This is a genomic window from Mycetocola sp. Y791 (assembly GCF_059445325.1).
The window spans coordinates 564,550-620,809 of sequence record NZ_JCAIUC010000002.1 but is presented as its reverse complement, the minus strand read 5'-3'; the positions used below and the strand labels follow the sequence as shown (position 1 = coordinate 620,809).

Below are 56,260 nucleotides of genomic sequence, written 5' to 3'. Positions count from 1 at the left end.
GATGCCGGCGTGCACGTCGACCACGTCCGCTCGGTTCCGGGGCCAACAGGAGTAGCGCACATCCGGGTTGACTCATCGGGTGAAAACGACATTGTGGTGGTTCCGCTCGCGAACTCGTCACTCAGCGAGTCACACATCGACGACGCGTTCGAGGCCATCGGGTCGAGCTGCCGGGTTCTGCTCACCCAGCTCGAGATCCCGTGGGCGCTCACGCAGTACTCGATCAGGAAGGCGCACGACGCCGGCCTCACCGTCGTTCTCGACCCAGCGCCGGCCACGGCCCTCGACGACGCGATCTGGCCACTCGTCGACATCGTCACTCCGAACGAGACAGAGGCCGCCATCCTCACCGGCATCGAGGTGACCGACGAAGCATCGGCGGTCGAGGCCGGTCGCTGGTTCACCTCCCGCGGCGCGACCAGTGCCCTCATCACCATGGCGGCTGCTGGAGCGGTTCTGGTCACGGCGACGAGCGTCGAACGGTTCGACTCCATCCGGGTCACTGCCGTCGACACAACGGCAGCCGGTGATGCGTTCGCCGGTTACCTCGGTGCTTCACTCGCCGACGGCCTCGACCTCGCCGCTGCGATCCGGCGCGCGATCGCCGCTGGAGCGCTCACCGTGACGCGACAGGGCGCTTCCCCGAGCCTCCCCCACCGTGACGAGGTCGACGCGCTCCTCGCTCATACCCGCTGAGTCCAGCGGGCGTTGAGCGCCCCGGGTCGGGTTCGGGGTCAGGTTTGGGCCTCATACCGGGGTCACGATTCGGCCGCACGGCCTGTCCCTCTCCCGCACCGCGGAGTAATCTCTGCCGGAACGGGCTTCGCACCGGCGCGGCCACCGGGGTGGAAGGACACGATCGTGCTCATCGGCGCACACGCTCTCGTCTTCTCAGGCTCATTCGACGCCGCGGGGCTGACCCTCGCGATCGAGAAGACGAAACAGGCAGGATTTGACCTGATCGAAATCCCCCTCATGGACCCTTTTCATTTCGATCGGATGCTTGCGGCTCGCCTTCTGCAGGACAACGAGCTCGCGGTCAGTGCGTCGCTCGGCCTGAGCGAGGCAACCGACCTCACGAGCGACGACCCCGATGTCGTGGCTCGAGGCGAACGGATGCTCGAGGAGTGCCTCGACATCGTGCACGCGATGGGTGGGACCAACCTCTGCGGCGTGATCTACAGCGCCATGAAGAAGTACATGACGCCCGCGACCCCGGCTGGTCGCGCGTCGAGCGCCGCCGCACTCGCCCGGCTGGCGTCACGGGCCGAGGGCCTCGGCATCCGTATGTCACTCGAAGTCGTCAACCGTTACGAGACCAACGTGATGAACACGGGCAGGCAGGCGCTCGCGTTTCTCGACGAGGTGGGGCACGCCAACGTCTCAGTGCACCTCGACACGTACCACATGAACATCGAGGAGTCGGATCTGTACACCCCGGTCCTCGACGTCGGCGATCGGCTGGGTTACGCGCACGTCGGCGAGAGCCACCGCGGTTACCTGGGTTCAGGCACGGTGGACTTCGGCTCGTTCTTCCGCGGCCTCGCGCGGATCGGCTACGACGGGCCCGTCGTGTTCGAGTCGTTCTCGTCGGCCGTGGTGAACGAGGACCTCAGCAGGATGCTCGGCATCTGGCGCAACCTGTGGGACGACTCAGACGACCTCGGCGCGCACGCCAACCGCTTCATCCGCACCCAGCTGCGTGCCGTGGAGTCCATCACGCTGCACTAGACGAAAGAGCCGCCTATTCCTCCGGGTAACCGGTACTGAGGCTGAGGTCGCGCCAGGTGTCAGCGTCCTGCCGCTCCCGATCAGCCAGCGTCTCGAACCCGTCCATGGCGTCGGCGCCGAGCAGCAAGAGGAGGGGTGCGTTCGGCGATTCGACCGCCGTGATGATCGCCTCGGCGGCCAGCGCCGGGTTGCCCGGCTGGGTGCCGTGCACCGTGTCGTTTTCCTTCCTCCGCTTGCCAGCGGTCTCGGCGTAGTCCGGGATGGCGGTCTCAGACTGTGCCAGCGAGCGCCCGGCGAAGTCGGTGCGAAAGCCGCCCGGTTCGACGACGGTGACGGCGATTCCGAGCGGTTCCAGCTCCTTGCGGAGGGAGCCGGACATGCCCTCGAGGGCCGCCTTCGACGCCGCGTAGTACCCCGACCCCGGGGGCGTGAGGCGCACGCCGATAGAGGAAATGTTGACGATGGCGCCGGAGCGGCGTTCCCGCATCGGGGGCAGGACCGCCTTGATCATGGCGACGGCTCCGAAGAAGTTGGTGTCGAAGAGCCGCTTGACGTCTTCGGGGGTGGCTTCCTCCACGGCGGACCGATACCCGTAGCCCGCGTTGTTCACGAGCACGTCGACGGCGCCGAACCGGCGCTCCGCCTCTCGAACGGCTGACTCGATCTGCGCCGGGTCGGTCACGTCCAGCGAGAGCGCGAGGGCGGAGTCGGGAGACGTGCCGGCGATGTCCTGCACCGTCGACGCGTCGCGCGCCGTGACGACGACGTTGTTGCCGTGGGCGAGCACGGCGGTCGCGAGCGCGCGACCGAGGCCTGTCGAGCAGCCGGTGATGAGCCAGGTGGACATCTGAGTTCCTTTCGACGGGCGCCGGGCGGGAGAGGCCGACGCGCTCCGAGACTAGTGGTGAGCGCCGGGACACGGAAAGGGCTTGCACTGGACCGCGGGAGCCCTCGTTGTGCCGGTAGATTTGGTCGATGCGCGACGCCACGTTCTCCATCCGCCCCACCACCGATGCCGACTGGCGCGAGGTCAGAAGACTCCGTCTTGAAATGCTCGCGGACACTCCGATCGCTTTCGGCGAGACGCTCGCGCACGCACAGGCCGTGGGCGAAGCCGAGTGGCGGATGCGAGGCAGGCGAGGCACGAGCGACGGTGGAACCGTGCTCGTAGCAATCACGGCCGACGGCCGCTGGGTGGGCACGATGGGTACGTACACGCCGAACGGCAGCACGGTGCCGATGCTCGTCGGCGTCTACGTCACTCCGGAGTTCCGGGGTGAAGCGGCCGGCGTCACCTCCGCTCTCCTCGAGGGCGTCGAGCAGTGGTCAAGGGAACGATCCGACCGGATCACCCTGCACGTTCACGAAGACAACGCCCGGGCGCACGCGTACTACGCGAAGAAGGGCTACCGCGACACCGGCGTGACCGTGCCGTACGACCTCGAGCCGGGTAAACGCCAACTCGAGATGGTCAAGATCCTGGTGCCGGGCGAGGCCAGGTCCTCCTAGAGTCCGTCGGCCACCGCCGCCGTCACCTGGAGCCACGCTTCGCGAGTCTGCGGAGAGAGCACGTCGACGTTGAGGGGACCGCCGCCCTGGAAGCCGGGGTCGTACGGCACCTCGAGCACCACGCGGGTGAGGGCCGAAAAGTGGCTGTGCAGTCGCTGGGACAGCTCGGGCTGCACGGTGTCTCCTGGTGACGAGAGGATCGTCACGGCCTGGCTGACCTTGTCCTGGTGCCCCTTCTGCCTGAGCCCGTCGATGAGCCACGCAGCACTCGCCGCGGTTTCCTCGTTCACCGTGGTGACGACGACGAGCTGGTCGGCCGCTTCGACGGCCGCTTCCCAGTTGGATGCGCGCATGTTGTTGCCCGTGTCGATCACGAGTACGCGATAGAACCGGCTGAGTGTCGAGTGGAGGCTGCGGAAGGCATCCGCATCGATGGTGGAGGACGCGGCGGCATCCTCGTCAGAAGCGAGCACATCGAACTGGGCGTCGCCCTGCCCGCGCACGTAGTTGTCGAGGTACCCGACGCGCGCCGACTCGACATCGGAGAACCGTCCGAGGTCGCGAAGCAGGTCGACCGCGGTGTTGGAGTGCACCGAGGGCTGGGCCCGCCAGCCGAGGGTGCCGCGGGTTTCGTTGTTGTCCCAGGCGAGCGTTGATCCACCGCGGTGGGTACCGAAGGTCGCGGCGAGCAACAGGGTTGCGGTCGTCTTGTGCGCTCCACCCTTCGGGTTGAGCACGACGATGGTCCGCGGCCCCTTGAGGCTTCGCTGGACCCGCCGGATCGCATCGCGGTGGGCTCGCTCGACCTTGCCTGGGCGCGGCGAGATCAGTCCGCCGGTCACGCGACGGACGGCTCCCTGCCAGCCCTGTTTCGCCGGACCCTCCGGCGCCGATGGCCGTGACTGGAGGAAGTCCTCGAGGGTGGGCGCGACGCCCGGTTCACCGTCCGATGGCGAGGATGTCGAAGCGGATGCCTTCTCCCGTCTGCTCGATGACGGCAACAGCTGGTCAAACGTAAGCTCTGTTGCCTCCGCCTCCGCCTCCGCCTCCGCCGAGTCAGGTTCCTCGGTGGTTTTTCCGGCAGCGGACCGTGCAGTCGTGAATGGAGTGACCTCGGCTGGCGCGGCGGATCCGGAATTGTGGTGCGACAGGTCGCTCTCCTCTGAATAGGACCGGAAGGTTGACCTCCGTGTCGGTGCTGGCTCGAAGCTTCTGTCGTTGTGCGGCGTCGGCTCGGATCCGGACTCGGCGAAGTCGATGAGGTCATCGATGCCGAAGGGGGGCGGGGGAATCACCGGGGTGGCCTCGCCGAAGGCGGGGTTCAGCACGGCTCGAGCCGGTGCTGACCCGCGGACTGATCCTTCCGCTGGAGACGATGGGCGGGGCGGCCTGGTCTCGGGTGCCCGCTCCTTCGCGCGGGCGGACTCGCTTCTGGACTCAGCAGCTGTCGCATCGCGCGCCGAGGCAGCGGCATCCGGCACAACAGGACCTTCCGACTCGACGTTGCCGTCGGGGTGAACAGACAGCAGGTAAACGCCGTCGAGATCGGTGATGGCCACCAGCACCCGTTGGTTGCGCGCCTTCGCCTCGTCGGTGACACGCGCAATGATCGCGGCTCGAACCTCCGCGACGTCATTTGCGCGAATGTCGGACTGTGCGCCGTCGACCGAGATCGTGCCTGTACCGTCGGCTCGGGCTACGGCTGTTATCCACGGCTCATTCGGCTCAGTGGACTCGTTCGGCTCGTTCGACACGTCAAGTCACCATCTCTATCAGCGGCTGATCAGTACCCGTGCGGGCGTCAGATTGGCCGGTTTCCAACTACCAGTATCGCCTGACCCACATTCGGGGGGCGAATCCGGGCCGCCCCCTCACCGCTGAGCGACGCTGCAGCAACCGTGTTCGCGATTCAGTTATGGGTGGCGCCGAGGCATCCGACCTGTCCAGACTGGGGAGATGACGACTCAACTCGAGAAAGCTCAACTGCTCAACCGCCTCCACGCCCCCGGTGATCCGCTCATCGTGACGAACGTGTGGGATGCCATCACGGCGAAGATCGTCTCAGAGGCCCCGGGAGTGCGTGCCCTCGCGAGCGCTTCACACTCGGTCTCCTTCGCGCGGGGCGTGCCCGACAACGAGGGACTCACCGTCGATGCCGCGATCGAGGCGGCGCGCATCATCGCCGGTGCCGTCGACCTGCCGCTCTCGGTCGATTTCGAGAAGGGCTACGCCCCGGATGCCGCCGGCGTCGGTGACAACGTTCGTCGCCTGATCGAAGAATCCGGTGCTGTCGGCATCAACATCGAGGACTCCCTCGAGGCAGCCAACGGCCCGCAGCGCAGTATCGACGACTCGGTCGCCCGCGTTGCCGCCGCCCGCGGCGCCGGTGACGCGACCGGCATCCCGCTCGTGATCAATGCCCGCGTCGACACGCTCGCCGGTGGTGGCGAGTGGGAGGAAGCGGTCACGCGGGCGAACGCGTACCTCGAAGCGGGGGCCGACGTGATCTTCTTCCTCGGGCTGAGCGATGAGGATCGCGTGAAGCGCGCGCTCGACGAGGTGAACGGGCGCCTCTCCACGATCGGTGGGCTCGGCGGCATCCCCCTCAAGAGGCTCGCCGAACTGGGAATCTCCCGCGTCAGCTTCGGCCCGCAGACCCTCGGCCTCACCCTCGCTGCGCTGCAGCGTGCGGCGACGACGCTGACGGCGCTCGGCGACTACCCCGAGGACCTCAGCTTCCGGTTCGAGCTGTAGCGGGCACCCAACGCATCAGTTCCGGTCGAGAACATCAGGCGCAACTGGTGTTCTCGACCGCAACTGATGCTCTCGCGGCACGCGCGGCGGTCAGCTGACGCGCATGCCCTCATTGTGCTCGTTGAGCACCCACGTGGTTCCCTCGTCTTCCGAGACGAAACTCTCCCACCGGTAGGAGTGCTCGGTGATCTTCGAGAAGTTCCAGCGGATGAGCAGACCGTCGTTCCGCGTTCCGTCCTGACGGATGCCGTCGCGCTTGTGCGCGGTGGCGACAAGATGCGCGTATTCGCCGCGCTCCGGCTCGAAGTAGCTCACGCGCCAGGCACCCATGTCGCGGTCGTAGACCCGGACCGCGGTTGAGATGGTTTCGAAGCCGTCCTCTGTTGGCGTGAGCGCGACATCCTGAACGGCCTTCCCGTCCAAAATAAACCCGACCACCCAGACGAAGTCCGACTCATGCCAGTTCCCTGTGGCCTCATCCATGCGGCGTGAGTGCACGTTCCAGCGACCGACAAGCCGACCGAAGCGGAACATCCGATTCGGGTATCTCTCGGTGGCCGCATCCGATATGAGTGCGTCAGCGAACGAAAGGTCGATGGGGTCACTCATGGCGGTGGCCTTTCTTGCCTAGCTGCCGGCGCTGCCGGCGTCGATGAGGCCGACGTCGGTGCGGTGGAAGTTCTTGAACGAGCGGGATGCGGTCGGGCCGCGCTGACCCTGATAACGGGAACTGTACGCTGCTGAGCCGTACGGGTTCTCAGCCGGGGAGGTCAGCCGGAAGAAACAGAGCTGGCCGATCTTCATGCCGGGCCAGAGCTTGATCGGGAGGGTCGCGACGTTGGACAGTTCGAGGGTCACGTGGCCGGAGAACCCCGGGTCGATGAAGCCGGCTGTCGAGTGCGTCAGCAGACCGAGGCGGCCGAGTGAGCTCTTGCCCTCGAGCCGGGCAGCGATGTCATCGGCGAGCGAGACCTGTTCGAACGTTGCGCCGAGCACGAATTCACCCGGGTGCAGGATGAACGGTTCGTCTGGCTTCGTTTCGATGAGGTGGGTGAGCTCTGGCTGGTCTTCGGCCGGGTCGATGTAGGGGTACTTGTGGTTGTCGAACAGCCTGAAGTAGCGGTCGAGGCGCACGTCGATGCTCGAAGGCTGGATCATCTCGGAGTGGGACGGTTCAAGACCGATGCGTCCGGATGCCAGCTCTGCCTTGATGTCGCGGTCGGAGAGAAGCACGAGGTCAGTTTATCTGGCGCGTCTTGCTAAGATTGCGAACGTCGCCGTACGGCGTCACGCGGATGTAGTTCAATGGTAGAACTTCAGCTTCCCAAGCTGATAGCGCGGGTTCGATTCCCGTCATCCGCTCTCCCAGGCCCGACAGCGGACCCGCCGGTCCCCGATCCGTGAAGGTCAGGCGCGCGACCGACGCCAAGGACCTCGGCCTCTGCCACCTCCCACGCCCCCTCTTTACCGTCGAGGCATGAACGCGTCACGCAACACTCGAGGCGGGTCTGCGCAGGGTGCCGGTGGCGCCGAGGGATCCACGGAGTCCAAGGCCAAACGTCCGAACGCCAGGCACCCCAAGGGCAGTCCGATAGTGATCGTCCTCATGATCATTGTGGTCCTTCCCTCCGTGCTCCTCGCCGACGCGTGGGGAGCCGGCGCAGCGGGGATCATCGGCGGCCTGACGGGTATGTTCTCGCTGGTGGTATTTATGGGCGGCCCTCTGAAGCCTGACCTCCGCGTGATCGCGGTAATGGGACCGCTTCTGGTCGTCGCCGCGGTCGTTCCGCGCCTCGTGGCTGAGGCGTCTCGCCCCGCGGCGATTGCGCTCGTCGTTGTGCTCATTTTCGTGGCCGCATTGCTTCCGCTGATCGGGCCACGCTTCGCCAACGCCGGCATGGGGCTGGGGATGACCACGGTGTTCGGTTACGGCTACGCTCCAGCCGGCGGAGCCGACCACCGACAGGTGATCGTGGCCGCCGTCGCCGGCGTCGCCGTCGCTCTGCTGCTGCGGGTTCTGATGGGGATCTCGGACCCGTCGAAGCCGACAAGGGAGCAGGTCGCCAATGTGCTCGTTGCGGATGATCCGGGCGCGGCCACCGCCACCGCGTTCGGCACCTGGCTGAGCGACGGCAGGCAGCGATGGCTGGCTGACGCACTCGAGGGGGCCTCCCGCTACCGGCGGGCCCTGCACACCGCAGAGCTGTCCGACGCGAGCGGTTCGGCCGACACCGAGATTCGCGCCCGGGCCCACACGCTGGCCGAGCAGCTGACATCCAAGCCGGGACGGAACAACAATCCGGTCACAACCTCGCCGCCTTCGTCGACGTCGGCCCCCACCGGGTCACCTCTCGCCGAGGCCGCAAGCGGCCTGGACGCCGTTGAGCAGGCAATGCTGGATCATGACGCCTCACCGGTTAACCTCGATCGCGATCGGCGGCGCCAACTTCAGGATGCAGTGCTGCATCCGTCCGCGAGGCTGCGGTCCATCCAGGTCAGGCACGCGTTCCGCACCGCGCTCGCAATTCTTCTCATGCTGTTGATCACGTCCGGCCTGCAGCGCGGCGATCCCCTGGTCTCCACCGCACTGCTGGCTACGTTCGGCATCATGCAGGCCAGCTGGAACGACACCGCCACCAAGGCGAGGAACAAGATCATCGGCCTGGTCGCGGGCTCGCTCACAGTCGCGTTGGTCCTGCTGTTCGTCCCGACCCGCTACCTCACCCTCGTCGCAGTGGTCGCGCTGTGTCTGGGGCTGTGGTTCATCGCCACCCGCCCCGCGCTTGGCAATGCTTTCATGGTTATCGTCAGCGTCGGCTTCAATTCAGCGACCCGCGACCTGAACCCGGTGAACCTTCTGGCGCAATACGTCGGACTCACAGCGGCAGCGGTGCTCATCGGATGGGTTCTCGGCTTCATGGTCATCCCCGCGTTCCGACCAGCCCCCCTGCGACAACGGATCGAGACAGCGACCCAGGCCACCGCGTCCGCCCTGCGTGCATCTTCGAACCGCGCTGGTCCGCCGGGGCCAGAGGAGCTCGCCCTGTTCCGGGACGCAACACGCACGCAGGACGAGCTGGTTCCCGACCGCGACCGGCTCGATGACAGGCAGCTCGCCGAGCTGGACACGCTGCGCTCCGGGTTGCGGGATTTGACCGCGCTGGCCGACGCCACCGAGCTGACCAGCGGCGAGCTGGATCAGGTGATCAAGGCGCTGAGCCCCGATGACCGGGGCAGCCGGGAGGAACAGGGCGGCACTACCCCCGAGGCCTCCGGCGCGGCATCCTCCTCGACTCTGTGGAACCTGGCCCAGCAGACCGGCTCAGCCGAACGAGACCTGTTGCGGACGCTGCCGGCCGGCACCTGAGAACACTCGGTGTTCCTACTGATCATCCACCCGTCTCACAAAGTCCAGAACAGCGGATGCCAGCTCCGCGGGTGCCTCCTGGGCAACGAGGTGACCGACGCCCTCGATGTGCACCGCCGTGAGCTCTCCAGCCGCCACCGGGCGAAACGACTGCTCTGTGAATGGGGAATTGGCGCCGTCGACGGCGAGGACGGGGACGCGCAAGGGATGCGCCTCGGCGAGCGCCCGAGTCGCCCCCTTGTCCGTGAACAGGGAACGGTAGAGGCCTTCCGTACCGCGCCAGGCGTTCGGCCGCGAGTACGTGCGAACGAACTCATCGAGGTCCTCTGCACGGATTGCACCGGCCGTGCCGTTCATCATCGGGTAAGCCCAGTCAGCCAGGAGCTCGCGTTCGTGTCCGGGCAGGAGCATCGAAGGGATGCCGGGAGTGCCAAGAAATCCGACATGCCACGAACCAAAGGCGTTGACGTCGGCAAGCGCCTCGAGACCGAACCCGGCAAGGGAGGATTCGACCGCTGTGAAGCTTCGCACCTCATCCGGATGGGACGCAGCGAACCGGAACGCCACGCCTCCGCTGATGTCCTGAGCGAGAAGATGCACAGGGCCAGCCCCCAGATGTGTGACGAAGTGGTGGAGGTCGTCGGCCAGGGCCTGCTCGCTGTAATCGTTAGCGGTGGTGCTCGAGTCGCCGAATCCACGCAGGTCGAGAGCGTAAACCCGGTGGGACTCCGCAAGCAGCGGAATGAGGCCCCTGAATGCCCACCACGTCTCAGGCCAGCCGTGCACGAGCAGGATAGGTGAACCGGACGTACCGGCGGTGACGTAGTGCAGCTCGGTGCCGTTGAGCTGAGCTCGATGGTGGGAGACGCCGGGGATGGTTGCGCCGAGTGCCGCAGTGGCGGACATATCGTTCTCCTTAATAGACAATCTTGTTGTCCATCAACCATAGACAACAAGGTTGTCTATATCAACCCTGGCTTAGACTTCCCCTATGTCTCGGAAGGGTGGCGACCTAGCGCTGCTGATGCTTGCGGGGTTCCGCACTCTTGCCGACAGAGCCACCGCCGAACTGGCGCGGCGAGGCCACGATGACTTTCGTCCGGTGCACGATTTCGCGCTTCACTCGATCCTCTCCGGCGCCGAAAACGCGTCAGAACTGGGCCGAGCGATGTCGGTAACAAAGCAGGCTGCGGCACGAACGATCGCTGTCCTGGAAGAACGGGGCTACGTCGCCAGGGAGCCGGACGAGGCGGATCGCCGGAAGATGCGCCTGCGGGTCACCGAGCGCGGGACAGCTCTTCTGCGCGAGGGCGAGGCCGTATTCGATGAGATGCGGGATGAGCTCCAGAAGCAGGTGGGCGCAGAATCACTCGCCATCACGGAAGCCACACTGCGCGCGCTCGTTGGCGACAATGCGATTCGCCTCGACTCCCCCGGCTGGGCCGCCGACGTCGACACCGACGCTCGCTCCTGACCGTCGACCTGAGAACGTCCGACTCAGGCAGGCAGCCCACACAGGGCAGGTCAGACGGGGCAGCTCAGACGGGGCAGCCCTTGCCTACGAACGGATAAGGGACGGCGCCCGCACTCCGAGGTGTCTCACTATTGCCCAGGCGCATTCCTCGGCCGGCCTGGAGGTCGTGTCCACCTCGAGGTCGTAGCTCACGCCGGTGTGCACACTCAGGGCCTGTTGCCGCGCCATTCCCTCTGCCCGGTCAGGCCGCCGCGCTTCGCGGGATGCAGCAACGTCGGCCTCGCAATGGACACCCACCCACAACATCCCGGTATCGCTGAACGTTGAACGCAGACTCTCCTGCCCGGTACCCCCGGAGAGAAAAACTTCGTCGAGGATCATGTGCGCCCCAGCCGCTGTCATCGCGCTGAGGCCGGCATACCAGCTTCGTTCGAGCGCCCGATACTCGTCGCTGAAGGTGATCGTGCCGTCGTGCTCAAACGTGACCCCGGCTCGCGGGCTGTCACCCCGACCCGGAAGTGCGTCGATGAAGGTGTCGACGCCGAAGGTCAACCAGACGCCGGGGAGCATTTCCTGCAGCGCTCGCGCGATCGACGATTTACCTGAACTGGATCCGCCGTTCAGCGCGATCACTGTGGGGTTGCGACTGGCAGACACTCTCCGAGCGTAGCCACATTGGCTGCCCCCCTGAAAACACAAGGGCTGGCAGGATGTCGCCATGACGACAATCGCTCCGTACGGGTCCTGGCGCTCACCGATTTCCGCTCATGACCTCGCCGAAAGCGGGCACGCCGTGAGCGAGGGCACATGGGTGGGCGATGAGGTGTGGTGGCTCGAACTTCGACCGAGTGAGGGCGGCCGGTTCGCGGTCCGCACGACAGGTGAAAATGGCGATCCCATCGACATCCTGCCGGAGCCCTGGAATGCCCGGACGCGCGTGCACGAGTACGGCGGTGGAGCGTGGGCAGCGGACGACGACGGCACTCTCGTGTTCGCCGAGTTCACGGATCAGCGACTGTATCGCCTGGATCGTGGCAGCCGTCGTCCTGTACCGCTCACGAGCGCCGGTACCGGATTCCGCTTCGCAGATCTCACGTGGCGCGACGGCGAAATCATCGCCGTGCGCGAGACCCACTCTGGCGACCTCGTTGACAGAGACATCGTCGCGGTGCCGGTGGACGGCACTGCCGATGGCAACAACGAAGCGATCCGCTCCATCGTCACGGGTTCACACTTCCTCGCCTCTCCGACATTCTCCCCCGACGGCACACGCCTCGCCTGGATCGCGTGGGATCACCCGCAGATGCCATGGGACGGGACCGAGTTGCGGATCGGCGACCTCGACCGAGCGGGCCAGGTCGGCGAGTGGCGCACACTGGCGGGTTCAACGACCGAGTCTCTTCTGCAGCCCGAGTGGCGGGATGACGACCACCTGACGATCATCACCGACCGATCCGGCTGGTGGAATCTGGCCGAGGTTGATCTCGAGGGAAACGTCACACCGCTGCACCCGGACGACGCCGAATACGGCGACGCACTCTGGTTCGTCGGGCTGGCCTGGTATCGACTGCTGGCGGATGGCCGCATCCTTGCCGCGCGAACTCTCGGCCAGAGCGAACTCGTCATCATCGATCCGGCGACGGGCGCCAGCTCGGTCGTGGCCCAGCCGCTCACTCACATTGTCCTCGGACCGGTCCGCGGCACGAGTGTGCTGCTCGCGGGAGGCAGTGCGAAGGACGCACCCGGGCTTCGCCGTCTCGACCTCGACTCGGGAGAGATCACCGTGGTTCGACTCTCGGTCGATTCCCTCCCGGATGCCGGATACCTCCCCGTCGCTGAATCCCGGACGTTCGAGGGAGACCGGGAGGTTCATGCCATCGTCTATCCGCCCCGGAATGCAGATTTCGCGGCCCCCGATGGCGAGCTGCCACCGTTCGTCGCGTTCGTCCACGGTGGCCCAACCACCCGGGCACCGTTCGTCGTCAACCCCACGATCGCCTATTTCACCAGTCGCGGTATCGGTGTCGTCGACGTCAACTACGGCGGATCGACGGGATACGGGCGGGAGTATCGGGAGCGGTTGCGCGGGCAGTGGGGCATCGTCGACGTGGAAGACACCGTTGCCACCGTGCTTGGACTCGCGGACGCCGGACTCGCCGACCGGGCGCGCCTCGCGATCCGCGGAGGCTCGGCGGGCGGGTGGACGGTGCTCGCTGCGCTCACGAGTTCGGACGTGTTCGCGGCGGGTACCTCGTATTTCGGCGTGGCCGAGCTGACCCAGTTCGCCAGGGACACGCACGACTTCGAATCGCGCTACCTCGACGGGCTCATCGGTCCGCTTCCGGAAGCGGCCGATCTTTACCGGTCGCGTGCGCCGCTCAACCGGGTGGATAACCTCTCCACCCCTGTACTTCTTCTTCAGGGCCTCGACGACCCGATCGTGCCGCCGTCGCAAGCAGAGCTTTTCCGTGATGCCCTGGCACGGAAGGGCATCCCCCACGCATACATCGCCTTCGAGGGAGAGTCGCACGGCTTCCGTCGCGCGAGCACAATCGTGAGCGCGACGGAAGCCGAGTTGTCGTTCTACGGTCAGGTGATGGGGTTCGACCCGGTCGGCGTACCGCCGCTCGAACTCGTCAGCGAATAAATTCATCGGCCCGCCCTGCTCGCTCCCGAGCAGCAGGATGCCGTCCGGCCGAGAGCCGTCAGCGCCGCTGACGCAGGCTCACGAGCACGACAGCGCCGGCGATTGCAGAGATGCCGCCGACCAGGAGGGGGGCGGTGGCTGCGACATCATCGACGAGGATTCCCCCGACGATCGCACCGACAGCGATCGCAATGTTGCACACGGTCACGATCACTCCGCCGATCTGCTCGAGACGGGTCGGCTGAGTTCGGGCACCCCACGTGAGCACGGCGGTCGGAAGGCCGCCGAAGCCGAAACCCCACAGCGCAGCCGCGACAAACAGAGCGACGGTCGAACCGCCGGTCGCGAGCATGACAAGCATCCCGATTCCCAGGACCGTTGGGAACAGGAAGACTGCCGCTCGGAGTGCACGGTCGGCCAGCGGACCGCTGAGGGCCGTGCCGACGAAGTTGGCTATTCCGAACACGAGCAGAAGCAGAGCGAGTCCCCCGGCATCGATGTCGGATACGCTCTCGGCAGCTGGCCGAATGTACGTGAAGCCGCTGAAGTGACCGCCGAAGGCCAGCAGCACCGCGACCAGTCCGATGATGACGGCCCGGGAGCGCAGTGTCGCTCCGAGCGCCCGAATTCCGCTGCCAACAGTGGGTGTGACGTGCGGCAGTGTTGCCGCCTGCACGATCAGCGCCAGTGCCGCCACAACGGCACCGAGGACGAACACTCCCCGCCATCCCCACAACTCCCCGAGCCATGCGCCGAGGGGCACCGCGGCGACGGTTGCAACGGACACACCGGCATTTACGACGGTGAGCGCGCGCCCGAGGTGGTCCGCGTGAACCAGATGCGCGGCGACCGCCGTGGCCATTGCCCAGAACCCGCCGAGTGCGACACCCAGCAGGAGCCGGGACGAGAGAAGCACCAGGAGGTTCGGTGCCAGCGCGACGGCGAGGTTGGAGATGATGGCGAGCAGCGTGAGGCCGATCATGACGCGGCGCCGGTCGGCATGCGGCAATACCACCGAGATGAAGAGGGCTGAGAGCGCGGCCGCGAGCGCGGTGACTGTGACGCTCTGCCCCGCTGCGCCGACCGTCACCCCAAGGTCGCCGGCAATACGCGGCAGCAGGCTCGCTGGCAGGAACTCCGACATGACGATCGCGAAGATCCCCAGTCCGAGTGAGACCACGCCGGCCCAGGAGCCGGGCTTATGGTCGGTCGATGTGTCGATCGACGAGGTTGTGCTGGTCACGATTCAATTCCTTCGATTGTTCGAGTGGTCAGGCGTGCTTGCGTACGGGGGGATGCCGTTCTCACCAGTGGAGGTGCCCGTCTTCGTCCTGGAACGTCCCTGTCGGGCCGTTCGGGTCGAGGGTCGCCAGGCGCACGACGGTTTGCGCACTCTCTGCGGGCGGCCTGCCGCCTTCGAACGCCGCCGTCATGTCTGTGGCGGTGTACCCCGGTTCGAGTGCGTTGAACTTGATGCCGGGATGCGACTTGGCGTACTGGACGGTGAGCATGGTGGCCGCCGCCTTGGACGCGGCATAGAGGAGATTCCTCAGTTGCGATTCGACCCGGTCGGGGTTGTTGACCGCCCAGAACGACCCCGCGCTGCTCGAGACGGTAACCACCGTCGGGTTGGACGATTTCTTCAGCAGCGGGAGCGCAGCTTCCGTGACGCGCACGACTCCCACCGCGTTGGTGTCGAACGCTCGCAGCGCCATAGGGCCGTCGACATCGCCAAACTCCTGAATTCCCGCGTTGTTCACCAGGATGTCCAGCTGGCCCTCGACATCCCCGATAGCCCCAAGCGCATTCGTTACCGACAGGTCATCGGTCACATCGAGCTGCACAAATCGCGCACCGAGCGACGCGGCAGCCTCCTCACCCCGCTCAGCGTCCCGCGCGCCGATGTACACGAGGTGCCCCAACTCCACCAGCTGTCTGGCTGTCTCAAATCCGATGCCCCTGTTTGCCCCGGTAACCAGTGCGACGCTCATGCGTCTCCTCTCGAAATAAGCGGCCCGATCGGGCCGTTAAGGAAGCTATGAGAAGCGCACACCGCCAACCAGCACCCTCCCCAGCCGGGGGTATGACAGGGCCCCCTCATTCCGCGCCACACAGCCATAGGCTGGCGTCGTGAGCGAGACAACGAATCCCCTCGGCGCATACCTGCGGGCGCGCCGCGAACTGGTGACCCCGCAGCAGGTCGGTATTCCCGACGGTGGAGTCCGTCGCGTGCCCGGGCTGCGGCGCGAGGAAGTCGCCATGCTTGCCGGCATCAGTGCCGACTACTACCTGCGCCTCGAGCGCGGTCGCGATCGCAACCCCTCGATTCAGGTGCTCGAGTCCATAGCTCGCGTGCTGAACCTCAACGACGAGCACCTCTCCCACCTGCTGACACTGGTGGCGGATGTTCCGCGCCAGCGGAAACGGCGGCCACGGCAAGAGACGGTGCCGTCCGGAGCCCTCAAACTCCTCGACTCCCTCGTCCAGCCAGCGTTCATCGAGGGCAGATACTTCGACGTGCTTGCCTCGAACCCCCTCGCCCGAGCGCTGTCCCCCGGACTCAACGTCGGCGGAAACCAGCTCAGGGATCTGTTCCTCGATCAGGGCGAGCAGGCGCTGCAACCGGATTGGGAAGACCTCACTGAGTGCTTCATCGCGAATCTCCGGCAGGCCGTCGGAAATGACATCGATGATCCACGGTTCATTGAGCTCACCGGGCAGCTCAGTCTGGCGAGCCCGCGCTTCCGCCAGCTCTGGGCGCGCCACGAGGTCCGCGGCCAGCACGGCACACTGATTCGGTTCGACCACCCTCAGGTCGGGGAACTCGTCCTCAACCGGGAACGACTGAGCATCGGCGGCACTGACGGCATCATGCTGGTCGTCTTTCACGCTGACGCAGGGTCGATCGATGCAGACAAACTGGCGCTGCTGGCATCCGCGAGCGCCCCCACCTCGGATCCGTCACTCGAACTGCAGAGCCAGGATCCGTCGGTAACGGCCCGGTCCTGACACCCGCGGTCAGCTCTCCCGGTTGCCCTTGCCCCAGCCCCAGCCGGTCCGCTTCCTGGGAGCGGCAGGGGCGGATGCCACCAGTGGGGGCAGTGAGAGCGCCTCGCGAATGCGCTGGTTGGCCTCGGTCCATTCGTCCGCACCCGCATCGGCCCACAACTCTGCGAGTTCGCCGTCAGGGACCGTTGCGACGTCGAGGGCCCTCAGCGCGATAGAGGCGACCTCAGCGGGCGGGGCAGGGACGCGATCGACGAAGGACGAAATGCTCTCGGTGTAGCTGTCGGACTGCGTAGGCCGCCCACGCTGATGTGCCACGACCTCAGCGGCGGCGATGGCGACGGTTGCCGCGTCAGCGTCCACGGACGCGGGAGCTGCGTCAAGCACGGCCTGAAGCGCCTCAAGGACAGCATCCCAGCCGTCGGACCCGTCCAGTTCCCATGCCCAGTCGGCTGCGGCGTCATTGCCAAACGGTTGTCCACTCCAGGTTCCCATGAGGGAATCCTAGGGGGACATCGCGGCTGGCGGGCGCATGTCGCCGACCGTCACGTCGCTGCGCTACGGCCGACCCACCCGCTCTTCGTGCACGTCGTCCTGCGACGCCATCGGTTCACTGATCAGCCGCAGCCCGGCATCCGAGTTGGACGACGCGGTGAGCGCGCTGATCCAGTCGAGGTTGATATTGGGCAGTCTCGATTCGTCGTACCTGAAGTGAAGCGAGATCCCCGGCGCAATCCACAGGCTCCCGGGTAGTCCCCCGGCGCCGTCAGGCAGCTTCCAGCGGAAGGGAAAGCTTTCGCCTCGCCTGAGCTTCGCACCGATCACGATCTGAAGGTGCGCGAGCGTGCGGTCGTCGAGGTTGATGCTCGTCGTCGAATCGTAAACAAGCCGTCCCACCAGGACTCCCTACCCGGCGGGTACACGGGACTCGCCGTTGCCCCGAGACTACTCCCGGGTCGGCCGGCGGGAAAGACCGGTATTCAGGTGGACGATGCGACCTCGAAGGCGTGCCGAACCGCCTCGATCGACGTGGCGATGTCGTCGGCATCCGTCGACCAGTTGCTCACGGAGATGCGAAGGATGTCCCTGCCCTGCCAATGCGAACCGGACATCCACACTGAGCCATCGGCGATGAGCTGCTCGGTGACCCTGCGGGTGAGGTCGTCCGGGCCGAAGGCGAGACAGACCTGGGTGAAAACGACGTCGTTGAGGACCTCGATGCCAGGCACGCGCGAGAGCCCGGCGGCGAGCTCGGCCGCGGTGTCGACGAGGCGTTCAACCAGTGCGACGGTTTCTGAGCGGCCCAGTGAGCGCAGTGCTGCCCAGACGGGGACGCCGCGGGCGCGGCGGGAGAGTTCGGGGACCTTCTCCCACGGGTCGCCCGGGCCGTGGTCGTCGTGAATCAGATAGTCGGTGTGAACGCCGAAGGTGGAGCGGAGGACCTGGGGTTGAGCGACGATCGCGATGCCGCAGTCATAAGGCACGTTGAGGGTCTTATGGGCGTCGGTCGCCCAGGAATCTGCCATGTCGATTCCGTCGAGCACGCCTCGATAGCGCGGGCTTGCTGCGGCCCAGAGCCCGAATGCCCCATCGACGTGCACCCAGGCGCCGTGTTCGTGTGCCATTCGGATGGTCTCTTTCATCGGGTCGAAGGCACCCGAGTGCAGGTTGCCCGCCTGGAGACAGACGATCACCGGGCCATCGACGCTCGCGAGGGCATCCGTCAACGCTGAAGCGATGAGCCTGCCCTGGTCGTCGGAGGCGACAGGAGTCGGGGCGCCGAGGCCGAGGTAACGGAGGGCGAGGTCCACCGACGCGTGTCGTTCCTGGCCGACGAGCACGGTCACCCGTGGGCCGCCCGCCAGACCGCGGGCATCGAGGTCCCAGCCGACGGCATCCAGAACCGCTTTTCGACCAGCAGCGAGACCGACGAAGTTTGCGACGGTGCCGCCTGTGGTGAAGCCGACGTCTGCCGTTGCTGGGAGGCCGAGCAGGTCGAGGATCCAGTCCCCTGCCGCTTGTTCGATGGCGGCCGTCGCGGGCGAGGCGTACCGGAGAGCGCTGTTCTGGTCCCAGGCGCTGACGAGCCAGTCCGACGCGAGGGCGGCGGGAAGCGTTCCGCCGATTACCCAGCCGTAGAACCGGCCGGACGGCATCGCCATGAGGCCGGGTTCGGCGAACCTGGCCAGCTCATCGACAACCGCTGCCGGATCGGTTGGGCCCTCTGGCAGCGGAATGGAGAAATGCTCAGCGACCTGATCTGCGGTTTGCTGTGGCCGCACCTGGCGCGTTGGCAGTGACGCGAGCCACTCCAGGGAGTGCTCCCGTGCGCGGTCGAGAGGTTGGCGGTAGGCGTCAGGATGTGCAGCCACAGTCAGAGGCTAGACCTGGCCGGCTCGGCGCAACACCCCCTGCGTCGGTAACCTGCAGACTCAGTGTCCGCCGCCCTGGTACACGTCGGGGGTCCCGTCGTTGTCCGCGTCCACGCGCTCCTCGGCTTCGATCTGCTTGTACCTGCGGTTCCGGATGCGCAGTACCACTGTCGCGAGCAGGGCAGCCAGAACGGATGCCGTCAGAATCGCCACCTTGGCGTGGTCGTTTTCGAGGCTGCCGAATCCGAAACTCAGCTCGGCGATGAGAAGCGAAACGGTGAAACCGATTCCCGCGAGCAGGCCGACACCGAACAGGTCCACCCACCGGAAGGATGGGTCGAGCCTCGCCCGGGTGAATTTTGAGATCAGCCACGTTGTTCCCAGGATTCCGATGGGCTTTCCGGCGACGAGGGCAATGATGATGCCTATCGTTACCGGGTCCATCAGGGCCGAGGTGAAGCCGTCAATGCCACCGATTACTACGCCGGCGGAGAAGAAAGCGAAGACGGGCACGGCGAAACCGGCGGAGATCGGCCGGAACCGGTGCTCGAAGATCTCAGACAGGCCGGGCCCAGCCGCCGGGCCGCCACTGGCTTTGCTCCTGATCACCGGAATCGCGAAGCCAAGCAGAACACCGGCGATCGTTGCGTGAATCCCGGAGGCGTGGAGCAGCGCCCAGGTGACCACACCGAGGGGCAGCAGGATGAGCCACGCCGCCGCAGGCTTCAGACCGAAGAATCGCCGGTACTTCTGGGCGAGGAAGGCGTACAGCGCAAGCGGAATCAGGGCGAGGCCCAGGGCCACCACGTTGATGTCTGTCGTGTAGAACACGGCGATGATCAGGATGGCAATCAGGTCGTCGACGACGGCGAGGGTCAGGAGGAAGATCCGCAGTGCGCTCGGCAGGTGGGAGCCGACGATGGCGAGGACGGCGACCGCAAAGGCGATATCCGTCGCGGTGGGGATTGCCCAACCGCCGATTGTGGCGCCGTTTCCCCAGTTGATGGCTGTATAGATCAGCGCTGGAACGAGCACCCCGCCGACCGCCGCCGCAACGGGAATCACCGCTTTGCGGAAGTCGCGCAGGTCGCCCGCCACCAGTTCTCGCTTGAGCTCAAGGCCGACGAGGAAGAAAAAGACGGCGAGGAGCCCGTCGGATGCCCAGGCTCCGAGGCTCAATTCGAGGTGCCAGGGCTCGTAACCGATCCTGAAGTCCCGCAGGGCAAAGTAGCTGTCAGAGGCGGGAGAGTTCGCCCAGATCAGGGCGATGAGCGCGGCCGCGACCAGGAGCATCCCGCCGACAGTTTCCTTACGGAGGATCGTCGCGATTCTGCTCGCTTCGGAGTAGCTGCCCCGCGACAGTACGTTGGGGCGGTCTGGCGGCAGGGTTGCCATGGGAACTCCTTGAAAAATGGGTCGTTGATCGAATTTGCCGACCAGACTTCCCGGCGCACCACGTCGATACTATCCGGCCGAACTCCGGAACGGCACAGACCTATACCGGGAGAGCAATGGCCACGAAGTTGGCATTACGACGGGGTTGGGCCGGCAGGCTCCACAAGCGCATCTAGTGCGGCCTGCAGCGTGTCGAAGCACTCCCATTCAGGACCGTGTTGGAGACGCACCAATTCGTAAACGCCCGCTGTCCTGCCGATATAGCCCAGCATCCGTCTGGCATCGCTCTGGCTGAACCGCCCATCGCACACGCGCCACTCGTGGTCGCTGATGGCAAGAATCTCCAACACCGGCTTTGCTTCAACATTCCGGGAAACCGGCACTCACTTCTCCACTTCTTCGTCAGCGAAATCGCTGAGACTTGCCCGAGGGTCTTCCACCGTAGGTTCACAACACAAGTCACGTCAGGACTTGACATCGGTCGACAGGGAGGTCCGGGCGCGTCTCTCTGGAGCGGCTCACTGGAGCTGCTCCCAGCTCACGAAGGGCCTGCACGTCACCGATGCTGATGGCCGGGTTGTCGGTGTTGAGCCCGACAACGCCGAGACCTGGCGGGGAACGGTCAGGCGAGTCGGGGGTTCGCTCTTGACCGGGACCACCCGCGGCCCTAGCTTGAGAACCAACAGCCGAAGGAGAGATCCATGAATGCCGACCTTGCTCTCGCCTTGCTGGTCGTTGGGCTCACAGGCGGGGCGTATCTGGCCGCTATCGGTTACGGCATCGTACAGATCGTCCGGACCCGCGATCTTTCGCGGGTCGAACGATACCTCTGGGTAGTCGGCTTGGTCTTCTTTCCTCTTATCGCAGCGTTCGTCTGGTTCCTGGCCGGCCCGCACCCCTGGGGGCTGCGGTTGGGTACTCCGGCCTTCCGCTGATCCTCGCGAATGCCGCAGCGGCATCCACCATTGCCTGAAGGGGTGACAGGCCCGACCGGACCGCGCAACGCCGGCCGGCTACTGCCGTGACCGCGTTGAAGCGGCGGCGATCGCCGTCAGCTCACCGCGCGTGCGAACCCCGGCCTTGCGGAGCAGGTTCGACACGTGGAACTTGACGGTGTTGTCGGTGATGCCCAGCTGAGCAGCGATCGCACGGTTGCGCGCGCCCGATGCCACCAGTCGAAGCACGTCGCGTTCGCGGGGGCTGAAGTCGGCGGAATCCTCGAGCGGTTCCGTCTCGGCGGGCGGGTCCAGCGGGAGTCGGATCGCGAGCGTCGTCCCCCAGCCCGTTGTCGATGACACGTCGAGACCGCCGTCGAGTGCGGAAACCCGTTCCGCGATGGGACGCAGTGAGTCGTCGTGGGCGCTGATGCTGCCTTCACCATCGTCCCGGATGTCGATCAGCAGATTGAGGCCGTCGCAATCCCATTGGATCCGCACACGTTTGGCGTCTTCCTGATCCACGAGGGCAAGCACCGCGCTGCGCACGATCGCCCGCGCCGCGTGGGCAACCTCTCCGGGCAGGGCGCGACCCCCGGTGGGCGGTTCGACGAATTGCACGTCGAGCCCGCCGAACCGGGCAAGCGGACGCAGGTCGGAGCGAAGCCGGGCAAAGGCTCCGTCCACGGGTTCGAGCATGGTGCCGCGCTGCTGGTCGGTGGTGCTGCGCAACTCGATCAGTGATGCGGATGCCAGGTCGATCGCCGTCGTTCGGCTCGCGCGGTCATCCAGCCGCGACGAGCGGAGAACGGCAAGGACCGACTCGAGTGTCACGGCGTGCCGGTCGGCCTGTTCGGCAACGGCCTGCGCGTGCTCGAGCTGGAGTCTTCGGGGTACGGGGGTCGGATGCTCGCTGTCGATTGTCACCGGTTCAACCTACCCAGAGAACCTGTACCTCCCCCGATGGGTAGGCCGACTGCACGGGCGGGCGGGGACCTCGGGGCCGCCGTCTGGAGACGATGGACCAATGACGAATTCCGAGACGGCGACGATCCCGAACTCCGAAGTGACGGCATCCCTCGCCACGATCATGCGGGAACTCACCGCAACGACAGATGCGATTACCGCACACGGCACCGACGATCTCGCCGACGTCGCGAACGCGGTGCACGGCGCTCGTCGGGTTTTCGTGCTCGGAGCGGGGCGATCGGGACTGGCGCTACAGATGACAGCCATGCGCCTGATGCACCTCGGCCTCAGCGTCCATGTCGTCGGTGAAGTAACAGCTCCGGCGATCGGACCCGGCGACGTCCTCGTGACGGCAAGCGGTTCGGGGACGACGCCGGCGATAATTCGCGGGGCGGATGCTGCCGCGAACGCTGGTGCATCCGTGGTCGCCATCACGACGGCCGCTGATTCCCCGCTGGCTGCTCTCGCCACCGTGGTCTTGGTTGTGCCGGCGGCGGGCAAGCTCGACCGTTCCGGTTCGGTCTCGGGCCAGTACGCCGGAAGCCTGTTCGAGCAGACCGTCATGGTTGTGGGAGACGCCCTGTTTCACACCCTCTGGCTTCGCTCGGGACAGAGCGCAGACGATCTCTGGCCACGCCACTCAAATCTTGAATGACCGATCCCGCTGCACTCGCACGCGATCACATCACCAACAGAAGGAACACACTATGAAGCTTCAGTTTGCTATGGACACCCTGACCACCGAGGCCGCCCTCGAACTCGCCGCTGCTGCCGCGCCGCACGTCGACATCCTCGAACTCGGCACTCCCCTCATCAAGAGCGCCGGTCTCTCCGCGATCACCGCGGTGAAGGCGGCACACCCTGACAAGGTGGTTTTCGCGGACCTCAAGACAATGGATGCCGGCGAGCTCGAGGCCGACATCGCGTTCACGGCGGGTGCTGACCTCGTCACCGTGCTCGGCGTTGCCGGTGACAGCACGATCGCCGGAGCCGTGAAGGCCGCGAAGAAGCACGGCAAGGGCATCGTCGTCGACCTCATCGGTGTGGCTGACAAGCCCGCCCGTGCGCGCGAGGTTGTCGCACTCGGTGCCGAGTTCGTGGAGATGCACGCCGGACTCGACGAGCAGGCTGAAGAAGGCTTCACGTTCGACACGCTTCTGCGTGACGGAGAAGCGTCTGGCACACCGTTCTCCGTCGCTGGCGGGGTCAATGTCACGACGATTGCTTCGGTCAAGGCATCCGGGGCACAGATTGCTGTTGCCGGCGGAGCGATCTATGGCGCACCCGACGTCGGAGCAGCTGCGGCCGCTCTGCGTGCGGCGATCGGCTAGAGATTCCTGAGCCGGACACGAGTCCTGCACCCGGCACCCGGCACCCGCGTTTATGCGCACGTGCCGGGTGTTGTGCTGTCTGGAGCCGAAGTTGCGGTCATTTATCGGAAGTATGGTTTGCGGCGGATCCATTCGGCGATGGTGACCTTGGGTTTGCCGTTCACCATCGTGACCGTGAAAACCCCGGTGTCGACCATCCGATGGTGGAACCAGCAGAACAAGACCCCGTTATCAATATGGGTGGGCCCACCTTCGGAGTGCGGGATGATGTGGTGCGCTTCGCACCCGGTCGCCGGGATCTGACAATCCGGCATCGCACAGGTCGGTCCGTCGCGGGCGATCATGCCCATTCGCTGGGTCCGATTGAACCCGCGTTGGTCGTTGCCGAGGGCGACGACGGTGCCGTCGGGGTCGATGAACACCGGGACGATGCTCGCATCACAGAGAACCTGGCTGATCGTTGACGCCGCCACCGGTGCGTTCACTCCCACGATCTGTCCGGTACCGGACTTCGAGTCGATCACGTCCGCATTGACCGTGACGACGACGGTCGGTGCAGCACCGGTAACACTGGGCGTGTCGGCGGAGCGAGCGAGGGCGTCGATCATCGCCGCGAACACGTCAGCACGTTGCTGCCCCGCCGTCCGCCGGGCCCGGAACGGTTCGCTGGACTCCGCACAGGGACTCATGTTGGTGCCTTGCACCGCGTCACCGGTGGCTGGGTTGGCGCCGGTTACGGTTCGCGGCGCGCCAGATCCGAAGGCACCCGTGTCACCCGATCCGAAGGAACCCGCGTCGCCGGATCCGAAGGTGCCTGTGTCGCCGGATGTGATGGCGCCGCTGTAGCCGGTTCCGGTGCCACCAGCTCCGCCTGTTCCATCACCAGAACCCGCGGCAGCGTCCGCGGCCGTTGGGTCGTATCGGTCCGCGGTCTTCGGGCTCAGCACCGCGTCGAACAGCGCGTGGAGTTTCGCGCCGACATCGACGGTGACCTGGCCACCGAACTTCACCAACCCGTCCTTCGCGGTGCGGGCGATCCAGAAATCCCGGCGCTGGAACGCTTTGTCGGTGCGGGGTTCGATCCCGTCTTCATCCAACCGGTCCCGCCACTGCCGAGCCTGAACACCCACCAAATCGGCCGACATGGGTAACCCGTCGCGCCAGCCGGACCCGACCGCCTCACTGATCAGGGTCCGTTCGGCGATCGCGAGGTGTTCCACCTCGGCACGGGGTGCGGCGAGTGAGAGTTCCCGGGTGATCGCTTCGGCGGTCTCCACCCCGATCAAACCCTGCCGGAACGCCTCCCCGACCACCGGGAACAACGGCGACAACGGGAACCCGGCATCCGTGGAGCGGCGGCAGGTCCGCTGCCCCACCCGGATGAACCGTGATGCGGCAGCGGAGGAGACTCCGGTGATGACCTCGATCAGGTGCGACGGACGCTGGTAGTTGTGTTTCACTGCCAAACCTTCGTTGCCGCGGGCGGGGTCTGACCGGTCCGCGACCTCGGCACTCAACGCCGCGAGGACCGCCTCACCGGCACGCACCACCCCGGCAACCTGACCCAGCTGCGTCAACAGCTGTTCCCCGGTCAACCGGTCGAGATGGTCGAGGTCGAGAACATCAACCACCTGCCCCAGGTGGGTGAGCAGTCCGGTGAGCGCACTCTCCCCCTCCGGCACCGACGCCGGCGGAAAGTCGCTCACCGCGAGACTCATGACACCCGCACACCCCCACCAGTCGAGGCGAGGACATGATGCACGGCCAGACCGGAGTCCGCCGCACCGGAACGGGTGCGGATCAGGCTGCTGACCGGGATGTTCATAACCTCAGTACACACCCAACCACTGACATTGGAACTGCCACATTTGGGGCCTCGCACCGGCACCATCCCGGGCGTTCGAACGCGACCCTGTAAGGGTGCGGATTGAGCAATTGACCGGGATGTTCATGACTTCAGTACACACCCAACCACTGACATTGAACCGCCGTACCAACGGCACCACGTCCGAGCCGCTCCAGGCATCCGAGCGCCACACCAGAACGGTGGCGGATCGGGTGACTGACCGGGATGTTCATGACTTAACTACACACCCAACCACTGACATCGGCGTTGACCGACCTTGAGGCTCTGACGGTGGCATCCGGCAGCGCCTCGGATCCCCGGATCAGGGACAGTGATGGTTTTTCGGGAGGAGAATCGCGGCGGCGAACCCCAATAGGCGGCCGGGTACCCGGTTCTTCCTCCCGAAACGCGGCTGACACCTCCGAGGCTCGACTGCCGCCTCCAGGACTCGGCTAGCACCCCCGCCCAGCTGGCGCTGACCGCGGCGTCCGGCACCGCCCTCGACGCCGCGGATCAGCGGTGGCGGCGGGGTTTTTCGGGAGGAGGATCGCGGCGGCGAATCGCAATACGAGGCCGGGCACCCGGTTCTTCCTCCCGAAACGCGGCTGACACCTCCGAGGCTCGACTGCCGCCTCCAGGACTCGGCTACCACCCCCGCCCAGCTGGCGCTGACCGCGGCATCCGGCACCGCCCTCGACGCCGCAAATCAGGGAGGGCGGCGGGGTTTTTCGGGAGGGGAATCGCGGCGGCGAATCACAATACGAGGCCGGGCACCCGGTTCTTCCTCCCGAAACGCGGCTGACGCTCAGTCGCCCACACTCTGCAGGCCAGCCAAAACGTCTCTCTTGAAGTCGCTTATCCGCTTCGCCCGCAACTTCTCATACTTCGGATCGTTGTCGCGAACGTAACCCGTGTTCCGCAGCCTCGACCGCAACTCCCTGCCGATCTCCTCCCAGGCGTCGTCCCGTGCCTGTTCCACGACCTCGCGAATCCGCTCGGGGTTATCAGCCTCGGCCCTCAGCGCATCGGCGAGCGCGCGATGCACCTGGGGTCGCCGCCTGTGCTGTTCATCGATCTCGTCTTCATCGATGAATGGGTCGGCCAGGTCTGCGGCTCCGACCGAATACGCATAGTGCCCCAGTCTCTCGAGCCGTTCCGCGGTCGCCGCGTTCTCCTCGGCGGCCGCGAGAAATTCCTGACGGGCAGCCTCACCGAGGGACTCTGCGTCGAACTTGCGGTCATCACGGAGCGCGCCGACGATCAACTTGTTCTTGATGGCCATCCGCACCGACGACGCAGTAATGAGCACGCCTTCGTCGACAACCCTGCCGATGGGAGCGATCGGTTCCTCTGGCGCGGGTTTATAGGTGCCGAGACTCACGCGTTTGGGGCGGCGACGGAAGAAGGACACCGGTCAATTGTCTCGCGAACCCTCTCGCGGTGCACCTTTCCCTTGAGGGGTGGCGCATTGGAGAAAGAAGGCCATCGGATGCCGTTATCCGCCTCGGTTCGCCCCCGCGAGAAAGCGCATTGAACAGCCCGCGATCAGCGAACCGACACCGCCAGCGGCGATATCCCCGACGGTGTCGGTGTACGACACGTAGATGGTTTCGTCGAGGTAAGTGTGGCCGAACCACTCCCACATTTCCCACACCGCCCCGAGCGCAAGACCGAACGCCGTCGTCAGGCTGACCGTGAGCACGAACCGATACCTCGACTCCGCCTCGACAAGCGAAACCCCGAGCTGCGTGTAGAGCACCCAGGCCACAGCCGCGATCAGCCCGTTAAGGGTGCAGTGGACAACGATGTCCCACCACGCAATCGCCTGGTAGAGCTGGAGCACAGCGCTCCAGGCCGCCACGAGAACGGCGACGCAGACCGCGACATCGAGGGTTGCTCGCGCGCCGAGGAACCGCGGCAGAACCACGCCGAGCATCGACAGCGCAAACACCGCCATGGCTACAAAGCCCCAACCGAAGGCCACGACGACCAGGCTTACCAGTCCGATAACCCGGAGGAGATCGGCGGCATGCTCTCCCGTGGTACGAGCTGGCCGGAGGAAATTCTCAACCAGCCGATGATGAAACAGTGTCGCGTGGGGCACTCTCGCTTCTCCTCCTCATCCGCAGCACTGCCTGGATTGGTTCGTGGTCGGATGCCGCTGCGCCGGAATAACGGACAGCGTTGATTGCCACAGACTCAACGGCGACAGCGTCGTTGACGAGTATCCAATCGATGCGCTTGCCTCCCCGCCGTGGCGGACGGTATCCCGAGTACGTCACCCACGCCTCCGTGAGGCGGCGCTCGGCGACCACCCAGCTGTCCTGGAGTGCGCCATCTCGCGTCATGTACCGATACGGCAGCGACCGGGGTGTCGTGTTCATGTCACCCATGACAATCGCGGCGGCGGGTGCCTCGGCCGCCAGCTCACTCACCATGCGCGCTGACCGCTCACGGGATTTACGCGAGTAGTGATCGAAGTGGGTGTTGATCAGCCGTATCGGCAGCCCGGTGGCGAGGTCCACGAAATCGGCGACAACCGCCACTCGCGGGACCAAATTTCCCCACGATCGTGAGCCAGGCACCTCCGGGGTGTCCGAGAGCGCGAACTGCTTCCACGACTGCAGCCTTAGCCGCTCGGAGTCGAAGAAAATGGGAATGTGTTCGCCCCCGTGGTCGGCATTCCTGCCGTACCCCACCCACTGCCAGAACGGCCCAAAGGCTGCCCGCAGAAAGTGCAACTGGTCTGGCATTACCTCCTGCATCCCGATCACCGAGGGTTGCTCGCTCGCCAGCAGGCGGACCGCGAGCCATTTGCGGTCTTCCCACCGGTCAGGATGCCGTCGCGCCAGATGCGGAAAAGGCCTGCGGATGTTCCAGCACATGACGTGCAGCCGAGCCGGGCTGGTCGGACCGATGAGGGCGGGATCAGCCGCTGACGGATCACTCACGGCCGCGCACCTCCCTGGCAGGGTCGGGGCCCGCTTATCACCGCACCCCTCATCATCGTGGTCATCCGGTCAGGCTATCCGCGTCACAGATACGCCGCTACAGCCTTTTGATTGGTTGCGGACGGCGCTGTGGTGTTGACCAGGGACGGTTCCTGTCAACCCACGGAGTGAGACCCCGGATCGGCATAGGCTGCTCGAGGAGCACGCCGGCACGAGAGCCGACGGCACGCCGGGCACGGGCCCAACACGAATCGAGGCAGCATGACCGCACGAACAGTCGTCATCACCGGAGCGAGTGACGGCATCGGAGCTGAGGCCGCCCGTCGCCTGCACGAGGCAGGCGACACCGTCATCGTGGTCGGCAGGTCGCCGGAGAAAACGAAGGCGGTGGCCAACGATCTGAAGGTGGCATCCTTCACCGCTGATTTCTCAAAACTCGACGATGTCAGAAAGCTCGCAGCGGACCTCCGCGATAACTACGAACGGATCGACGTTCTTGCCAATAACGCTGGCGGCATCTTCGGGCCACGGCAGCTCACCGTCGACGGAAATGAGACGACCTTCCAGGTCAACCACCTCGCGCCCTTCCTCCTCACCCACCTGCTGATGGACCGCCTGATCGAAAGCAAGGCGCGCATCATCAACACCTCGAGCATTGCCAACACCCGATTCGCGAAGTTCGACATCGACGACCTCAACCTGGAACACGGGTACTCGGAGAACCGGGCGTACGGAAACGCGAAACTCGCGAACATCCTCTTCACCGCAGAGCTGAACAGGCGCTTCTCCGACTCGGGAATCTCGACAGCAGCGTTTCACCCCGGTGTCGTCGCGACGAGCTTCGCCACAGGCTCGACGACCGCAATGCGCCACATCTACCGCAGCGTTTTCCGGTTCCTGCTGATCTCGCCCGAACAGGGCGCAGACACTCTGGTCTGGCTCGCGCAGTCGACCCCCGGTGTCGACTGGGTCTCCGGCGCGTACTACGCGAAGCGGCGGATCGCCAAGGCGAATCCGCTCGCATACGACGAAGCGCTGGCCGCCGAGCTGTGGGACAAGAGCGAGAGGCTCGTCGGGATTTCCAGCGGGTCCACCGACCGGCGCTGAGGGTTCCTGGGCCACCGGCCCTAACGTTTCCCGGTCGAACGGAGAATACTGCTTACATGAGCGACAGCGAATCCACACCATCGGCCGACCCCACTGCAACCCGACCCCGCCCGATAGTCGTGGGAATCGACGGTTCAGAGCTGTCGATCAAGGCACTCCGTCATGCGCGGCGGCTCGCGGAGGCGCTCGGTGCCCCGCTCGAGGCTGTCGCGGTGTGGCAGCAGGCCCACTCCCTCTACGACTTCTACCAGGCGGAGTCGGGCTGGACTCCGGAGAAAGAGGTGGAGAAACTCCTCGGTGACGCGGTCACCTCCGCTTTTGGAGAGGACCGCCCCGATGGATTCACCCAGACGGTCCTGAACGGCCCTCCCGCCCGCACGCTCATCCGCTACTGCGCCGACGCCGAGATGCTCGTCCTCGGTTCACGCGGCTACGGCGGCTTCACCGGACTGCTGGTCGGGTCGGTGAGCACCGCGTGCGTTGCACACGCGACGTGCCCTGTGCTCATCGTCCACGGTTAACCGCGAACCGTCAGACAGCGCGTCGCGCGGTCACATCCCACAGGTGGTGGATCGGATCGTGGACGAGATAACGTCCGAGCGTCTCGACGGTGAATACCGCACCGTCGCTGCGCCGACCGGTGCGGGACACCGCATCACGGGGAACCGCCTCGAAGGCGTCGGCCAGCTGATTCCCCGCTGAGACGAGTTCAGCGGACACGAAAGCGGGATCGAGTTCCGCGTATCGCTCCGCGACTGCGGTGGCATCCTGATCCCAGTTCTCGAACAGCGGATCGTCGTCGGAAAGCATCGCGGCGAGACGCGAGGCGAAGATCCGGAACACATCCCTGACGTGAGCCGCGTACTCGAGCGGTGACCACGTGCTGTCATCGGGACGAACCCGCACCCGGTCGTCGCGCATCACCGCGGGCCATGCCGCGGTGTTCTCGCGAATGATGGCCGGCACGTCGGCGAGCCGCACGGCACTCGCATCGAAACCGCACTCGGGGCAGGGGCGCGCAAGCACCCAGGTCCAGTTTTTGGTGTCCGGGACGATAGGCATGACCCAACACTAAGCGGAGCCGCTCTCTCACCGGGAGAGGAAAACCGCCGCCGACCGTCGAGTTACGGCCACGCACGGTGCCCGCTTCAGCACACGCGACCCGCGGCGAGCTGTGCTGACATCTGCTCCTCGGACCAGGGCAGCCCGATCTCGGGCGGACTCCCTTTGCCCGACGGCGCGGCCTTCGACGCAATGGCCGCCAGCTTCATGGCGAGCGTTTGGGCGAACTGCTCGCCAGCGCTCGAGTTATTGAGCATCACGACAACGGTCAGACCCGATTCCGGGTCAGCGAGCATCGCGGAAATGTGGCCGGGCATGTAACCGGACTGGCCCCGCATCGGTCCCACCTGGACGGCACCCGGGCCGTACGACTGCCAGGACGGGGCCCCTTCCATCGGCATCGTCTCCCACGCGGCATCCTTCGTTTCCTGGCCGCGGAGCGAGCCGACCGCGAGGGCCTGCACGTACCGTTTCAGGTCACCGACGGTCGACACGACGCCGCCAGCGGCGAAAACCATGGAATTCGACAGCAGGGACTCGTCATACGGTGCATCGCATGCGAACGATCCGTCCGGTTGCCTGCGCCCTTCCCAGCCGGTCGCGAACGGTTTGGGAAGGGTCAGGTCGTGCGGGCCGGGGTATCCGCTGTTCTCCATGCCGAGCCGCTCAAAGACGTAGTCGTTGTAGAGAGAGGCCATGTTGGACTGCGTCGCCGCCTCGAGCGCGAGTCCGAGAAGTACGTAGTTCGGTTCCGACGGGAAGTACGTCGTTCCCGGTGTGGCGACGGCAGGGTAGGAGACGCCGTGCGAGACGAGCTCGAGGGGCGTCCAGAGCCGTTGCGGATTGCTCGCGAACATCTGCTTCAGTTGAACCGGGTAGGCGCCGAAGCCCGACGTGCTGCGACAGAGCTGTCCCAGGGTCCTGCCTTCCACACCGACAACACCGGGAAGATAGTCTGCGACGTCGTCATCGAGCGACATCTTTCCGGCATCGACGAGGCCGAACAGCACATCGCAGGTCATCGGCCTGGTGTTCCCACCGATCCGGAAGTGCATGTCCAACGTCATCGGTGCTCCGCCCGGCGTCACTGTTCCTGCAGCCTCGGTCCAGTGTCCCGACCATGGGGCCCAGACTCCGACGACGGCACCGGATGCCGCAGCGAGCGACATTGAATCGGCGAGCGCCGCGTTGAGCTGTTCAACCGTCGCGGCGGGAAGATCACCCGCTGCCTGTTCCGGCAGATCGATCGGCGTTTGCATCGGCCCGGTCGCGCACCCGACGAGCGCCGCGACGAGGCTCATTGCGACAGCAAACGCAGCAAAGCGCGCGCCTGTGGATCGAACAGTTCTCATCCATCCCCCGATGGCTCAACGAGGGGCGATCATACCTACCGGCGGTCACACCTCTGAGAGGCCAAAGACAGGTGGAGTCAATCCGTTATGCGATCAAGACATCGCCGGAGCGCGCCGCCGTCAGTAGAGGCGCCTGCTCCCCGGCTCGATCACCCGAAGCCACCGGTAGCCGTAGCCTCCAAGTTCGAATTCAGCGGCACCGTCATCGGAGAGCGTGACTTCGCCGGTGGTGAGCAGGTCGACAAGCCGGGTACCTTCAGCCGTTTCAGGAATGGTGAGCTCGAGGCTCACGGGATCCGGGCCGAAGTTGTGCAGTGCGACCATGCGGCCCTCCGACGCACTCACGACATGCGCCATTACCGCTCTGTTCGGCTGATCGAGCACCTCAAAGTCGCCCCAGCCGATCTCCGAGGAGTTGCGGTAGGTCCTGATGAGCGTCCTGATGAAACTCAGCAAAGAGTCCGGCTCGTGGCGTTGCTCCGCCACGTTGACGAACCGTGGCCCGTAGCCATCGTCCACCACCGGCGCTGTCAACCGCCGCGGTTTCGCGTTCGAGAAGCCACCGTTCGGCTCGGGCGTCCACTGCATCGGCGAACGAACCGCCTCGCGCCCACTGATCTCGAGGTTCTCCCCCATACCGATCTCTTCACCGTAGAACAGCACGGGCGTGCCGGGCATCGAAAAGAGGAGGCTGTACGCCATCCGTATACGTCGCGGGTCACCGTTCAGCATCGTTGGCAGCCGGCGGATGATGCCGCGACCGAACACGCGCATGTCCTCGTCGGGAGCGAACGCGGTGAAGACCTCGTCACGCTCGCCGTCGCTGAGCTGGTCGAGGGTCAGCTCGTCGTGGTTGCGGAGGAAGTTCGCCCACTGCGCGGGTTGCCCGAGCTGCGGGCGGCTCGCCAGCGCTTCGGCGAGCGGTGCCGCGTCTTCCCGCGCGAGCGAGAGATAAAACTTCTGCATGGCGACGAAATCGAACTGCATGGTGAGTTCATCGAAAGCTTCTCCTCCGAAATACGTGAGCTGCTCCTCGCGCGGGAGGTTCACCTCACCGAGGAGGATGCCGTCTCCCGTCCGCCTGCCGAGGAACGCCCTGAGCGACTTGAGGTAGTCGTGCGGGTCTCCGTACTCATCTCCTGAAACGGCCCCTGGATCTCCCTCAATAAAGAAAGGAACGGCGTCGACGCGGAACCCGCTGAGTCCAAGCTCAAGCCAGAACCCCATGATCTTGGCGATTTCTTCGCGCACCGCGGGATTCTCGACATTGAGGTCGGGCTGGTGACGGTAAAACCTGTGCAGGTAGTACTCGCCCGTCTTCTCGTCCAGCTCCCACACTCCGGTTTCTTCGCCGGGAAAGACGGTCTCCGGCTGGCTCTTGGGAAGGTCCTTCCGCCAGACATAGAAGTCGCGGTACGGCGAGGTCACACTCGAACGGGACGCCTTGAACCACGGATGCTGGTCAGACGTGTGATTGACGACGAGATCGGCGATCACCCTCATGCCCCTGTCCTTCGCCATGCGAAGAACCTCGACGAGGTCGCCGTGGTGGCCAAGCCTCGAGTCGACCCCGTAAAAGTCAGTGATGTCGTACCCGTCATCACGGTCAGGCGTCGGATAGAAGGGCATCAGCCACAAACACGTCACGCCCAACTCGGCCAGGTAGTCGATGCGTTGGGCGAGCCCGGCAAAGTCTCCGACGCCGTCGTTGTTCCAGTCCAGGAATGTCTCGACATCCAGACAGTAGACGACGGCGTTCTTCCACCAGAGATCGGCGGTGTCGGTCTTCTTCATGTCGTTCATGCAAACTGCCCGAGCACGCGGTCGCCGAAGACATCGAGGAACTGGTCCTGCCCAGTCCCGACGTGGTGCAGGTAGATCTCATCGAAGCCGAGGTCTACGAACTCGGCGATCCTCGCCGCGTGCCACGCGGCATCCGATGAGACCAGAACACTCCCCCGCACATCCTCGGGCCTGACGTGGCGCGCTGCCTCGTCGAACGCTTCAGGAGTGTCGAGGTCCCAGCTGACCGGTGCCGAGAAGACGTTGGTCCGCCACTGCGTGTGGGCGATGGCGAGCGCTTCGTCGTCTGTGGCCGCATAGCTGAGGTGCACCTGGAGCACGACGGGCCCGCGACCGCCGGCACCGCGGTACGCGTCGATGATGCGGCGGAGGGCGTCCGGCTCCTGCAGCACTGTCGCGAGGCCGTCAGACCACGGCGCGACGAAGGCCGCGGTTTCCGGGCTTGTCGCAGCGCCAAGCAGTGGAGGCGGAGCATCGGGCAGTGTCCACAAGCGAGCCCGGTCTACTGTGATCAGGCCATCGTGGGTGACCTCGTTTCCGGCGAGCAGTTGCCGCATGACATCGACGCTCTCGCGCAGCCGGTCGTTTCGCAGGCTCTTTCGAGGCCAGCCATCCCCGGTGATGTGCTCGTTGACGTTCTCGCCTGAGCCAAGCGCGGCCCAGAACCGACCCGGGTACATCGCTTCGAGCGTCGCCACAGCCTGCGCGATGATCGCCGGGTGGTACCGCTGACCAGGAGCGTTGACCACACCGAGCTTGAAGCTTGTTGCCTGCAGCGCGGCACCGAGCCAGGACCACGCGAACCCGGAATGCCCCTGGTCGGTTCCCCACGGTGCGAAGTGGTCGGAGCACATTGCGGCGCCAAACCCCACCTCTTCCGCCCGGATCACCGAGTCGAGCAAGCGACCGGGGTGGATTTGTTCGTGGGATGCGTGGAAACCAAGGATCACTGCGTGTGCCGCCTTTCAGGTCATCCCGAGCCTAGGGAGTCGCGATGAACCCGGACCAGCCCTCGCGTTTGCCGCCTGTTCCGTGGTATCCACATTGACTTTTCACGCGGCAGTGGGCTGTGATGAGGGCATGGCAGGTCACAACTTCGACTCGAGCGTCGTTGACGCGGTTCTCCGGCACATGAACAGCGATCATTCCGACGACAACCTCCTCATCGCGAGGGCGTTTGTGGATCAGGACGCCTCGGCGGCGAGGATGGTGGGCCTCGACGGAGACGGTGGAACGTGGCTCGTGCGGGTCGGCGGCGTGGAGCGCGAGGCCCGGGTTCCCTGGTCGACTCCGGTCACGGAACGCCCCGAGATCCGCCGGGAGGTCGTTGTCCTGTACGAGGCGGCGTGCGCCAAACTCGGTGTCCCCGCACGCGACCACTGATTCGCTGCCACTCGGCATCCGCTCGCACCCGCCATCGACTAGCCGTGCGACCATCCCATAACACGCTCGCGCCGTCATTACCAGTCAGCGACCGAACTCAGCGTTCTGCCTAGTCGGTTTCGATAGAATAACGCTGACCGTGACGTTTCCCACACCGTGAGCAACAGCAACGCAACCGCCGACGACGGAGTCCCTCATGTCAGTCATTCCCTTCTCGCAGGAGCTTCGTGAGCGCACTCGCACGAGTCACTCCGAGAGCGAAGGCGCGGATTTCATGGGCGACCTGATGAGCGGCAAGGGAACGGTCGACGATTACATAGCCCTCGTGGCCCAGCATTACTTCATCTACGAAGCGCTCGAGGCCGCAACGGAACGCATGAAGAACGACCCGGTGGCGCTCCCATTCATCTCAGACAAGCTGACACGGCTTCCAGCGATCGAGGAAGACCTGCGTTTTCTCATCGGTGACGGATGGCGCGACCAGATCAGCCCTCTCCCGACGACGGTGGCGTACGTTGCCCGCATTCGTGAGGTTGCCGCTGTCTGGGCCGGTGGCTTCGTTGCCCACCACTACACCCGTTACCTCGGCGACCTTTCGGGTGGCCAGGTGATCCGCACCCTCATGCAGCGCCAGTTCGGTTTCGAGACCAACGGTGTCGGATTCTACCTGTTCGGCGACATCGCCGAACCCAGACGTTTCAAGGACACCTACCGCGAACAGCTCGATGCTGTGCCGTGGGAGGAAGACGAACGGTCGCGCGTGATCGATGAAGTTCGCGTGGCGTACCAGTTCAATACAGATCTCTTTCTCGACCTCTCGCGTGCAAAGGCAGCGAGCGTGGCGTAGAGACCGCTTCCGTACCAGGATGCGTGAGTTCCAACCCGAGGAGAAGTGTGAATCCGTTTGAAAACAAGCCGTGGCTTGATGCCTATGCGCCGGGTGTGCCGCACGAAATCACCCTGCCGACGGGGTCGCTTGTCGACATGATCGAGGATGCCGTCAGGCGATTCCGGTCGAAGCCCGCGCTCGAATTCTTCGGGAAGAGCATGACATACGGCGAACTGGGCGCCGAGATCGGACGCGCGGCCGAGGGACTTCGGCGGCTCGGCGTGAAGAAGGGCGACCGGGTCGCTCTCGTGCTCCCCAACTGCCCGGAGCACGTCATCGCGTTCTACGCGGCGCTCCGCCTCGGCGCCGTGGTTGTCGAGCACAACCCGCTCTACACGGCGCGTGAACTCCGCCACCAGTTCGAAGACCACGGCGCGCGCGTCGTGATCGCCTGGGACAAAGTCACCGACACCGTTGCCGGGTTCCCCGCCGACCTTCCCATCGACGCCGTTGTGTCCGTTGACATCACCAAGTCGATGCCCTTGTCGACGAGGCTCGCCCTCCGCCTTCCCGTCAAGAAGGCTCGCACCTCGAGGTCTGCCCTCACGAGTGGGACCGTCACTCGCGGCACCACCGCCTGGTCACGCCTCGTCTCGCAGGGCACCCTGCGCAAGCGCCACCCGCGCCCGGATGTGCACGACCTGGCACTGCTGCAGTACACGAGCGGGACGACGGGAACCCCGAAGGGGGCCCAGCTCAGTCACTTCAACCTTCGCTCGAACGCCGAACAGGGTCGCGCATGGGTGCCTGGACTCCGCGAGGGAGCAGAGGTGTTCTACGGCGTCCTCCCCCTCTTCCACGCCTACGGCATGACCCTCTGCCTCACCTTCGCCATGAGCATGGGTGCACGCCTTGTGCTCTTCCCGAAGTTCGATGTCGACCTCGTCCTCTCCGCTTTCGCGAAGCATCCGGCCACCTTCCTCCCCGCCGTCCCCCCGATCTACGACGCGCTCGAGCGCGAAGCAGAGCGCCGGAAGGTCGACCTGTCCGGGATCAGGTACTCGATCTCGGGCGCCATGAGCTTGCCGGTATCCATCGTCGAACGGTGGGAGGAGTCGACGGGAGGCCTGCTCGTCGAGGGCTACGGCATGACCGAGACGTCGCCTGTCGCCGTCGGCAACCCGATGGGTCCCACCCGGCGGCCTGGCACGGTCGGCGTGCCATTCCCGAGCACGGAGATCCGCGTCGTCGACCCGGAGAACCCGTCGGTCGACCGTGAACCCGGTGAAGCCGGCGAACTCCTCCTCCGCGGGCCCCAGGTGTTCTCCGGGTACTGGAACCGGCCGACGGAGACCGCGGCCGTTCTCGACTCGGATAACTGGCTCCGCACGGGCGACATCGTCGAGGTGTCAGAGGATGGTTTCATCACTGTCGTCGACCGGGTGAAGGAACTGATCGTCACCGGTGGGTTCAATGTTTCTCCCTCAGAGGTCGAGGTTGCGCTCATGAGCCACCCCGACGTCCGGGAGGCCGCCGTCGTCGGACTGCCGCTGCCCTCCGGTGGTGAGCAGGTCGCCGCTGCCGTCGTGCTCAGGCCCGGCGCCGTTTTCGACGAGATCGGGCTTCGCGACTTCTGCCGTCACGGACTCACCGCGTACAAGGTCCCGAAGCGCATCACCGTCGTCGACGACCTGCCCCGTTCCCTCATCGGCAAGGTGATGCGACGTGAGGTCCGTGAGGCGCTGTTGAAGAAGGGCGCCTGACGCTCAGCGCTCGATGCCGCGCATGAACCGTTCGACATCCTTGTCGACGATGATGTCGCGCGGCCGCAACGGCCTGGTCAGGTACAGCCCGTCGAGTGACGTAAGCCTGCTCAGCGCGACGTAGGTCTGGCCAGGGCTGAATGCCCGGTCGCCGAGATCTACGATCGCGCTGTTGTAGGTCTTGCCCTGCGATTTGTGGATCGTGACGGCCCACGCGAGCCGCAGCGGAAACTGGGTGAATTCGGCGACGATTTCCTTCTTGAGCTTCTTCGTCGCCGCGAGGTAGCTGTACCGGTACTTCTCCCAGACGACGGGCTCGACCTCGAAGATGTCGCCGTCGACCTCGACGAACACGTTGACGTCGATCTTCGTCACCGTTCCGATGGTCCCGTTGACCCAGCGCTGGCCTTCGCCACCACCACCCGAGTCATTGCGCAGGAACATGACCTGCGCGCCGACCTTGAGCTCGAGCGACTCGTCGGCCGGGTATGACGCCTTGCCGAAGTCACCGCTGACCTCGGCCTCTGCCTTGAGCGCACGCCCGGGCAGCTTGGCGAGCGCCGCGGCGTTGATTCGATTGACTATGTCGTTTCGCGTCGCGAGCGTGATCGTTCCGTCGTCCGGTGGTGTCCTCGCCCCCGTGCTGTTGAGGATGCCGGCGATCTCCGCCGTGACCTGCCCGAACCGTACGGCGTTGAGCATGTGCTTGAAGTCGGCGTCTGCCTGCCGGTGGATTTCGGTGAGCTCGATGACCTTGAGCGGCGTCTCCTGCCAGACCTTGGCGTCGAAGAACCAGAACGACCGGTAGGTGTCGGCGATGTAATTGCGCTCATCACCCTGGCCGGGCACCGGTGCCAGCTGGTACGGGTCCCCGAACAACACGAGCTGCACACCGCCGAACGGTTCGTGCCGCCGCTGCCGTGCCTGCCGGAGGCTCCGGTCGATGGCATCCATCAGGTCGGCGTTCACCATGGACACCTCGTCGATCACGAGGGTGTCTATGGTGTTGAGCAGCTTCTTGAGCGCGTCGTTCTGGTCAATGTCGTGATCGGCGATCAGCCCGATCGGAAGCCGGAACAGGGAGTGGATGGTCTGGCCGCCCACATTGAGCGCGGCGACACCCGTCGGCGCGCAGATGACGATCTGCTTCTCGGTTTGCCACGACAGGTGGTTGAGCAGGGTCGATTTACCGGTGCCCGCTCGCCCCGTGACGAAAACGTGTTCCCGGGTTCCCTCGATGAGGTCGAACACGAACCGCTGCTCGGGAGACAGCTCGATCGTCGGTTTGGTCTGGGTCACGGATGCCTTCACTTCTTACGTCTGCACCTCAATGGTATGCGGCGTTCCTCAGGCTCTGGCGCGGGGCCTCGCCACACCGGCATCCGTCGCCCCGGCCGCTCACCCGTGCACGTGCCGCTTCCGCATAGGATAGCGGGGTGAGCCAGGTCCATGCCCCGCACGACTCCTATCCGCAGCAGGCCGTGCCCCCGGCCGGTCAGGAAACACCCAAACGCAGGAAAATGGACGAGAAGTCTCAGCTGCTCGTTACCTGGCTGATTGTGGGCGTGCTGCTCGTTGGCTCGACATTCGCCGCCATCGGCGCGCTCAACCGTGACGTGTACGGCCCGGGCGCCTTCGTTGGCACCTATCTGTCGGAACTCGCCGCAAAGGATGCCGCCGCAGCGCTCGCCATGCCCGGTGTCGAGATCAGCAAGGCCGATCTCAAAGCCGCCGGCCTGCCGGAGGCCGCCTCGGGTGCGTTGCTGCGGAGCGCGACGCTTGGTTCGATCGAAGAGATTACCGAGGTCGCAGACGAGGAGGTCGGCGACGGCATTCACGAGGTCACGTTCTCCTACGAAGCCGACGGCGTTTATGGAGAGTCAACGTTTACTGTCGCTCCCAACGGCACCCGGTTCCCGCTCATTCCTACTTGGAAGTTCGAGGTGAGCCCTGTCGCAGTCGTGAACCTCTCTGTCGAGCACGCCACGGCGTTCACCGTCAACGGGTTCGACGTCGACACTCGCGCGGTCGCTCCGGCCGAGCAGAAGCCGGCGTTCGACAACATCGTCAACCTGCAGGTGTTCACGCCTGGGCACTACACGTTCGAGACCTCGACCGAACTGCTTGAATCCGAGCAGGAAAAGGTGCTCGTCGATGTGCCGTCAGACATGCACGAGGCTGCGGTCACCGCTGGACCGACCGAGGAGTTCGTCGAAAAAGCACAGGAGGCTGTCAACGCCTCCCTCGATACCTGCGCAGAACAGGTGGTCCTGCAGCCGACCGGCTGCCCGTTCGGCATCGTGATCGACGACCGGGTCGACGGCGAACCGACCTGGTCGATGGATGAGTACCCGGAGATCACCCTTGAAGCCGGCGCCGAGTCGTGGCTCATTCCGTCGACAACGGGCACCGCGAAGATCGATGTCAACGTCCAGTCACTGTTCGACGGCTCGATCACCAACCACAAGGACGACGTCGACTTCACGATGGACGGGCACATCTACCTGCTGTCCGACGGCTCCATGCAGGCCCTCGTCACCGGTGAGCCGGCCCCGTAGGGCCGCACCCACGCTGCCCCTTTCGCCGAGAGCATCACTTCCGGTCGAGAACACCCCGCGCAACTGATGCGCTCGACCGGAACTGATGCGCTCGCGCACGGACTGCTCGCGGGAGCGACGGCGCTCGCGCGCCGCCGGTACGAGGTGCGCCAGGGGCCCGCTACGCGGACGTGCCCGGCCTTCCCTGGCCGGAGACCGCGTCGGACCTCTCCGAGCCTCTCGCGTCCACCTGGTCGTCATCGGATCCCGCCGGGGCCGCACCCGCGTCAGCCGCATCGGCCTTCGCCAGTCGCGCGAGCCGCTCGTTGTACTCGTTGAGTTCGGCATCACCGGTCCGGTCGGCGTTCCGGTCGAGGCGCTTCGCGTCCTTGGCGTCGCTGCGGCTCCACTGGATGGCAACGGTGATGGCGAGTGCGATGGTGGGCAGTTCGCCGATGCTCCAGGCTATGCCGCCACCGTTCTGCTGGTCGATGAGCGGCGGATCGCCCCAGGTACGCCCCATCGCGCCGAACCAGTCAGGGAGGAACAGGCCGACATTGGACATGATGGAGAGTCCGAAGAACGCGTGGGCAGCCATGGTCGCGAGCAGGACCAGCAATCGCATCGGATAACTCAGCCGCACCGGAACCGGATCGATGCCGATGATCGACTGCACGAACAGGTACCCGGTGAGCAGGAAGTGGACGATCATCCACTCGTGCCCGATGTGGTCCATCGTCGCCCAGCGGAACAGAGGCGAGTAGTAGAACACCCAGAGCGAACCGACAAACAACGCGGCCGCAACGATGGGGTTCGTGATGAACCCGGCGTATTTGGAGTGAACCGCGAGCAGGATCCACTCCCGGGGACCCCGGGAACCGTCGGTGCGCTTGTTGATCGCCCTCATTGCCAGCGTGATCGGCGCACCGGGCACGAGCAACACGGGCACGAGCATTGTCAGGCCCATGTGGCCAAGCATGTGCACGCTGAACAGGTAGTCCTGGTACGCCGCGACGCCACCGTTGGTGAGGTAGAACAGCACGAGCAGGCCGAGCACCCAGGAGACGGCGCGCAGCACCGGCCACTTGTCACCGCGGCGGCGCAATCGCACGACGCCGGCGAGGTAGAAGAAGATCCCGAAGGCGCAGATGAGCAGCCAGATCAGGTCGATGTTCCACACGGTGAAGTACCGCTCGGCGGTGAGCTCGGGAGGGAGGGGCTCGCCGGTGAGCAGCTCGGCCGCCGTCGGCGTACCGCCGAGTTCCTCGGGAACCGGCGTGGCGGTCCGGGCGAGTCCAGCCGCCAGGCCCGACGCAATACCCATGAAAGCCAGCTCGACAGACACGAGTACCCAGAAGTATCGTCCGACGGCGTTGGCCGCCACTGCCATCTTGCCGATCAGCCATGACCGCTGCAGTGCCCCTAATACCCCGAGCACGATGAGCGCCCCGACCTTCGCGAGCACGAGAATGCCGTACGGGGTGAACAACTGGTCCCAGGTGCCGACGCGGAGTGCCGCGCTCGCGTAGCCGGAGACGGCCACGACGATAAAGGAGACGAGCGCGATTGTCGAGTACCGCTTCATCACCGGGATGATCCTGTCGCTGCCGAGGGTGTTTCGCAGCAGCACGATCGTGATCAGTCCACCGAGCCAGACAGCGGCGAACACCAGGTGCAGCCCGAGCGCGTTGACGGCGGCGTCGTGGCCGGCGCTGCCGGCGGCGTGTCCCTGCTGCGCCATCGGCACGAGCGAGACCACGGCGAGAAGCCCGACGAAGACCATGAGAGTCTGGCCGCGCACGGCGAAGCACAGGACGGTGAGCGTCGCAGCGATCAGGGTGGTCACGAGCCAGGCCTGGCCGAGTTCCACATCGGTGAAGAACATGCCGAGCTTCGACCCGAACTGGTCATCGAAGCTGAGCGCCGTCCCCGTGACGTTGAGGAAGGTGAAGAACCCGGTCATTCCGGCGGCGACCGTGTACAACGCTGCTCCGGCAGCCGCGATGTCGAGGGCCTTGTGGTACTCGTCCTTCTTCGCGGAGAGGGCGAACAGGGCGAGCAGGATCGGACCGAGGGTCAGTGCGGCGCCGAGGTTCACGAGCATCTTCGCGATCGGCAGCCCGAACCTGACAACCGCACCCGGGTCACCGATGGGGCGTGCGTTCGCTCCGCCGCCGAAGGCCAGGGCAACGATCAGCGTCACGAATGCCGCGGCGATAAGGGCGGCTGGACCGGCTAGGCGGATTACTCGGGACACACGTCAAGACTACGTTGTCGTACCTGCACGCTGCGTCTGAGCGCAGCCGCCGGGAGCCGCCGGCTGCGACCAACGGATGCCGCGTTAACGCCGAAAGGGATGCCACTTTCGCGGCATCCCTTTCTGTGAAGCGGGGAAAGCTACTTTGCAGCGGCCTTCAGCTTCGAACCAGCGGAAACCTTGACGGAGTGGCCGGCCGGGATCTGGATCTCGGCGCCGGTCTGCGGGTTGCGGCCGGTGCGAGCTGCACGAGCGGTGCGCTCGACGGCGAGCCAACCCGGGATGGTGACCTTGACGTCGTTGCTGACCGAGTCAGCGAGCACGCCGAACAGCGAGTCGAGGACGCCACCGACGGTAGCCTGGCTCTGGTTGGTCTCAGCTGCGATCTTTGCAACGAGCTCGGTCTTGTTAAGCGACTTATCAGCCATTGAGTTGTCCTCCTCGGACTTTGCTTTCTACAGCCTGTTTATAACTGTCCGTGGGCATTTCTTCACCCACGGTGGGTCTGTCTGACCGCCTCGAATGTATCAGAGTTCCGCGTGTTTTCGCGGAATTGGGTGTCGTGTGAGGCATTTTTCTGCGGCGTGTCCCAGCATCGGTCCCTCTGGCGCCCCCCAAATCGACGTTTTTGACGCTCTGAGCGTAAATCCGCACGATTCCGCCGTAATTGCCCCCGGATGGCGAGCCACTCTCGTTGCTCCCTCGCGCAGCCGATCCCGGCGGTGCTACGGGTCAGTCGGTGCCGGGCCGGGCGCTGCTGACGGCAACATGATGCTGCCGTCCTCCCGGCGGTTCCGGCGCTTCTGCACCGGAGCGTCCTTGCGGATCGGACCCTGTCCATCGAGTGCGATTTCCGCGTCCCGTCCCGGTGCCACCTCGAACGATTCACCCCGGACGGTGAAGGGAACGGTGCCGTCCCCATCGACGACCGAGACGCGCATGGCATCCGCAGTCAGGTGGACAAGCAGCCGCGTCCCGCGCCAGGTCAGCCGGTAGCGAAGCTCCGACCACGTCGCCGGCAGTCGCGGGTCGAAGCTCAGCTCGCCGCCATAGTCCCGCATTCCCCCGAAGCCGTAGATGAGCGAACTCCACACTCCCCCTGCGGCAGCGACGTGCACGCCGTCCTGGCTGTTTCCGTGCCGGTTCTCGAGATCGACGAACGCTGTATCGATGAAGTAGTCAAGGGCGAGGTCCTGGTAACCGACCTCAGCCGCCATGATCGACTGCGCCACCTTCGACAGGCTCGAATCGCTCGTGGTGAGCGGGTCGTAGTAATCGAAGTCCGCGAGCTTCTCGTCGAAGGTGAACTGGTCGCCCTGCAGGTACAGCGCGAGAACGACGTCTGCCTGCTTGAGCACCTGGAACCGGTAGATCACGAGCGGGTGATAGTGCAGCATGAGCGGCTTGCGGTCCTCGGGCGTGGTCTCGAGGTCCCACACCTCGCGCTCGAGGAAGTGCGAGTCCTGCGGATGGATCTTGAGGCTCTCCGCGTAGGGGATCGTCATCGCTTCAGCGACCCGTTCCCACTCCTCGAGCTCCGAATCCTCGATAGCCAGGCGTTTCACCGCACGCGCGTACGCGTCAGGTCGCTCCCGCTCGAGCGTTCTCAGCGCTTCGATGGCGTAACGGAGATTGAACCTCGCCATCACGTTGGTAAACAGGTTGTTGTTGACGACCGTGGTGTATTCGTCCGGACCGGTGACGCCGTGGATCTCGAAGCGTTCTTCTCCATTGCGGCGCCAGAACCCGAGGGTGGCCCACATCCGTGCGGTTTCAACAGCGATGTCGATAGCCCCGTGGCTCAGGAAATCGATGTCACCCGTCGCGTGAATGAACTTCGCGAGCGCATAGGTCACGTCGGCATTGATGTGGTACTGCGCTGTGCCCGCTGCGTAGTACGCGGATGCCTCTTCACCGTTGATCGTCCGCCAGGGGAAGAGAGCGCCGGCTTCGTTGAGCTCCCGCGCGCGCTCGCGTGCTTTGGGCAGCATCTGCTCCCGGATCCGAAGTGCGTTCCGCGCCCAGAGCGGGCTCGTGTACGTGAGGAACGGCAGCACATAGATTTCGGTGTCCCAGAAGTAGTGGCCGTTGTACCCGTTTCCTGTGACGCCCTTTGCCGGCACGCCCAGGCCGTCGGCCCGAGCTGACGCCTGTGCGAGCTGGAACAGGTTCCAGCGCACGGCCTGCTGCAGTTCATCGCGCCCGGGGATCTCGACATCCGAGCGCGACCAGTATTCCGTCAGCCATTCCTTCTGCTTTGCGTACTGCGCCGTCACGCCAGCCGAAGCGATCCGGTCGAGAGTGCGCCTGCACCTGTCGATGAGTTCGCGCGTCGGCGTGGTCCGGGAGCTGTGGTAGCTCACGACCTTCGTGATTTTGACGGGATCTCCGCGCTTGGCGTCAACGGAGAAGACGTTCTTCGCGATATCGCCGTCGATGTATCGTTCGACCGTGTAATCGTTTGACGTCTCGATCAGGTGGTCCGCGGCCACGGCGAGCGTCATGCCGGAATGCGCCGTCTCGTAGCTCAGCACGCTTCGGTTACCGTCCTGCCAGCGCTCCTGCGGTTCGAATACCCGCTCGGACACCCGGCCTCCCGCGCGGGGATCGCTCTGTTGCGCGTTGCCGCCAACACCGCTGGGGCCGTCGTACTCGTCTTCACCGTCCTGCCGGTTGAGGATCTGGCAGGAAATGGTCAGGGGAGCATCGGCGTCGAGCACCGTCACCTCGAGGGTCATGACGGCCAGGTGACGCTCGGGGAACGAGACCATACGGCTCGCAGACACCTGCACTCGCTTACCCGATGGGGTCAGCCAGACGAGGTCGCGCCGGAGCACGCCGTCGCGAAAGTCCAGCGCACGCTCATAGCTGAGCAGATCGGCGTCACCGAGCGACAGCGGTTCGTCGTCAACGTAGAGCCGCATCACCTTGCTGTCGGGCGCGTTCACCATGATCTGCCCGACCTGGGCGAACCCATACGCGTCCTCAGCGTGGCGGATCCTCCAGGTCTCGTGCAGACCGTTGACGAACGTGCCGTGCTCGTAGGCCCTTCGCCCCTCGACGGCGTTGCCACGCATGCCGAGGTAGCCGTTGCCTACCGCGAAGAGAGACTCGGTCTCACCGAGGGTCTTGCGGTCGTACTCGGTCTCGATGAGGCGCCACGGGTCAACAGGAAAACGATCGCGGTTCATGCGTTGTTGCGCTCCTCGGTGGGGACTGATCCGTGCGCGTACACGGCAAGATCATCGATGACGACGTCGGCCCCGGCCGCGAGCAACGCGTCGCTGCCCGCTCCCCGGTCGACACCGACCACAAGGCCGAAGTTGCCAGCGCGGGCCGAGGCCACCCCCGAGATCGCATCCTCGAACACGGCGATCTCGGACGGACTGATCTGCAACTTTTCGGCGGCGTACAGGAACATATCCGGTGCCGGCTTACTCCCGAGCGCCTCCTCAGCCGCGACAACGCCGTCGACGATCACGGCGAATCGGTCCAGCAGGCCGGCGCTGGTGAGTACCCACCTGGCGTTCTTCGAACTCGAGACGACGCCCATTGGCATCCGCCTGGCGTAAAGCTCATCGACGAGGGCGAGCGAGCCGGGATAGGGGCTGATGCCACGCTCCTCAAGGACCCGTGAGAAGTAGCCGTTCTTGCGGTTCCCGATGCCACACACCGTATCAGCGGCCGGCGGGTCGTCTGGCGCTCCGAGCGGCACCTGGATACCGCGGGATGCCAGCAGGCTCGCGACGGCCTCATACCGCTGTTTGCCATCCAGGTATTCGAAGTAGTCGTCGTCGGTATACGGCTGGGAAACGCCCTTTTCGGCGAAGACTTCCGTGAACATGGATTGCCATGCGTACCGGTGCAGGTCAGCGGTCGGCGTCAGTACCCCATCGAGATCGAAGAGCACAGCGCTGACCTGGTCAAGACTCCGGAGAGCCGGGTGTGGTGCGTTCTCGTGCGCGTTCAGTGGGTACTCCTGAGTATCGGGTAAGAGTGTGAAACTGACTCTACGACAGAGCAGACCGGCCACAAGAACCTGGCCGTCAGACTTGCGCGCGGGTGGCCGGGGGCGTTAAAGACAAAAACGGGTGCCGGCCAGAAGGCCGACACCCGTTTCAGGGTTCGAGAGTGCTTACCAGCTCGACTTGGTGATGCCGGGCAGTTCGCCCTTGTGCGCCATGTCGCGGAAGCGGACACGCGAGATGCCGAACTTCGAGAGGTGGCCGCGGGGGCGTCCGTCAACAGCGTCACGGTTGCGCAGGCGCACCGGTGAAGCGTTGCGGGGAAGCTTCTGCAGGCCGACACGAGCGGCTTCACGCGATTCGTCTGTGCCGTTCGGGTCCACGAGGGCCTTCTTCAGCTCGAGGCGCTTTGCTGCGTAACGCTCAACGATAACTTTGCGCTGGTTGTTCTTCGCAATCATGCTCTTCTTAGCCATGGCTTAGCGCTCCTCTCGGAATTCAACGTGCTTGCGCACTACGGGGTCGTACTTCTTCAGTACGAGACGGTCGGGGTTGTTGCGACGGTTCTTCTTGGTCACGTAGGTGTAACCGGTTCCTGCCGTCGAACGAAGCTTGATGATCGGACGAACGTCCTGGGTCTTTGCCATTAGATCTTCTCCCCACGGGCCAGCAGGTCCTTGACGACCGACTCGATTCCACGAGCATCGATAACCTTGATGCCCTTGGCGCTCAGCGTGAGCGTGACGTTACGGCGAAGTGACGGTACGAAGTACGTCTTCTTCTGCACGTTCGGGTCGAAGCGACGCTTGGTGCGTCGGTGCGAGTGCGAAATGTTGTGTCCGAAGCCGGGAATGGCTCCGGTCACCTGGCAGGTTGCTGCCATGGTTCTCTCCTTCAGTACCGCAGGACTCTCGTCCTGCCCAAGATCTCTTGTCGGCACACGCAAACCACCCGAATGTGAAAGCCGAGGGAGTGTCTGTGCGATCCGAACGGGAGGTGCCCGCTCAGCCAAAGATCAATCGTACAGGAGAAATGGCATCCCGGCGAATGGACGTGGAGCAAGCGACAGGCACGCCCCGCCAAACCGAGGAAGCTGGCAGGCCGCTCTTAGCCTCCTGATAGCACCGCCGCGCACAATCGAGTTACAGGCAGCAGCCAATGAAACCACAGGTCCACAGAGAATCGAACAGGAGCACAGAGACCTCAAACATGCGTAAAGACACACCAAACACGAACACACCGAACACGAACGAGACCACCCCGAACGTGAACACGGGCGCACCAACGGTGGACCCGGACGCCCCTCGCGCTTACCCGCAGTCAGCGTTCACGTATCCCCCGGCAGAACCCACGGAGCAGCACACGGATTCCAGCCGACCCAGCGGCAAGCGCATCGCGCTGCTCAGCGTCGCAGGCGTCGCCCTCGCCGCCGTGCTCTTCGGCGGCGGCTTCTGGGCAGGAACCGCTGTCGACGACGGCCCGGGGATGTTCCACAGCACGTCGGACGACGGCCCCCGCTGGGGCGACAGAGGAGGCCAGGGCGGCCCAGGGGACGATGGCCGTGACGGCGGACCCGGCGACAGCGGCCACGTACGCCCGCACGACCTGGATCGTGACGAGATCGACCCCGACCGTGCAGCTCCGGACGAGACGACCCCGGAGGACGCCGAGTCGACCCCGGAGACTGATGAAGGATCCGACCCGGCTGACACCGAACCGGCGAACCCCTCGCTCTACGTTCGCTGACGCGCGCATCGCGTGAGCTCGCACAGCGCCCGCACCCGACCCCGGTCGGGTGCGGGCCTCTACGTTGTCAGGCCGTGGTTATCGCCCGCGAGCACTCGGCACAGTAGCCAAAGATGTCCACAATGTGCTGCGCCTCGGTGAATCCGTGTTCGGATGCCGTGCGCTTCGCCCACTGCTCGACCTCCGTTGCCTCGATCTCGACGGTCAGCCCGCACGAGCGGCAGATGAGGTGGTGGTGGTGGCCGGTTGAGGCACACGCGCGGTAAAGACTCTCGCCATCAGGTGACTGCAGCGAATCCGCCTCACCGACCGTGGCGAGATCCGCCAGGGCGCGATAAACCGTTGCCAGTCCGATCGGTGACCCCGCGTCGCGCAGGCCCTGGTGGAGACCCTGCGCACTGACGAATCCGTCGCGGGAATCGAGCGCTTCGCGAACCGCTTCACGCTGCCAGGTATTTCTCTTGACGGCCACGGCTCACCTCCGCAATTCGACTGTTGGAATGATCTTTGTCATGGCTAGCGTAGCCCCGGCCGCGTCTTCGTGCCGAGGCCGATGAGCCTCGCGACGAGGTAGATCGTGAACGAGATCGTCGTGATGTATGGGCTGATCGGGAGCGACCCTCCGAGCGCGAGCAGAATGCCGCCAACCGCCGCAACAAACCCGAAGACCATTGCGAGCACGGGCACCCAGAGCGGCGATGCCGACAACCGGAGTGCCGCTGCGGCAGGCGTCACGAGGAGCGCAAGAACGAGCAGGGCACCAATGATCTGAACCGAGACCGCGACGATGAGGCCGAGCAGCACCATGAACGCGAGCGAGACAAAGCGGGTGGGAACACCACGCGCGGCAGCGACGTCGGCATCGAGGCTGTCGAAGCTCAGCGGGCGCCACATCCACAGCAGTCCGGCGAGGACGACGATGCTGATCCCGGTCAGCCAGACCAGCTGAGGGTCGTCGACCGAGATGATCTGACCGGTGAGCAGCCCGAACTTATTGCCACTCCTGCCCGGATACAGGGCGAGGAACAGGATGCCGAGACCGAGACCGAACGGCATGAGCACACCGATGATCGAGTTGCGATCCCGCGCTCGCGATCCGAGCAGCCCAATCATGATCGCCGCGATGAGCGCACCCGCGATCGAGCCCGCGACGACATTGACACCGAACAGCAGCGCAGCCGCTGCACCGGCAAAGGAGAGTTCGCTGATGCCGTGAACGGCGAACGCCATGTCGCGCTGCATCACGAAGACGCCGATGAGCCCGCCGACGATCCCGAGGATGGCGCCGGCGATGAGCGAGTTCTGCACGAGCGCGAGCAGTTCACCGTAGTTCTCGAAGTTGAAAAGACGGGACCAGAGCTCGTCGAGCGTGATCACAGGACACCCTCCGCGTGGGAGTGGTGGTGATGGTGGGTCTCGCTGTCGGGGATTCCAACGACGACAACACGCTCGCCCGTGCGAAGCACGTCGACCGGCGTGCCGTAGAGCTCAGAGAGTACGTCGCTCCGAAGCACCTCATCGGGCGTTCCCTCACGGAACTGTCCGCCGGCGAGGTACAGGATCCGGTCGACCATGCCGAGCACCGGGTTGACGTCGTGGGTGACGAAGACAACGGGCGTCCCGTGCTCACGGCGTCGCCGGTCGATGAGCTCGGAGACTCCCCTCTGGTGCTGCAGGTCGAGACTGAGCAGCGGTTCGTCGCAGAGCAGCAGTTTCGGGTCACCGGCGAGCGCCTGGCCGACGCGCAGCCGCTGCTGCTCGCCACCAGACAGGTTGCCGACAGGCTCGTCGGCGTACGCGGTCGCGCCGACGGCCTCGAGCAGTTCGTCGACCTGGCGCTTTTCCGATGCGCGCGAAACGGGAAGTCCGAAGCGGTGTCCGTTCACACCGAGCGCAACGAGGTCGCGGGCTCGCATCGGCGTCCCACCCGGAATCAGTTTCTGCTGGGGAATGTAGCCGATCCTCCTGTCGCCACGTCGAACAGGATGCCCGTCGAAGTCGGCGGTTCCCGAGTCGAGCTTCTGCTGGCCGAGGATCGTCTTCAGCAGGCTGGTCTTGCCCGACCCGTTCGGCCCGAGCACCGCGAGAAACTCGCCGGCGCACACGTCGAGGGTGAGCTTGTTCCACAGCACGCGGTCTCCGAAGCTGAGTGCAGCGTCGGTGAGGCTCAGGACCGGTGCGGTGGGATGGCGGTGACCGCCTGGATCGGAGGGTGCACTCACGAGGCGAGCACGTCCGTGATGGCGTCGAGGTTGTTGGTCATCCAGCTCACATAATCCTCACCGTCAGGAAGCGTCTCAGCGAAGGAGACGACGGGGACGGAATTCTTGTCGGCAGCGTCCCGGACCTGTTTGGTTTCCGGGCTGCTCGTCTGCTCATTGTAGGCGAGCATCGCGACCTCGCCCGAGCTGAGGAGGTCGAGCGTCTCGCGGAGACTTGCCGGTGGCACATCAGTGCCTTCCTCGATCGCTTCGCTGAAGTCATCAGGCGTGAGGTTGTGAAGACCGGATGCCTCGAGCAGGTAGAGCGGGACCGGTTCGGTGAGCGCGACCGCAGTTCCGTCATTCGCTGCCTTGAGCTCAGCAGCGCGCCCGGTGAGCTCGGCGATGTCTTCGGAGAAGGCCGAGTAATTGGCTGAGTAGCTTTCGGCGTTCTCCTCGTCGAGGTGCGAGAAGGTGTGGGCAAGCGCGCTTGCCAGTGCGTCAGCGGCCGCGAGGTCGTACCAGACGTGCTCGTTTACCCCCTCGATGTGTTCGTGGTCGTGCTCCTCGCCCTCCGCGTGGTCGTGGTCGTCGGTCTGGACGGGCGCCCGACCCGACAGGTCGACGACGTTGACGAGTTCGACGTCGTCGCTCGCCCCGGCGTGGACGAGCGTGTCGATGAAGGGGTCGTAGCCGCCGCCGTTCTCGATCACGATGTCCGCTTTCGAAATGGCGAGCTGGTCCCGAGCACTGGCCTCGTAGCTGTGCGGGTCCTGCGCTGCGGAATCGATGATGCTGGTGACGTCGACGTGATCTCCCCCGATCGTCGACGCGATGCTGCCGTAGACGTTGGTGGAGGCGACGACACGCAACCCCGAGGGTTCGGTGGCGGCAGAATCTGCCTGGCCGGAGCATCCGGTCAGGAGAAGTGCTGCCACCGGGATCAGAACGAGAGAAGCGCGGAACGTGGTCACGAGAAACGATACTAGCCGTAATGATAACGGTTATCAATTTGTTTTGTGGGGCAGACCCCGCAGACAAACCACGAGAGCCCGGCTCGCCAGTGGCGGGCCGGGCTCTCGTTTCACCGAGTTGCTTCGGAGTCGGGGGTTTTAGGAGGTGAGTCCGTCGACGTACTCCTGGTTGTCGTCGATCCACTTCTCGACGATCGGTGCGTAGTCGTCACCGTCGTAGTCGACGAAGAGGGCCTTTTCCAGCGAGTACAGGGTGTCGAGGTCCATCTCGAAGTCCGAGAACCAGCCGGCGACAGTGGGGTGGCTTTCGCTGAAGTCGGTGGAGGCGTAGGAGTGGATCGACTCAACTGCGCCGAGTGCGCCCTCGGGGTCCTCGAGGTTCTTGAGCGGGAACTCACCGTATGCCCAGTGCGGCTCCCAGAGAGTAACGGCGATGTTCTCGCCCGCCTTGGTCGCACTGGTGAGCTCGGTCAGCATGGCCGACGTGGACGACGTGACGTACTCCATGTCTTCGAGGCCGTACGTCGGGATGACCCGTTCCTCGGTTGCCATGGTCAGTCCTGCGCCCGGCTCGATGCCGATGATCTTATTGTCGAACAGGTCTGCGTTCTCGGCGAGTTCCGCGAGCGAGTCGATCGGGGCATCCGCGTTGACAGCTATGGCGTTCTTGCCCTCGTTGTTCCACGCGCCGAGCTCGGCGATGTCGTCGCCGTACTCCTCGAGGTAGCTCTTGTGGGTGAACGGCAGCCAGACATCGAGGGTGACGTCGTAGTCGCCGGCCGCAACGCCGGCGAAAACCGGTGCGGGGTCTGCGTAGTCGAGGGCAACGTCGTAGCCCTTGTCGTTGAGGATGCTCTCCCAGAGAACGCTCGTTGCAACCGCTTCGTCCCAGCCGTTGAAGACCGCGATCGAGACATCCTTCTCGTCTCCGTTGTCGTGCGCTGCGGAGGTCTCGGCCGCCGTGCAGCCGGTGAGGGCGATGAGGCCGGCGCTGAGCGCTGCCACTGTTGTGATTCGTGAACCGGTGTTCATGGGATTACCTTTCGGCCGCCGGTATTCGGCGACATGGTTGTGGTGCCTGAACCGCGAGAAATGAAAAACGCCGGGGTGAGATCCAGCCCACCCCGGCGCTTGCCGGCTGTGTCGAACTAGGAGGTGAGCCCGTCGACGTATTCCTGGTTGCCTTCGATCCACTTCTCGACGATCGGTGCGTAGTCGTCACCGTCGTAGTCGATGAACATGGCCTTCACGAGTGACATGAGGGTTTCACTGTCCATCTCGAAGTTCTCGAGGTATCCGGCAGCCTTCGGCGAGTTCTCGGCGAACTCGGTGCTTCCGTAGCTGTAGAGGCTCTCGGTGGCGCCGAACGCGCCATCGGGGTCCTCGAGGTTCTTCAGCGGGAACTGCGCGTACGCGCGGTGCGGCTCCCACAGGGTGACGACGACGTTCTCGCCCTTGTCCGTCGCGCTCTTGAGTTCGGACAGCATGGCGGCCGTCGATGAGGTCAGGAACTCCATGTCGTCGAGCCCGTAGGTCGGGATGACCGCATCCTCCATCGCCGCGGTGAGGCCGGCGCCGGGCTCGATGCCGACGATCGTGTTGTTGAAGAGGTCGGCGTTCTCGGCCAGTTCGTCGATCGAATCGATCGGTGCGTCCTCGTTGACCGCGAGTGTCAGCTTGGACTCGTCGTTCCAGGCGCCGAGCTCGACGATGTCGTCACCGTAGTTGTCGAGGTATGCCTCGTGCGTGACGGGCAACCACACGTCGGTCGTGAAGTCGTAGTCACCCGAGGAGAGGCCCTCGAAAACCGGCGCGGGATCGGCGAACTCGAGGTCGACGGAGTATCCCTCGTCTTCAAGGATGGTCTTCCAGAGCCAGCTGGTCGCCACTCCTTCATCCCAGCCGTTGAACACAGCGAGGGTGAGGTCGGTCTTCTCGCCACCATCGGCCGAGTCTGACGAGCCCGTGCTTGCGCATCCGGCCAGTCCAACCAGACCGACCGTCGCGAGTGCTGCAATGGCGATTCTGCTGTATTTCTTCATTCTTACCTCTCAGTGCTGTCGATCAGATCCTGCTGGCCGGGCCCACCGCGTGAACCCGGCCGATGTGTGTGGTTAGGCGCTTGCGCCCTGCGGGGTGCGGCTGTCGGTGGGTGCACCCGCACCGGCGGCCTGTGCGATGAGCTGCTCGTCCTTCGGTGAAACGGGAGTCACCCCGGAACCGGAAGAAGCGGCATCCGCCTTCTTCGCACGCTTTTTCCTTGTGCCAAGTGACGCGGTGAGGCGGTCGAGAACAATGGCGAGGATGACGACAGACAAACCGGCTTCGAAGCCGAGGCCGATGTCGATGCGGTTGAGACTTGCGACGACGTCGCCGCCGAGTCCGCCAGCGCCGACCATTCCGGCGATGACGACCATGGAGAGCGACAGCATGATGACCTGGTTGATACCGGCCATGATGCTCGGCATCGCGAGCGGCAGCTGGATCTGGCGCAGGATTCGGAAGGGTGACGAACCGAAGGCGTGACCGGCCTCGACAACTTCCTTGTCAACGCCACGGATGCCGAGCTCGGTGAGACGGACGCCGGGGGCGAGCGCGAAGATGATCGTCGCGACGATTCCCGGAACGACACCGACGCGGAACAGGATGAGCGCGGGGATGAGGTACACGAACGCAGGCATGGTCTGCAGGAAGTCGAGGATCGGCTTGAGGATCCGCGACCAGGTGTCGGAGCGCGCACCGAGAATGCCGAGCGGCACGCTGATGAGCACCGCGAGGAAGCTGGCGACGAGCACGAGGGACAGTGAGTCCATCGCGTTCTCCCACTGGTCGACCGAGAAGATCAGCGCGAAGCCGATAACGACACCGACGGCGAGCTTCCAGCCCGTCGCGAGGAAGCCAAGAACAGCGACCGCGAGGATGATGACCCAGAACGGCGGGGTCTGGAGAATCAGGTTGACGAGGTCGTAGAGACCGAGGAAGACGGCGCGAAGCACGTCGAACAACGGCTGGAGCGTGTCGGTGAGGATGTCGACAAAGTCTTCGACCCACTGGCCGAGCGGAATACGGAAATCCATCAGCGAAGGCTCCCTTCAGAAGCGGTGCGGACATCGTCGGCAGGCATTGCCCTGGCCTGGTCGACTTCGTCGGTGAGCCCAGCGGTTTCGCGGAGCGTCTGGGTGATGACGTCGACGGCAACGGTTGCCGGAGTCTCGATGACCTGGTTTTCACCGGTGGCCGTCGGCAGGTTGGCAAGCGCGGCGAGCAGCGTGACGCGGGGAATGGCGCCGAGCAGGCGGCCCTTCTCATCGACGACGGCGACGGGCAGCTGGCTTTCGGCTGCTGGCTCGAACAGGTCGACCAGGTACTGGTCGGGTCCGACCGTTGCCGGGTCGTTGCGGACGATCGGCATCAGGTCGCGGTTGCCCGCCTTGACGAGGCCGAGCACCTCGCGGTCGTGAACGACGCCGAGCAGCCTGCGGCCGTTTCCGACGACGAAAGCGGCGGATGTCTGCATGTCACGCATGGTGCGCAGCGCGGCACGCGGTCCGGCTGAGCCGGAGACGACGGCGCGCGCCGGCTCCATCACGCTCGCGGCGGTGAGCACGCGGGCACGGTCGACGTCCTGGACGAACTGGGCGACGTAGTCGTTGGCCGGATCGGTGAGGATCTCATCGGGAGTTCCGACCTGCACGATGCGACCGTCGCGCATGACGGCGATGCGGTCACCGAGGAACATGGCCTCGTTGAGGTCGTGGGTGATGAAGATGATCGTCTTGCCGAGCTCCTGCTGGAGTTCGACGAGCTGTTCCTGCATCTCACGCCGGATGAGCGGGTCGAGTGCCGAGAATGCCTCGTCCATGAGCAGGACGTCGGTGTCTGCGGCGAGCGCGCGGGCAAGGCCAACGCGCTGCTGCATTCCACCGGAGAGCTCGCCCGGAAGCTTGTCTTCCCAGCCGGAGAGACCGACGCGGGAGACGACCTTCTGCGCGCGCTCACGCCGCTCGGCCAGGGGCACACCCTGGACTTCGAGAGCGTAAGCGGCGTTATCGAGCACCGTGCGGTGCGGCAGGAGGGCGAAGTGCTGGAAGACCATGGAGATCTTCGACCGGCGCACCTCGCGGAGCTGCTTCGCGGGCACACCGCTCACGGCTGAGCCGTAGACGGCTACGGAGCCGGATGTCGGCTCGAGCAGCCCATTGAGCATGCGGATCAGCGTGGACTTGCCCGAACCGCTGAGGCCCATGACAACGAAGATCTCGCCCTTTTGAACGTCGAAACTTGCGTCGATGACCGCGGCGGTTCCGAGCGAGGACAGCTCATCCCGTTTCGCTCCGCCTTGCAATCGCTTGACGACGTCGCGCGGCTTTTTGCCAAAGACTTTGTAGACATTGTTTACCTCAACGGCAACAGTGTTGGTCACGTTTTCTCCGTGCGCGCGCAGGTGCCACAGCCACATTTCATGACTTTCCCGGGAGGGGACGGATGCCTGCACGGCATTCTCGTAAGTTACGACCGGGTCAGGGACGAGTGCACCTGCCCCACCCATCAAGCGGCGACGACCAGTGCGTCTGAAGCGATTCGGGAGCTGTGCTGACGCGGCCATGGGACCGCCGCCAACGTCACAAGACCATACGTCCGAATGCGCGACATTCCTGTGTCACATTCGCCCGCGGACTAGCGTTACGGCCATCATGGCCAGGGACGAGCCTAACAGAAACCGGAGGGAGCTTATTCTGGGCTGTGCCTTTGCCGTGAAACTGCCCAGAGTCTGAGTGCCGGCGCGCACGGCCACGCGCTTGGACACTGCCCTGGATATCTTCGCAGTGTGCTCACGGCATCCGTTCGTAAACTGGGCCAACTCGACAACATGCAAGGAGCACACCATGGGTTTTCTTGACAGGCTTTTTGGCTCAGGCCAGCAGGACGCACAGCAGCAGTACCGCCCGCAACAGCAGGGCTACGGGCAGCAGGGCCAGCGCACCGACGATGAA

Annotated in this window: 56 protein-coding genes and 1 tRNA gene (2 of these 57 running past the window's edge); 20 read left to right on the top strand and 37 right to left on the bottom strand. The window is 65.0% G+C overall.

Going from position 1 to position 56,260, the window contains the following annotated elements:
- Both AC1C2N_RS07850 and AC1C2N_RS07845 read left to right on the top strand, forming a co-directional pair.
- Positions 1-696 carry the 3' portion of a ribokinase gene (locus AC1C2N_RS07850; protein ID WP_495433555.1) on the top strand. Its footprint begins 282 nt before the window's first position, so the window shows 696 of its 978 coding nt (coding positions 283-978); its start codon lies beyond the left edge, outside the window; its stop codon occupies positions 694-696.
- A gap of 165 nt (positions 697-861) precedes the next feature.
- The gene (locus tag AC1C2N_RS07845; RefSeq protein ID WP_483406140.1) at positions 862-1,731 is read left to right on the top strand and encodes a sugar phosphate isomerase/epimerase family protein; all 870 of its coding nucleotides are present in this window, start codon (positions 862-864) and stop codon (positions 1,729-1,731) included.
- 13 nt (positions 1,732-1,744) lie between these two features.
- On the opposite strand, the gene AC1C2N_RS07840 is transcribed toward AC1C2N_RS07845, so the two are convergent.
- Entirely contained in the window at positions 1,745-2,578 is an 834-nt protein-coding gene (locus AC1C2N_RS07840; protein ID WP_495433553.1) for an oxidoreductase, read from the bottom strand.
- A gap of 128 nt (positions 2,579-2,706) precedes the next feature.
- Here AC1C2N_RS07840 and AC1C2N_RS07835 point away from each other — a divergent pair, with 128 nt between their 5' ends.
- Positions 2,707-3,240: a GNAT family N-acetyltransferase gene (locus AC1C2N_RS07835; protein WP_495433552.1), complete on the top strand. Its 534-nt coding sequence runs from the start codon at positions 2,707-2,709 to the stop codon at positions 3,238-3,240.
- Here AC1C2N_RS07835 and AC1C2N_RS07830 read toward each other — a convergent pair.
- Positions 3,237-4,994: a MinD/ParA family ATP-binding protein gene (locus AC1C2N_RS07830; RefSeq protein WP_495433551.1), complete on the bottom strand. Its 1,758-nt coding sequence runs from the start codon at positions 4,992-4,994 to the stop codon at positions 3,237-3,239. The two genes, AC1C2N_RS07835 and AC1C2N_RS07830, sit on opposite strands and share 4 nt — an antisense overlap.
- A gap of 202 nt (positions 4,995-5,196) precedes the next feature.
- Between AC1C2N_RS07830 and AC1C2N_RS07825 the strand changes: the two genes are divergently transcribed.
- Positions 5,197-5,994, top strand: coding sequence for an isocitrate lyase/PEP mutase family protein (locus AC1C2N_RS07825; protein WP_495433550.1), 798 nt, complete (start codon positions 5,197-5,199; stop codon positions 5,992-5,994).
- A 90-nt stretch (positions 5,995-6,084) separates the two neighbouring features.
- Here the strand turns inward: AC1C2N_RS07825 and AC1C2N_RS07820 are convergent, their stop codons facing one another.
- Both AC1C2N_RS07820 and dcd read right to left on the bottom strand, forming a co-directional pair.
- Entirely contained in the window at positions 6,085-6,603 is a 519-nt protein-coding gene (locus tag AC1C2N_RS07820; protein ID WP_483406145.1) for a hypothetical protein, read from the bottom strand.
- 18 nt (positions 6,604-6,621) lie between these two features.
- Positions 6,622-7,227, bottom strand: a complete 606-nt coding sequence (gene dcd / locus AC1C2N_RS07815; protein WP_483406146.1) for a dCTP deaminase — start codon at positions 7,225-7,227, stop codon at positions 6,622-6,624.
- 58 nt (positions 7,228-7,285) lie between these two features.
- On the opposite strand from dcd, the gene AC1C2N_RS07810 reads away from it, so the two are divergent.
- Positions 7,286-7,356, top strand: a tRNA-Gly gene (locus AC1C2N_RS07810).
- Between the two features lie 115 nt (positions 7,357-7,471).
- Complete coding sequence (locus AC1C2N_RS07805; RefSeq protein ID WP_495433549.1) at positions 7,472-9,361, top strand: FUSC family protein; 1,890 nt, start codon at positions 7,472-7,474, stop codon at positions 9,359-9,361.
- Positions 9,362-9,376: 15 nt separating this feature from the next.
- Here the strand turns inward: AC1C2N_RS07805 and AC1C2N_RS07800 are convergent, their stop codons facing one another.
- Complete coding sequence (locus AC1C2N_RS07800; protein ID WP_483406148.1) at positions 9,377-10,267, bottom strand: alpha/beta fold hydrolase; 891 nt, start codon at positions 10,265-10,267, stop codon at positions 9,377-9,379.
- An 85-nt stretch (positions 10,268-10,352) separates the two neighbouring features.
- Here AC1C2N_RS07800 and AC1C2N_RS07795 point away from each other — a divergent pair, with 85 nt between their 5' ends.
- A complete protein-coding gene (locus tag AC1C2N_RS07795; protein WP_495433548.1) occupies positions 10,353-10,835 on the top strand; it encodes a MarR family winged helix-turn-helix transcriptional regulator in 483 nt (160 codons plus the stop codon).
- Between the two features lie 84 nt (positions 10,836-10,919).
- On the opposite strand, the gene AC1C2N_RS07790 is transcribed toward AC1C2N_RS07795, so the two are convergent.
- Entirely contained in the window at positions 10,920-11,492 is a 573-nt protein-coding gene (locus AC1C2N_RS07790) for a chloramphenicol phosphotransferase CPT family protein (protein ID WP_495433547.1), read from the bottom strand.
- Between the two features lie 61 nt (positions 11,493-11,553).
- Here AC1C2N_RS07790 and AC1C2N_RS07785 point away from each other — a divergent pair, with 61 nt between their 5' ends.
- A complete protein-coding gene (locus AC1C2N_RS07785) occupies positions 11,554-13,482 on the top strand; it encodes a dipeptidyl-peptidase 5 (RefSeq protein WP_495433546.1) in 1,929 nt (642 codons plus the stop codon).
- A gap of 58 nt (positions 13,483-13,540) precedes the next feature.
- Here the strand turns inward: AC1C2N_RS07785 and AC1C2N_RS07780 are convergent, their stop codons facing one another.
- Positions 13,541-14,725 carry an MFS transporter gene (locus tag AC1C2N_RS07780; protein ID WP_483406152.1) on the bottom strand — a complete coding sequence of 395 codons (1,185 nt, stop codon included), beginning with the start codon at positions 14,723-14,725 and terminating at the stop codon, positions 13,541-13,543.
- A gap of 61 nt (positions 14,726-14,786) precedes the next feature.
- Positions 14,787-15,473 carry an SDR family NAD(P)-dependent oxidoreductase gene (locus AC1C2N_RS07775; RefSeq protein ID WP_495433544.1) on the bottom strand — a complete coding sequence of 229 codons (687 nt, stop codon included), beginning with the start codon at positions 15,471-15,473 and terminating at the stop codon, positions 14,787-14,789.
- A 139-nt stretch (positions 15,474-15,612) separates the two neighbouring features.
- On the opposite strand from AC1C2N_RS07775, the gene AC1C2N_RS07770 reads away from it, so the two are divergent.
- Positions 15,613-16,491 carry a helix-turn-helix domain-containing protein gene (locus AC1C2N_RS07770; RefSeq protein ID WP_495433543.1) on the top strand — a complete coding sequence of 293 codons (879 nt, stop codon included), beginning with the start codon at positions 15,613-15,615 and terminating at the stop codon, positions 16,489-16,491.
- Between the two features lie 9 nt (positions 16,492-16,500).
- Here the strand turns inward: AC1C2N_RS07770 and AC1C2N_RS07765 are convergent, their stop codons facing one another.
- From AC1C2N_RS07765 to nhaA, 4 genes are all read right to left on the bottom strand, one after another.
- Positions 16,501-16,983, bottom strand: a complete 483-nt coding sequence (locus AC1C2N_RS07765; protein ID WP_483406155.1) for a DUF4259 domain-containing protein — start codon at positions 16,981-16,983, stop codon at positions 16,501-16,503.
- A 63-nt stretch (positions 16,984-17,046) separates the two neighbouring features.
- Positions 17,047-17,385 carry a DUF7882 family protein gene (locus AC1C2N_RS07760; protein WP_495433542.1) on the bottom strand — a complete coding sequence of 113 codons (339 nt, stop codon included), beginning with the start codon at positions 17,383-17,385 and terminating at the stop codon, positions 17,047-17,049.
- Positions 17,386-17,468: 83 nt separating this feature from the next.
- Positions 17,469-18,860 (bottom strand): pyridoxal phosphate-dependent decarboxylase family protein, encoded by a 1,392-nt coding sequence (locus tag AC1C2N_RS07755; RefSeq protein WP_495433541.1) that lies wholly within the window; start codon positions 18,858-18,860, stop codon positions 17,469-17,471.
- A 60-nt stretch (positions 18,861-18,920) separates the two neighbouring features.
- The gene (nhaA, locus tag AC1C2N_RS07750; RefSeq protein WP_495433540.1) at positions 18,921-20,255 is read right to left on the bottom strand and encodes a Na+/H+ antiporter NhaA; all 1,335 of its coding nucleotides are present in this window, start codon (positions 20,253-20,255) and stop codon (positions 18,921-18,923) included.
- 701 nt (positions 20,256-20,956) lie between these two features.
- On the opposite strand from nhaA, the gene AC1C2N_RS07745 reads away from it, so the two are divergent.
- Positions 20,957-21,190, top strand: a complete 234-nt coding sequence (locus tag AC1C2N_RS07745; RefSeq protein WP_495433538.1) for a PLDc N-terminal domain-containing protein — start codon at positions 20,957-20,959, stop codon at positions 21,188-21,190.
- A gap of 78 nt (positions 21,191-21,268) precedes the next feature.
- Here AC1C2N_RS07745 and AC1C2N_RS07740 read toward each other — a convergent pair whose 3' ends face one another.
- Positions 21,269-22,117, bottom strand: coding sequence for a LuxR C-terminal-related transcriptional regulator (locus tag AC1C2N_RS07740; RefSeq protein ID WP_483406160.1), 849 nt, complete (start codon positions 22,115-22,117; stop codon positions 21,269-21,271).
- A 100-nt stretch (positions 22,118-22,217) separates the two neighbouring features.
- Here AC1C2N_RS07740 and hxlB point away from each other — a divergent pair, with 100 nt between their 5' ends.
- Positions 22,218-22,814: a 6-phospho-3-hexuloisomerase gene (gene hxlB / locus AC1C2N_RS07735; protein ID WP_495433536.1), complete on the top strand. Its 597-nt coding sequence runs from the start codon at positions 22,218-22,220 to the stop codon at positions 22,812-22,814.
- Between the two features lie 52 nt (positions 22,815-22,866).
- A complete protein-coding gene (gene hxlA, locus AC1C2N_RS07730; protein WP_495433534.1) occupies positions 22,867-23,490 on the top strand; it encodes a 3-hexulose-6-phosphate synthase in 624 nt (207 codons plus the stop codon).
- A 101-nt stretch (positions 23,491-23,591) separates the two neighbouring features.
- On the opposite strand, the gene AC1C2N_RS07725 is transcribed toward hxlA, so the two are convergent.
- From AC1C2N_RS07725 to AC1C2N_RS07710, 4 genes are all read right to left on the bottom strand, one after another.
- Positions 23,592-25,196 (bottom strand): HNH endonuclease signature motif containing protein, encoded by a 1,605-nt coding sequence (locus AC1C2N_RS07725; RefSeq protein ID WP_495433533.1) that lies wholly within the window; start codon positions 25,194-25,196, stop codon positions 23,592-23,594.
- Between the two features lie 945 nt (positions 25,197-26,141).
- Positions 26,142-26,747 carry a hypothetical protein gene (locus AC1C2N_RS07720; protein WP_483406164.1) on the bottom strand — a complete coding sequence of 202 codons (606 nt, stop codon included), beginning with the start codon at positions 26,745-26,747 and terminating at the stop codon, positions 26,142-26,144.
- 84 nt (positions 26,748-26,831) lie between these two features.
- Entirely contained in the window at positions 26,832-27,440 is a 609-nt protein-coding gene (locus AC1C2N_RS07715) for a DUF2238 domain-containing protein (RefSeq protein ID WP_495433532.1), read from the bottom strand.
- Positions 27,403-28,287 carry an endonuclease/exonuclease/phosphatase family protein gene (locus AC1C2N_RS07710; protein ID WP_495433531.1) on the bottom strand — a complete coding sequence of 295 codons (885 nt, stop codon included), beginning with the start codon at positions 28,285-28,287 and terminating at the stop codon, positions 27,403-27,405. Before AC1C2N_RS07710 ends, AC1C2N_RS07715 begins: the two co-directional genes overlap by 38 nt.
- A gap of 261 nt (positions 28,288-28,548) precedes the next feature.
- Between AC1C2N_RS07710 and AC1C2N_RS07705 the strand changes: the two genes are divergently transcribed.
- Together AC1C2N_RS07705 and AC1C2N_RS07700 are read left to right on the top strand one after the other, a co-directional pair.
- Positions 28,549-29,394: an SDR family oxidoreductase gene (locus AC1C2N_RS07705; protein WP_495433530.1), complete on the top strand. Its 846-nt coding sequence runs from the start codon at positions 28,549-28,551 to the stop codon at positions 29,392-29,394.
- A 56-nt stretch (positions 29,395-29,450) separates the two neighbouring features.
- Positions 29,451-29,915, top strand: a complete 465-nt coding sequence (locus AC1C2N_RS07700; protein ID WP_483406168.1) for a universal stress protein — start codon at positions 29,451-29,453, stop codon at positions 29,913-29,915.
- Positions 29,916-29,925: 10 nt separating this feature from the next.
- Here AC1C2N_RS07700 and AC1C2N_RS07695 read toward each other — a convergent pair whose 3' ends face one another.
- From AC1C2N_RS07695 to AC1C2N_RS07680, 4 genes are all read right to left on the bottom strand, one after another.
- Entirely contained in the window at positions 29,926-30,456 is a 531-nt protein-coding gene (locus AC1C2N_RS07695) for a DinB family protein (RefSeq protein ID WP_495433529.1), read from the bottom strand.
- Positions 30,457-30,542: 86 nt separating this feature from the next.
- Complete coding sequence (locus AC1C2N_RS07690) at positions 30,543-31,757, bottom strand: serine hydrolase domain-containing protein (protein WP_495433527.1); 1,215 nt, start codon at positions 31,755-31,757, stop codon at positions 30,543-30,545.
- Positions 31,758-31,928: 171 nt separating this feature from the next.
- Positions 31,929-33,602, bottom strand: a complete 1,674-nt coding sequence (locus AC1C2N_RS07685; RefSeq protein ID WP_483406171.1) for an alpha-amylase family protein — start codon at positions 33,600-33,602, stop codon at positions 31,929-31,931.
- A 5-nt stretch (positions 33,603-33,607) separates the two neighbouring features.
- Positions 33,608-34,561 carry a TIGR03885 family FMN-dependent LLM class oxidoreductase gene (locus AC1C2N_RS07680; RefSeq protein ID WP_495433526.1) on the bottom strand — a complete coding sequence of 318 codons (954 nt, stop codon included), beginning with the start codon at positions 34,559-34,561 and terminating at the stop codon, positions 33,608-33,610.
- Positions 34,562-34,691: 130 nt separating this feature from the next.
- On the opposite strand from AC1C2N_RS07680, the gene AC1C2N_RS07675 reads away from it, so the two are divergent.
- From AC1C2N_RS07675 to AC1C2N_RS07665, 3 genes are all read left to right on the top strand, one after another.
- Positions 34,692-34,994, top strand: coding sequence for a DUF2470 domain-containing protein (locus AC1C2N_RS07675; protein ID WP_483406173.1), 303 nt, complete (start codon positions 34,692-34,694; stop codon positions 34,992-34,994).
- Between the two features lie 196 nt (positions 34,995-35,190).
- Positions 35,191-35,841 carry a biliverdin-producing heme oxygenase gene (locus AC1C2N_RS07670; protein WP_483406174.1) on the top strand — a complete coding sequence of 217 codons (651 nt, stop codon included), beginning with the start codon at positions 35,191-35,193 and terminating at the stop codon, positions 35,839-35,841.
- Between the two features lie 47 nt (positions 35,842-35,888).
- On the top strand, positions 35,889-37,586 hold the full coding sequence (locus tag AC1C2N_RS07665; RefSeq protein WP_495433525.1) for a long-chain-fatty-acid--CoA ligase: 1,698 nt from the start codon (positions 35,889-35,891) through the stop codon (positions 37,584-37,586).
- A 3-nt stretch (positions 37,587-37,589) separates the two neighbouring features.
- Here the strand turns inward: AC1C2N_RS07665 and AC1C2N_RS07660 are convergent, their stop codons facing one another.
- Entirely contained in the window at positions 37,590-38,885 is a 1,296-nt protein-coding gene (locus AC1C2N_RS07660) for an ATP-dependent DNA helicase (protein ID WP_483406176.1), read from the bottom strand.
- Between the two features lie 137 nt (positions 38,886-39,022).
- Between AC1C2N_RS07660 and AC1C2N_RS07655 the strand changes: the two genes are divergently transcribed.
- Positions 39,023-40,144 carry a hypothetical protein gene (locus AC1C2N_RS07655; protein ID WP_495433524.1) on the top strand — a complete coding sequence of 374 codons (1,122 nt, stop codon included), beginning with the start codon at positions 39,023-39,025 and terminating at the stop codon, positions 40,142-40,144.
- 160 nt (positions 40,145-40,304) lie between these two features.
- Here the strand turns inward: AC1C2N_RS07655 and AC1C2N_RS07650 are convergent, their stop codons facing one another.
- The 7 genes from AC1C2N_RS07650 to rpmB all read right to left on the bottom strand — a co-directional run bounded on the left by AC1C2N_RS07650 (position 40,305) and on the right by rpmB (position 47,228).
- Positions 40,305-42,380, bottom strand: coding sequence for a bifunctional copper resistance protein CopD/cytochrome c oxidase assembly protein (locus AC1C2N_RS07650; RefSeq protein WP_495433523.1), 2,076 nt, complete (start codon positions 42,378-42,380; stop codon positions 40,305-40,307).
- 140 nt (positions 42,381-42,520) lie between these two features.
- Positions 42,521-42,808, bottom strand: a complete 288-nt coding sequence (locus AC1C2N_RS07645; RefSeq protein ID WP_108392266.1) for an HU family DNA-binding protein — start codon at positions 42,806-42,808, stop codon at positions 42,521-42,523.
- Positions 42,809-43,105: 297 nt separating this feature from the next.
- A complete protein-coding gene (locus AC1C2N_RS07640) occupies positions 43,106-45,571 on the bottom strand; it encodes a glycoside hydrolase family 65 protein (protein WP_483406179.1) in 2,466 nt (821 codons plus the stop codon).
- Positions 45,568-46,290, bottom strand: a complete 723-nt coding sequence (locus AC1C2N_RS07635; RefSeq protein WP_483406180.1) for an HAD family hydrolase — start codon at positions 46,288-46,290, stop codon at positions 45,568-45,570. The genes AC1C2N_RS07640 and AC1C2N_RS07635 overlap by 4 nt, the downstream gene beginning before the upstream one ends.
- A 225-nt stretch (positions 46,291-46,515) precedes the next feature.
- Positions 46,516-46,821, bottom strand: a complete 306-nt coding sequence (gene rpsN / locus AC1C2N_RS07630; protein WP_108392272.1) for a 30S ribosomal protein S14 — start codon at positions 46,819-46,821, stop codon at positions 46,516-46,518.
- Positions 46,822-46,824: 3 nt separating this feature from the next.
- Positions 46,825-46,992 carry a 50S ribosomal protein L33 gene (gene rpmG / locus AC1C2N_RS07625; RefSeq protein ID WP_108392274.1) on the bottom strand — a complete coding sequence of 56 codons (168 nt, stop codon included), beginning with the start codon at positions 46,990-46,992 and terminating at the stop codon, positions 46,825-46,827.
- Positions 46,992-47,228 (bottom strand): 50S ribosomal protein L28, encoded by a 237-nt coding sequence (gene rpmB / locus AC1C2N_RS07620; protein WP_108392276.1) that lies wholly within the window; start codon positions 47,226-47,228, stop codon positions 46,992-46,994. The genes rpmG and rpmB overlap by 1 nt, the downstream gene beginning before the upstream one ends.
- Before the next feature lie 326 nt (positions 47,229-47,554).
- Between rpmB and AC1C2N_RS07615 the strand changes: the two genes are divergently transcribed.
- The gene (locus AC1C2N_RS07615) at positions 47,555-48,091 is read left to right on the top strand and encodes a hypothetical protein (RefSeq protein ID WP_495433522.1); all 537 of its coding nucleotides are present in this window, start codon (positions 47,555-47,557) and stop codon (positions 48,089-48,091) included.
- A 67-nt stretch (positions 48,092-48,158) separates the two neighbouring features.
- On the opposite strand, the gene AC1C2N_RS07610 is transcribed toward AC1C2N_RS07615, so the two are convergent.
- From AC1C2N_RS07610 to AC1C2N_RS07575, 8 genes are all read right to left on the bottom strand, one after another.
- Positions 48,159-48,563: a Fur family transcriptional regulator gene (locus AC1C2N_RS07610; RefSeq protein ID WP_483406182.1), complete on the bottom strand. Its 405-nt coding sequence runs from the start codon at positions 48,561-48,563 to the stop codon at positions 48,159-48,161.
- Between the two features lie 44 nt (positions 48,564-48,607).
- Complete coding sequence (locus tag AC1C2N_RS07605; RefSeq protein WP_495433739.1) at positions 48,608-49,465, bottom strand: metal ABC transporter permease; 858 nt, start codon at positions 49,463-49,465, stop codon at positions 48,608-48,610.
- Complete coding sequence (locus AC1C2N_RS07600; RefSeq protein ID WP_483406183.1) at positions 49,465-50,313, bottom strand: metal ABC transporter ATP-binding protein; 849 nt, start codon at positions 50,311-50,313, stop codon at positions 49,465-49,467. Before AC1C2N_RS07600 ends, AC1C2N_RS07605 begins: the two co-directional genes overlap by 1 nt.
- On the bottom strand, positions 50,310-51,266 hold the full coding sequence (locus tag AC1C2N_RS07595) for a metal ABC transporter solute-binding protein, Zn/Mn family (protein ID WP_495433521.1): 957 nt from the start codon (positions 51,264-51,266) through the stop codon (positions 50,310-50,312). The genes AC1C2N_RS07600 and AC1C2N_RS07595 overlap by 4 nt, the downstream gene beginning before the upstream one ends.
- Positions 51,267-51,404: 138 nt before the next feature.
- Positions 51,405-52,298, bottom strand: coding sequence for a glycine betaine ABC transporter substrate-binding protein (locus tag AC1C2N_RS07590; protein ID WP_483406185.1), 894 nt, complete (start codon positions 52,296-52,298; stop codon positions 51,405-51,407).
- Between the two features lie 116 nt (positions 52,299-52,414).
- On the bottom strand, positions 52,415-53,308 hold the full coding sequence (locus AC1C2N_RS07585; protein WP_495433520.1) for a glycine betaine ABC transporter substrate-binding protein: 894 nt from the start codon (positions 53,306-53,308) through the stop codon (positions 52,415-52,417).
- Positions 53,309-53,380: 72 nt separating this feature from the next.
- The gene (locus AC1C2N_RS07580; RefSeq protein ID WP_495433519.1) at positions 53,381-54,343 is read right to left on the bottom strand and encodes an ABC transporter permease; all 963 of its coding nucleotides are present in this window, start codon (positions 54,341-54,343) and stop codon (positions 53,381-53,383) included.
- A complete protein-coding gene (locus tag AC1C2N_RS07575; RefSeq protein WP_495433518.1) occupies positions 54,343-55,725 on the bottom strand; it encodes a quaternary amine ABC transporter ATP-binding protein in 1,383 nt (460 codons plus the stop codon). The genes AC1C2N_RS07580 and AC1C2N_RS07575 overlap by 1 nt, the downstream gene beginning before the upstream one ends.
- A gap of 427 nt (positions 55,726-56,152) precedes the next feature.
- Here AC1C2N_RS07575 and AC1C2N_RS07570 point away from each other — a divergent pair, with 427 nt between their 5' ends.
- Positions 56,153-56,260, top strand: partial view of a hypothetical protein gene (locus AC1C2N_RS07570; protein ID WP_495433517.1) — the 5' portion only. The gene runs 525 nt beyond the window's last position; 108 of the gene's 633 nt are visible here — the first part of the coding sequence; its start codon is at positions 56,153-56,155; the stop codon falls past the right edge of the window.

What these genes read in the sequence shown, in the direction of transcription:
- AC1C2N_RS07840 (WP_495433553.1), bottom strand. Translation starts at nt 2,578, where the DNA reads ATGTCCACCTGGCTCATCACCGGCTGCTCGACAGGCCTCGGTCGCGCG.
- AC1C2N_RS07835 (WP_495433552.1), top strand. Translation starts at nt 2,707, where the DNA reads ATGCGCGACGCCACGTTCTCCATCCGCCCCACCACCGATGCCGACTGG.
- AC1C2N_RS07825 (WP_495433550.1), top strand. Translation starts at nt 5,197, where the DNA reads ATGACGACTCAACTCGAGAAAGCTCAACTGCTCAACCGCCTCCACGCC.
- AC1C2N_RS07820 (WP_483406145.1), bottom strand. Translation starts at nt 6,603, where the DNA reads ATGAGTGACCCCATCGACCTTTCGTTCGCTGACGCACTCATATCGGAT.
- AC1C2N_RS07805 (WP_495433549.1), top strand. Translation starts at nt 7,472, where the DNA reads ATGAACGCGTCACGCAACACTCGAGGCGGGTCTGCGCAGGGTGCCGGT.
- AC1C2N_RS07800 (WP_483406148.1), bottom strand. Translation starts at nt 10,267, where the DNA reads ATGTCCGCCACTGCGGCACTCGGCGCAACCATCCCCGGCGTCTCCCAC.
- AC1C2N_RS07795 (WP_495433548.1), top strand. Translation starts at nt 10,353, where the DNA reads ATGTCTCGGAAGGGTGGCGACCTAGCGCTGCTGATGCTTGCGGGGTTC.
- AC1C2N_RS07785 (WP_495433546.1), top strand. Translation starts at nt 11,554, where the DNA reads ATGACGACAATCGCTCCGTACGGGTCCTGGCGCTCACCGATTTCCGCT.
- AC1C2N_RS07775 (WP_495433544.1), bottom strand. Translation starts at nt 15,473, where the DNA reads ATGAGCGTCGCACTGGTTACCGGGGCAAACAGGGGCATCGGATTTGAG.
- AC1C2N_RS07765 (WP_483406155.1), bottom strand. Translation starts at nt 16,983, where the DNA reads ATGGGAACCTGGAGTGGACAACCGTTTGGCAATGACGCCGCAGCCGAC.
- nhaA (WP_495433540.1), bottom strand. Translation starts at nt 20,255, where the DNA reads ATGGCAACCCTGCCGCCAGACCGCCCCAACGTACTGTCGCGGGGCAGC.
- AC1C2N_RS07745 (WP_495433538.1), top strand. Translation starts at nt 20,957, where the DNA reads ATGAATGCCGACCTTGCTCTCGCCTTGCTGGTCGTTGGGCTCACAGGC.
- hxlB (WP_495433536.1), top strand. Translation starts at nt 22,218, where the DNA reads ATGACGAATTCCGAGACGGCGACGATCCCGAACTCCGAAGTGACGGCA.
- hxlA (WP_495433534.1), top strand. Translation starts at nt 22,867, where the DNA reads ATGAAGCTTCAGTTTGCTATGGACACCCTGACCACCGAGGCCGCCCTC.
- AC1C2N_RS07705 (WP_495433530.1), top strand. Translation starts at nt 28,549, where the DNA reads ATGACCGCACGAACAGTCGTCATCACCGGAGCGAGTGACGGCATCGGA.
- AC1C2N_RS07700 (WP_483406168.1), top strand. Translation starts at nt 29,451, where the DNA reads ATGAGCGACAGCGAATCCACACCATCGGCCGACCCCACTGCAACCCGA.
- AC1C2N_RS07695 (WP_495433529.1), bottom strand. Translation starts at nt 30,456, where the DNA reads ATGCCTATCGTCCCGGACACCAAAAACTGGACCTGGGTGCTTGCGCGC.
- AC1C2N_RS07690 (WP_495433527.1), bottom strand. Translation starts at nt 31,757, where the DNA reads ATGAGCCTCGTCGCGGCGCTCGTCGGGTGCGCGACCGGGCCGATGCAA.
- AC1C2N_RS07685 (WP_483406171.1), bottom strand. Translation starts at nt 33,602, where the DNA reads ATGAAGAAGACCGACACCGCCGATCTCTGGTGGAAGAACGCCGTCGTC.
- AC1C2N_RS07675 (WP_483406173.1), top strand. Translation starts at nt 34,692, where the DNA reads ATGGCAGGTCACAACTTCGACTCGAGCGTCGTTGACGCGGTTCTCCGG.
- AC1C2N_RS07670 (WP_483406174.1), top strand. Translation starts at nt 35,191, where the DNA reads ATGTCAGTCATTCCCTTCTCGCAGGAGCTTCGTGAGCGCACTCGCACG.
- AC1C2N_RS07645 (WP_108392266.1), bottom strand. Translation starts at nt 42,808, where the DNA reads ATGGCTGATAAGTCGCTTAACAAGACCGAGCTCGTTGCAAAGATCGCA.
- AC1C2N_RS07640 (WP_483406179.1), bottom strand. Translation starts at nt 45,571, where the DNA reads ATGAACCGCGATCGTTTTCCTGTTGACCCGTGGCGCCTCATCGAGACC.
- rpsN (WP_108392272.1), bottom strand. Translation starts at nt 46,821, where the DNA reads ATGGCTAAGAAGAGCATGATTGCGAAGAACAACCAGCGCAAAGTTATC.
- rpmG (WP_108392274.1), bottom strand. Translation starts at nt 46,992, where the DNA reads ATGGCAAAGACCCAGGACGTTCGTCCGATCATCAAGCTTCGTTCGACG.
- rpmB (WP_108392276.1), bottom strand. Translation starts at nt 47,228, where the DNA reads ATGGCAGCAACCTGCCAGGTGACCGGAGCCATTCCCGGCTTCGGACAC.
- AC1C2N_RS07615 (WP_495433522.1), top strand. Translation starts at nt 47,555, where the DNA reads ATGCGTAAAGACACACCAAACACGAACACACCGAACACGAACGAGACC.
- AC1C2N_RS07590 (WP_483406185.1), bottom strand. Translation starts at nt 52,298, where the DNA reads ATGAACACCGGTTCACGAATCACAACAGTGGCAGCGCTCAGCGCCGGC.
- AC1C2N_RS07585 (WP_495433520.1), bottom strand. Translation starts at nt 53,308, where the DNA reads ATGAAGAAATACAGCAGAATCGCCATTGCAGCACTCGCGACGGTCGGT.
- AC1C2N_RS07580 (WP_495433519.1), bottom strand. Translation starts at nt 54,343, where the DNA reads ATGGATTTCCGTATTCCGCTCGGCCAGTGGGTCGAAGACTTTGTCGAC.
- AC1C2N_RS07575 (WP_495433518.1), bottom strand. Translation starts at nt 55,725, where the DNA reads ATGTGGCTGTGGCACCTGCGCGCGCACGGAGAAAACGTGACCAACACT.